Source organism: Actinomadura kijaniata, from assembly GCF_014138665.1.
Lineage (GTDB): Bacteria > Actinomycetota > Actinomycetes > Streptosporangiales > Streptosporangiaceae > Spirillospora > Spirillospora kijaniata.
In genome coordinates this window covers 1-54,175 of the sequence record NZ_JACJIA010000025.1, presented here as the reverse complement: position 1 = coordinate 54,175, position 54,175 = coordinate 1, and the positions used below count along the sequence as shown (strand labels likewise).

The following is a 54,175-nucleotide window of genomic DNA, read 5'->3' as shown; positions in this document are numbered from 1 at the left end:
ATTCCCGCCGATCTCAAGCCCGCCGACGGCCGCTTCGGCTGCGGTCCGTCCAAGGTCCGGCCCGAGCAGCTGGCCGCCCTGGCCGAGTCCGGCTCCACCTACCTGGGCACCTCGCACCGCCAGAAGCCGGTGAAGTCCCTGGTGGGCCGGGTCCGCGCCGGGCTCGCCGAGCTGTTCTCCCTGCCCGAGGGCCACCAGGTCCTGCTGAGCAACGGCGGCACCACCGCCTTCTGGGACGCCGCGGCGTTCGGCCTGGTCCGCGAGCGGTCCCAGCACCTGGTGTTCGGTGAGTTCTCCAGCAAGTTCGCCAAGGTCACCAAGGGCGCGCCGTGGCTGGCGGACCCGTCGCTGGTCTCCGCCGACCCCGGTTCCCACCCGGTGGCGCGGGCCGAGGACGGCGTCGACGTGTACGCCCTCACCCACAACGAGACCTCCACCGGCGTCGCCATGCCGATCGCGCGTCCGGAGGGCACCACCGCCGACGAGGCCCTGGTCCTGGTGGACGCCACCTCCGGCGCGGGCGGCCTGCCGGTCGACGTGAGCGAGACCGACGTCTACTACTTCGCGCCGCAGAAGTGCTTCGCCGCCGACGGCGGCCTGTGGGTGGCGCTGGCCTCGCCCGCCGCGCTGGCGCGGATCGAGGAGATCGCGGGCTCCGGCCGCTACGTGCCGGAGTTCTTCAACCTGAAGACCGTGGTGGACAACTCCGCCAAGGACCAGACCTACAACACCCCGGCCGTCGCCACGCTGCTGCTGTTCGCCGAGCAGATCGAGTGGATGAACGCGCAGGGCGGCCTGGCCTGGACGACCCGCCGCACCGCCGACTCCGCGCAGCGGCTGTACACGTGGGCGGAGAAGACCTCCTACACGGCGCCGTTCGTGACCGACCCGGCGCAGCGTTCCCAGGTCGTCGGCACGATCGACTTCACCGACGAGGTGGACGCCGCCGCCGTCGCGAAGGTCCTGCGCGCCAACGGGATCGTCGACACCGAGCCGTACCGCAAGCTGGGCCGCAACCAGCTGCGCGTCGGCATGTTCCCGGCGATCGACCCGGCGGACGTGGAGGCCCTGACGGCCTGCGTCGACCACGTCGTCGAGCGCCTCTAGCGAGAGCGGCGCGAAGGCCGGGCTCCCCCCGCGGGGCCCGGCCTTCGCCGTCTCTCCGGGCGGGCCGCCGTCAGGCGACGGCGAACTCGCCGGTGTCCCCGGTGGCCCGCTCGGCCACGCGGTGGCACAGCGTGGCGCGGTCGGCCGCGGCGTCGGCGTCGGTGAAGCCGGTCCACACGCGGTCGTCGACGTCCCAGGGCCGCGCGGTCGGCACGAAGCCCGCGCGGGCCAGCACGCGCGGCCGGGGCTGGAACCACTCCGCCGCCGGGCCCGCCAGCCCGATCTGGAGGTAGGTGCCCTCGCGCAGCATGACGGCGGAGGCGAACCGGACGCGGGTGTGGCGCTCGACGTCGCGGAACCAGCGCGGGTTGGACGCCCAGTACAGGTTCTGCTCGTGGTCCACCGCGACGACCAGCGGGCTCAGCGCCGCGCGGGCCAGGTGGACGCGGTCGGGCCGGTCCCGGTCCACCCAGACGAGCGCGGCCCGGCCGACCAGCGACGCCAGCACGGTGATCACGTCGTCGCCGTCGCGGCACCCGGCGAGCGCCTGGAAGACCGGCTCGCTGTCGGTGGTGCCGGTGGCGGGCGGCATCGGGAACCGGGCGCGCAGCGCGGCGGCCTCGATGTCGCCGTTGTGGGAGGCGATCACCCCGGCGGACGCGGGCGGCTCCCCGCCGACCCATCCGGCGGCGCCGCCGGGGACGACCAGGGGGCTGGCGTTGTCCAGCGTGAACGGCGAGCCCTGCGTCGCCCAGCGGGTGTGGCCGAGCGCGACCGGCGCGTGGTCCAGCAGCGGCACCAGGTCCGGCCGCCAGACCGCCGAGAACCGGCCCCGGCCCTTGACCACCCGGACGCCGTCATGGCTGACGTCGCTGCGCCGGTCGTCGGCCCGCCCGTTGGCGTGCGCCTCCTGCCCGGCGACGACGGGCCGGCCCGTGAGCAGGGCCGCCCCGGCCGAGTCCGTTCCGCGCTCCTCGGCGAGGGTGCCCAGGGTCACGAACGCGTCCGACGCCCAGTCGGGGTGGTCGGCATGGGGCGAGCGCAACAACCCGAACAATCCGCACATGCCCCATGAGATGCAGATCATGAGGGGCCGGTTCGAGCGGCGGTCGCGGGCGAATAAGCTCGAACCCGTGAACCGCGCGCCCCAATGGCTCCTTCCCACCGTGCTGACCGCGCTCGTGCTGGCCGTGGTCATCGGTGCGCTGCTCAACTGACCGAGCTGCCGGACGAGATGGTCGACAAACCGAGCGCCGGTCACGCGACCTCGGGAAACGCGTCGGGAAGGATCGAGGGATGATCACGTCTTCGTTCCTTTGCCGGGCCGGTCGGGGCGCCGCCGCGGCGGCCCTGGCGGGCGCGTTCGTCCTCACCGGGCCGGGGCTGGCCGGATCCGGCCGCGCCGCCGGTTCCGCGGCCGACTCCAAGGTGCTGTTCACGGTCTCCGACCCGCGGATCAACGAGGCCAGCGGGATCGGCGTCAGCCGGCGGCACCAGGGCGTGATCTACACGCACAACGACTCCGGCGGCGTTCCCAAGATCTACGCGCTGGGGCCGGACGGGGCGACCAGGGCCGTGTTCACGCTGGCGGGGGCCGCCGCCCGCGACTGGGAGGGCATGGCGATGGGCCGCGACGAGCAGGGCCGTCCCGCCATCTACGTGGGCGACATCGGCGACAACCTGGGCGGGGCCTGGCCGTACGTGACGGTGTACCGGATCCCGGAGCCGAGCGGGCTGCGCAGCCAGACGATCAGGGCGACGGCGTTCCGGATGAAGTACGAGGACGGCCCGCGCAACGCCGAGACCCTCATGATCAACCCGCGGACGAACCGGCTGTACGTCGCCAGCAAGCTGTTCGGGGCCGCGCTGTACGAGGCCCCGGCGCGGCTGCGGACCGGTGGGTACAACCGGATGCGCAAGGTCGGGGACGCGCCGCCGATCGCGACGGACGGGGCGTTCTCGCCGGACGGCCGCACCGCCGTGATCCGCACCTACTTCGGCGCGCGGCTGTACGGCGTCGACGCGGCCGGGCGGCCGGCCAAGGACCTGGGGTCGGTGGGGCTGCCCGCGCAGGAGCAGGGCGAGTCGATCACGTACGCGGCCGACGGCCGGTCGCTGCTGGCCGGGTCCGAGGGCGTCCGCCAGCCGGTCCACCAGGTGCCGCTGCCCAAGGAGGCGCTGCCGGCGCCCTCGGCCACGCCGAACCGGCTGGCCGGGAAGGACCGGAGACTGGACGACGGGCGGCGCGACGATCCCGGCGGGGTACGGGTCGGGTTGTTCCTCGCCGTGGGGATCACCGCGGTGGTCGGATACGGGCTGCTGCGCAGGCGGGCGTGACGGTGGGGACGTTCGGGGCGGGTGGGACGTTCGACTCGGCGAGGACGCCCCCGGGATCGCGGAAGGAGGCGACGGGCCCACCGGGACCCGTGTGAGGATGCGGACTGTGGAGCATGAGCTGGTGGGCCTGCACGGCACCGGAGGCCGGTGGCGTCCGGTCGCCGCGGGGCCGTTCACCCTGCTGGCGGTCGCGCTGGCGCTGCTGCCGATCCACCCGGTGTGGCTGTGGGCGGCGCTGATCTGCGGGGTCGCGGCCATGCCGTGGCTGCTGGGGGCGGCCCCGGAGGTGCTGTCGGCGCCGGCCGGGCGGCACCGGCCGTACTGGCGGCTGTCGGCGGCGGGGCTGGAGCGGATCGGGCCCGGCGGGCTGCCGATCGTGCGTTACGAGCGGGACCGCGTCGAGGCGCTGGTGATCACGACCGACGACGGCGTGCTGACCGTGGTGCACAAGTTCGGCCGCACGACGGTCGGCGCGCTGGTCACGCTCGGGATGGAGCCGCTCGCCCTGTTCGTCACGGCGCGGCGGCTCGGCGTCCAGGTGCGGATCCTGGACGGGGAGGCCGCCGACCTGCTCGACCCGGCGCTGGACCGGGCCCTCACCGACGCGCCGTCCACGGTCCGCGACGCGCTCGACCCGTTGCCCCGCGACCACGTCGCCGAGCAGCGGCTGCTGGACCAGGAGGCCGCGCTGCTGGCCGCCGCCCACGACACCGGACACGACACCGACCACGACGCCGCGCGCGACGACGAGGTGCGGCTGGTCACGCCCGCGCCCCGGCCGGGCCGGGGCCGGATCGCGCTGCTGGGCACCGTCGCCGGGCTGCTCGGCATCGTGATGGTGCTGCGGATCGCGGCCGAGGGCGGCGGCGGGTTCGGGACGCGGCTGGCCGCCGGATGCTGGGCGCTGGCCGCGATCGTGGCGGTCGCGGGCACCCGGCGCAGGCTGCTGGCCTCCGCCCCGGTCGAGTGGACGATCACCCGGGACCGGCTGCGGGTGCGCGGCCGTCCCGCGCCCCGCCGGGGCCTGGAGGTCGCCGCCTCCGAGGTCGCGGCGCTGGTGCTGGGGCCGGGGCTGCGGACCGACCCGGCCGGCGGGGGCCCGCGCCCGACGGACCTGGCGGTGCTGGCGTTCGACCACCGGCTGCGGCTGGTGGCGCGGCTGCCCGCGCACGGGCTGGACGCGTTCCAGCTCGCGCACGCCCTCGACGAGCACGGCTACCGGGTGGTCACCCCCGGGGCGCGCCCGCCGCGCACGCCCGACTACGGCCTGGAGGGGCTGCCCGACGTGTTCGCGCGGGTGCCCGGCGGGCGGCTGGTCGTGGCCGACGGCGCGCTGGGCTGGGCCGACGCCGCCGGGGACGTGGTGGTGGCGATGCCCGAGGACCGGATCGGCGGGATCGAGCTGCTGACGATCTCCGGGCACGCGTGGATGCGGCTGTACGACTCCGAGGGCGCCGAGTTCTTCGCCGCGCCGCTGTCGGCGCTGCGGATCTCGCGCACCGACCTGCGGGAGGGGGCGCGGCGCGAGGGGCTGCCGGTGACGGACGCCGAGTACGACGCCTACCTGAGCGCGGCGTTCCACTCGGCGGTCTCCACGCTGTCGGACGCCCCCGGGGGGCCGTCGGAGGTCACGGCGATGAAGGAGGCCGTCCCGGCGGCGGCCGAGCTGTCGCTGACGCCCCCGCCGGGGCCGGTGGCCGCGCCGGGCGCGGTGCTGGACGCCACGCGGCGGTCGCGGATCGCCACCTACGCGATGAGCGTGCTGCTGTGCGAGATCGTGGCGGTGCTGGGGTCGGTGTGGCTGGGGCCCGAACTGGGCGGCTTCACCGCGACGGCGTCGTGGACGGTGCCGGCCGGGCTTCTGGTCGGACTCGGCGGCTACTGGCTGTACGACCGGAACCGCCCGCAGCTGAAGGTGTCCACGGCCGGGCTGGCGGTGGTGACGCGGCGCGGGCGCGTGGAGTGGGAGCTGACCCGCGACCGCGTCGGCGGTGTCGGGATCGACGACGCCGCCGAGCGGATGCCGCGGCTGGTCGTGTGGAGCCCGTCGGGGCGGGTGCTGCGGCAGGTGTCGTTCCCGCCGGACCTGACGGCCCTGCGCCGCGCCTGCGAACGCCACGGCGTCCCCTGGGGACCGCCGGACGCCGACCGGCCCGCTCCGCCACCTCCCGAGCTCTAGGAGTACATGGCCACGTCAGCAGCCGGACTGCGACGACGATGCGGGTATCCGCTTACGCTCAGGCTGTGACGGCGTGGACACGGCGGTCGCAAATGATCAAGCCGTGGAGCACCGGGCGGGAAAAGGGTTCGGCGTGTGATGGTCGCCGGTGCGCGGGGAGAACGCCGGGGATTTCCGGTTCGTGGCGGCGCAGGGGTTCCAGGACCGCGGACGAGCCGACCACCGGCCGGGACGGTGACACGCTGCGGAACGGCATCACCACCGGCAGGTAGCTCCGCGCCCGGCTCGCGGACCTCCGACGCGGCGGCCGCCGGGGCCGTCGGAAGCGTGCCGAGGCCGAGCCCGGTCGTGGCGGCCGCGCCCGCGAGCAGGAGGTCGCGTCGGTCCATGTCAGGTCTCCCTGGATGTCAGCGGGTGGGGAACAGTCCGGCGGCGAGGTGGCCGCCGGGGGCACTCCGGGCGGAACGGCGAACACGGCGCTGCCGGTGTGCTGGATGAAGGCGTTGAGCCGGTCGGCGGCCAGGGCGCGCTGGGCCCGGACGAACTCGGCGGGGTCGCGCAGGTAGGCGCAGAACAGCGTGCCGCTGTCGTAGCGGGCGTGGCCGCTGCCGGAGCGGGCAGGCATCCCCGGGCCGTGGTCGTGCCGGTGGTCGCCGTGCCGGTGGTCGGTGGCCGGTGCGGTGTCCGCCCGCAGGCCGTAGTCGTAGTTGTAGGAGCGGCGCAGCATCGGGATGTCCCGGACCAGGGCCACGTGGGAGTCGGCGGGGATGAGGGGTTTGCCGTCCGGTCCGGTCCTGGTGAGGTCGGGGGCGGTGAACTCGTGCCCGCCGCTGAGCGGGGCCCCGTCGTCGCGGCGGCGGCCGATGGTCTGGTCCTGGGCGTGGCCGGGAGAGGTGTCCCATGTGGGCAGGTCCATGCGGATCTTCCGGAAGACCAGGTAGGTGCCGCCCGCGAACCAGGCGGGTTCGCGGGCGGGGTCGGCCCAGACCGCGGCGTCGAACCCCGTGTCGCCGGGGCGGGGGTTGGCGGTGCCGTCCTTGTGGCCGAACAGGTTGCGTGGGGTGGCGTCGCCGAACGTTCCCAGGAATCCCTGCTGGGTCCAGCGCAGCCGGGCGGTTCCCGGGGTGCCGGCTGCGCAGGGTCCGGAACGCGCGGCTGACGATCTGGGGGTCGTCGGCGCAGATCTGGACGAGGAGGTCGCCGCCGCTCCAGGCGTCCTGGAGCCGGTCGTGCTCGAAGGCGGGCAGCGGGCGCAGCGCACGGGGCCGGGCCTCCGGTCGGCCGATGCGTTCGAACAGCTCGGGTCCCAGGCCGAAGGTGACGGTCAACCGGGCCGGGGTGAGGCCGTCGGCGACGCCGGAGTCGGCGGGGACCTGGGGCGAACCGGCCGGACGCAGGCCGGGTTCCCGTCCCTCCATGAGGCGTCCGGCGACCAGGGCCCACTGCTCCGTCAGCGCGCGGAGGAGGGCCGCGATCTGCTCCGCGCTCCGGCGGGTGCGCCTCACCGGGTCGACGGTCTCCAGGTCGAAGGCCGCGAAGAGGCGTGGTGCTGCTGCGGGGTGGCGATGCCGGGCTGGTGCTTTCCGTGGAACGGCTCGGTCGGCGAGGGTGCGCGGGTCGTGGAGGGCGGGGTGTCGCCGTCGGCCAGCAGCGCTCCGCCGACCGCCGTGCCGGTGGCCGCCGCCCCCGTGGTCGCCGCGGCGGTGAGCAGGGCGCGCCGCGAGAGGCGGGCCCCCGGTCGGTCGGACATGCGGGACTCCCCCCGATCGAGACCTGCCCTTCAGGTTTCCTGAAGCCTAGGCCATGCTCCAGTCAGGCTGAAGGTGGGGGCGGGCGAAGGGCGGCGGTCCCGTTCGGCACCAGGCCAGGAGGGGGGAGGGCCTGGGAACGCGGCACGGACGGCCGCTCCCAGGCGCTGCTGGATCGGATCGGCGTCGGGGCCGAACAGCCGCTCGTCGACCTCGGCCGCCGCCCGCCGCGCCCGCCGCAGCAGCAGCGCGCCCTCCGTGGTGATCTCCAGCGTCGAGGCCGACCCGGCGCGGGCGTTGCGGTCGCGCACCAGCCCGGCGGCCACCAGCGCCTTCACCGCCCCGTGCACGCTCTGCACGGTGATCCCCGACATGCGCGCCAGCTCGCTGAAGGACGCGCCCGGCACCCCGGCGATCCGGCACCCTGGCGATATGGCCCAGCAGCCCGAACCGGGCGACGGTGAGCCCCAGCGGCGCGAGCGCGGCGTTCAGCTCGGTCTCGACCCTGCGCGCCAGCGACAGCACCACGACGGAGGCGCTCGTCACGGGCGGGCCGGGACGGTCGTCGTCGGTGGTCACCGTTCCAGTGTCCCGCAGGGACCGCGCGCATCGAGCACGGGACGGAACGTCGCGCGGCGCACGGTGGACGGGAAACGCCCACCGCGCGGCGGACCGGAGAAATCAATTCTCGCGCCGTTTTCCCAGGTCCGAAATGCCATGTCGTGGTCATGGCGCAATCCGAGGGTTGCCCTCGTGATCACCCCATGCCTAGGTTCGGGGCGAATGATCCACTGTCCGGCCGCCTTTCGGCCGCGTAAAGGAGCACCAATGCGCATGATGACCCGTGCGGCGTTCGTCACCCTCGTCTCCGCCCCAGCCCTCACGCTGGCGCTGGCCACGCCGGGAAACGCCGCCGTCTCGCAGATCACGGTGGCGCCCGCGGGCTCGGTCGGGGCGCTGGCCGCCTCCTGCCCCGCGAATGCCGTATGCATGTGGAACGGGGTGAACTTCCGGGGCACCAAAATCACCGTTCGAAATGTGCCCGGCACCTGCTGGCATTACACCAAGGGCTACCGATTCCCCGTCAAGTCGCTGATCACCGGTCGGGACCGGGCCATTTCCTCGATGCGCGCGAAAATCAACTGCAGGGGCACGGCTTCGGTGAGCTACAGGAAGAACGTCCGCGTTCCGGACGTCGGCTACGGGAAGTACGGCTTCCCGATGGTCTCGTTCCGCTGACCGTAGGACCTCCGCGCCGGCCGGGGCACGGCCCACCCGCGCCCCGGCCGCGTGCCACGCCCCCGCGCGGCACGACGCCCAGGAACGAGGACTCTAGGTCAGGGGCCAGGACTTGAGGGATTCGTAGAGGGGCTGGCGGCGGTCGCGGGCGGCGAAGCGGCTCTGCATCAGGTGCACCTCGGTGGCCGTCCACGGGCTTCCGGCGAACGCCGACATCGGCTCGATGATCGGGCGGACGTCCACCGGGCGGCGGGTGCGGGCCAGTGTCAGGTGCGGGCGGTAGACGCGGGCCGGGGCGTCCGGCGGGGTGCCCGGGGCGCCGACGCGGCGCCCGGCGGCGGTGGTGGCGGCCGACAGGCGTGCCAGGTCGCGCCGGTCCCCGTACAGGCCGGTCCACAGCACGCGGGCGTGGGCGCCGTTGCCGGGGAACGCCCCCGCGCCCGCCAGCGACAGGTTGAGGGGGCCGTGGCGGGCCACGGCGCGTTCCAGGCGGGGCAGCAGGCGTTCCAGGGTCCGGTCGTCCACCTCGCCGTAGAACGTCAGCGTGACGTGCAGCAGCTCCCGGTCGGTCCACCGGAGGTCGGGCCATTCGGCCTGGTAGGGCGCGATGAACGCGCACAGTTCGTCGAGGACGTCCGGCGGCGGCAGGATCGCCGCGAACAGTCTCATGGGCACGTCCGGGGAACCACCCGACCAGCTTTCCAGCAGTGACGGTCCCTTGTCACGCGGTTACCCGAGTCGGAGGAGGCGTCGCCGGAGCGCGGGGAGGCGGTCGCGGGGCGCGGTCAGGGCGCCGAGGACCAGGACCGCGGCCACCGGGACCAGCCCGCCGACGACGATGGCGGCGCGCGGCCCGAACTCCTCGGCCATCCAGCCGACCAGCGGCGCGCCCAGCGGGTTGGTGCCGAGGAACACGAACATGTACAGGCCCATCACCCGGCCGCGCATCTCGGGGGCGACGCCGAGCTGCATGGTGGCGTTGGCGGCGGTGTTGAACGTCATCAGCGCGATGCCGGTCGGCACCAGCAGCACCAGGAACGCCCAGTACGTCGGCATCAGCCCGGTCGCGACCTCCAGCAGCCCGAACAGCAGCGCCGCCGCCATCAGCAGCCGCAGGCGCGGCCTGGTGACGCGGCGGGCGGCCAGCAGCGCTCCGGCGAGCGCGCCGAGCGCCAGCATCGAGGAGGCCAGGCCGAACGAGGAGGCGTCGGTGCGGAAGACCTCCTTCGACACCAGCGCGATCGTGAGCTGGAAGTTCATGCCGAACGTCGCCACGAACGCGACCAGCGCGAGCACCAGCATCAGGTCGCGGCGCCCGCGCACGTACCGCAGGCCCTCGCGGAGCTGCCCCCTGGCCCGCTTGACGGGTTCGGGGACGGTCAGCTCGCTCTCGCGCATGGCGTACAGGCCGAACAGGACCGCGACGTAGGAGGCGGCGTTGACCAGGAAGACCGGGCCGGTGCCGAGCCAGGCGATCAGCAGGCCCGCGACGGCCGGGCCGAGCATGCGGGCGCCGTTGAAGGAGGCGCTGTTGAGGGCGATGGCGTTGGGCAGGTCGCGCTTGCCGACCATCTCGACCACGAACGACTGCCGGGTCGGGTTGTCGACGACGGTGGCCAGGCCGAGCGCGAACGCCAGCACGTACACGTGCCAGACCCGCGCCGCCCCGGCGACCGTGAGCAGGCCGAGGACCAGCGCGAGCACGCCCATCGCCACCTGCGTGATCATCAGGACGCGGCGCTTGGGGTACCGGTCGGCGATCACCCCGCCCCACAGGCCGAACAGCAGCAGCGGCAGGAACTGCAGGCCGGTGGTGATGCCGAGGGCCGTTCCGCCGTTGCGTCCGGCCAGCTCCAGCACGAGCCAGTCCTGGGCGACGCGCTGCATCCAGGTGCCAGTGTTGGAGACGATCTGCCCGGCGGCGAAGTAGCGGTAGTTGCGGACCCGCAGTGACCGGAACATCCCTCCGGTCACCCGCCCCTCTACGTCCCGCTCTACGCCTTGCTCAGCTTGTCCAGGATCGGCGCCGCCCGGTGCAGGATCTCCCGTTCCTCGGGGGTCAGCTCGGCCAGGCGCTGCGACAGCCACGCCTCCTTGCGGCGGCGCTCCTCCGCCAGCAGGTTCCGGCCCGCCTCCGTCGCGTGCAGCACCACCTGGCGGCCGTCGGTCGGGTGCGGGCTCCGCTCCACCAGGCCCTCCCCCTCCAGGAACGCGATCACCCGCGTCATCGAGGGGGGCTGCACCTTCTCGTGGTCGGCCAGCTCCCGCGGGGTCATCGAGCCGTGCCGCTCGATGGCGGCGAGCGCGGCGAACTGGGTGAGGGACAGCGGGGCGGCGCCGGCGCCGGGCACCGGCCTCAGCGTGCGCAGCCGCCGCGACAGCCGGGCGATGGCGATGCGCAGCTCTTCGGCCAGAGGGGTCGCTGACATGCTCATTGTCGTTCGCAGAAGTCATTACCCTTGCTAACGATAAACGGGCGGAGGCTATTCCGCGCCATCGCCGCCGGGGACCGACTTCCTCCTCCGCTCGCTCGTGGTCCGGCCCGGCCTTCATGGTCCCACGCCGCCACCTGCGCGGACGGCCCGGAGCCCCGCCCGCGCGGGGCGTCCGCGCGCTCCGGTGTGACCCCGGTCTCTGGACCGCGCCACGTACTCTTGATCGCATGAGCCGAGCGCGCCGTCCCGACCCGCCGCCGCTGCGCACCAACGACGTCCGGGTCGCCGCCGTCGGCACCGCGGCCTGGGCGGTCGCCCTGGTGGTGCTGCTGCTGGTCGGCCTCCCCGCGGAGCAGCGCTGGTGGCTGGGGGTGTGCGGCGCGGGCATCGTGATCGGGCTGTTCGGGGTCTGGTACGTCCCCCGGCTCCAGGCCACCCGGGAGCGCCAGGAGGCCGAACGCGCCGCCCGCCGCGAGGCCCCGCGCGCGTCCGGGGAGGGCTGAGGGTCAGTCGCGCGCCCAGCGGTCGGCGAACAGCCCGTCGCCGGGCGGATCGCCGGGCAGGGGCGTGCCGGGGGCGCGCAGGCCGTCCAGGACGATCGCGACGACGCGCCGCCGGGCGGCGATCGCGGCCGGGAGCCGCTCGGCGCGGCCCTGCTTGCGGAGCTGCTCGATCATCGGGGCGGCGGAGAGCTGCTCCAGCAGCGCCCACAGGTCGGTCACGGTGACGTCGGGGCGCAGGACCCCGGCGGCGGAGGCGCGTTCCACCAGGGCGGCCAGCATCGCATCAGCGCGCCGGTTCCTCTCCCACATGTCCGGGGTGATCTCGACGCTCCCGGCGATCGGGGCGAGTGACCCGCCGCCCGCCTCCAGCGACTCGGTGACGAACCCGGCCAGTGCCTCCCAGGGGTCGTCGCGCTCCAGGGCGCGTTCGAGGGCCCGGACGCTCTGGTCGAGGGACAGCTCGACGAGGCGCTGGAAGAGCTCCTCCTTGGTGCGGTAGCGGCGGTAGAGGCTGCCGATGCCGACCCCGGCGCGGGCGGCGATCGCGGCCACCGAGGCGTGCGCGCCGTCCTCGGCCAGCACCTCGCGGGCGGCGCGCAGCAGCTCGCGGTCGTTGCGCTCGGCCTCGGCCTGGCGGGGGGCGCGTCGCGGAGTGCTCATGATCACATCCTAGCCCGTTGCGGAGTAGATCGCTCCGTTATAGCGTTCCCGTCAATCGGAGCAATCCACTCCGATTGGAGGGCGAGATGGTGACGACGACGGGACGCGACACCGGCCGCGCGCTGGTGCCGCTGGCGGCGACCCTGCTGGTCGGCGCGGTCGCGGCGCTGCTGGACACGACGATCGTCGCGGTGGCGCTGGACGACCTGGGACGGGACCTCGGCGCGCCGGTCGGGGCGGTCCAGTGGGTCACCACGGCGTACGTGCTGGCGATGACGGCGGTCATCCCGCTGGTGGGGTGGTCGGTGGGGCGGTTCGGCGCGCGGGCGGTGTGGGGCGCGGCGCTGCTGCTGTTCCTCGCCGGGTCGGTGCTGACCGGGCTGGCGTGGTCGCCCGCGAGCGTGGTCGCGTTCCGGGTCGTGCAGGGCCTGGGCGGCGGGATGATCCTGCCGCTGACCCAGCTCGTCCTGGCGCGGGCGGCCGGGCCGGAGCGGCTGGGCCGGGTGATGGGCGCGGTGGGGCTGGTCGGGCAGCTCGCGCCGGTCTCGGGACCGGTGCTGGGCGGGTTCCTGGTGGACGGCTGGGGATGGCGCTGGATCTTCTTCGTCAACGTGCCGCTGGTGCTGGTCGCGCTGCTGATGACGTGGCGGTGGTTCCCGCGCGACGACCGGCGTGAGCGCGCTCCGCTGGACGCGGTCGGGCTGGCGCTGCTGCCGACCGCCGTGGTCCTGCTGCTGTACGCGCTGTCGTCGGCCGAGACGGGCTTTCGGACCGCCTCGTGGGTGAGCCTGGTCGGGGGCGCGGGGCTGCTGGCCGCCTACGTCACGCGTTCGGTGCGGCACGGCGGCACCGGCCTGATCGACCTGCGGCTGTTCCGCGACCGGGGCTTCCGGGGCGGCGCGCTGATGATGTTCGTGCTGGGCGTCACCACCTGGGGCCCGATGTTCCTGCTGCCGCTGTACTTCCAGCGGGAACGCGGGCTGGACGCGTTCGACGCGGGCCTCGCGCTGGCCCCGCAGAGCGCCGGGACGGCGCTGGCGCTGCTGGTGGCGGGCCGCCTGACCGACCGCATGCCGCCGCGCCCGCTCGCCCTGGCGGGACTGGCCGTCGCGACGCTCGGGACGCTGCCGTTCGTGACCGGGTCCGGCCCGGCGCTGCTGGCGGCGGCCCTGTTCGTCCGGGGCGTCGGCTTCGGTGTCGCCAGCCTCCCGATCAGCGTCTCGCTCTACCGGACGGTCGCCGAGCGGTCGATCCCCGACGCGACCGGCGCGGGCAACGTCATCCAGCGGATCGGCGCGGCCACCGGCACCGCACTGATGGCCCTCATCCTCCAGGTCACGACCTTCGCCACCGCGCTGACCTGGATGCTCGCCCTCACCGCACTGGGGCTGGCGGCCTCGGTGCTCCTTCCCGGACGCAAGCGTCCCCGACCTGAGATCGAGGAGATCCGATGAATGGCAAGACCGTGCTCGTCACCGGAGCGACGGGCAACCAGGGCGGCGCGACCGCGCGGGCCCTGGTCCGGGACGGCTGGGCGGTGCGGGCGCTGGTCCGCGACCCGGCCGCCCCCCGCCGCGCGGGAACTGGAAGGTCTCGGCGTCACGCTCGTCGCGGGCGACCTGGACGACGCCGGGTCGCTGCGCCGCGCGTTGGAGGGGGCCCACGGCGTGTTCAGCGTGCAGCCCCTGGCGTACGAGCCGGAGACGCTGGCCGCCGAGGTCCGCCGGGGCGTCGCGGTCGCCGACGCCGCCCGCGACGCCGGGGTCCGGCACCTGGTCTACAGCTCGGTCGGCGGCGCCGAGCGCGGCACCGGCATCGGCCACTTCGAGAGCAAGGCCGAGATCGAACGGCACGTCCGCGCCCTCGGCCTGCCCGCCACGATCCTGCGGCCGGTGTTCTTCATGGACAACCTGCTGCACTACGCCGACGCGACCGGCGAGCGGGTCATGGAGCTGCCGGTGCTGCCCGACCGGCCGATGCAGATGATCGCCTCCGACGACATCGGCCGCATCGCCGCCGCCGCGTTCGCCGCGCCCGCCGAGTTCGTCGGCGCGGAGCTGGAGATCGCCGGGGACGAGCCGTCGTTCGCCCGCGTCGCCGAGATCTACCATCGGGTCACCGGCGTTCCGACCCGGCTCGTCCCGCTGCCGATCGAGGAGCGCATGTTCGAGTGGTTCGCCGAGGACGGCTACCGGGCCGACCTCGGCGCGCTGCGCGGGCGGTTCCCGGGCCTGCTGACGTTCGAGGGGTTCCTGACCCGCCGGCTCGGCCCGGCCTAACGGACGCGGTCCCGTTCCTGGTCGCAGGAGCGGAACCGTCCCCGCCGCTCGTGCAGCACCGGCGTCGTGCGCTCCACCACGTGCCCGACCGGACGCAGCAGGAGGTGGACCAGCATCACCGCCGCCGTGCCGATCGCGGCGAACGCGAGCTGCCCGGCCGCCGCCAGGCATCCCACGGCGGCCGAGCACCAGATCGTCGCGGCGGTGTTGAGGCCGCGCACGCTCGCGCCGTCCTTGATGAGCACGCCCGCGCCGAGGAAGCCGACGCCGCTGACGACGTAGGAGGCGACGCGGGTCGGGCTCCCGATGTCCACGACGACGACCGAGTACAGCACGAACAGCGTCGCGCCGGTGGCGACCAGGGCGTTGGTGCGCAGGCTGGGCAGCCGGGCCCGCCACTGGCGCTCCAGCCCGAGCACGGTGCCGCAGGCCGCGCCCACGGCGAGACGGGTCACGAAGTCGAGGGTGGTCAGCGTGGCCATGAGGGGTCTCCCTTCGAGTGCGGGACCGACGCGCGCATCGGCGGCACGCGGGACCGCGCCCGTCGGGACGGGGTGCGCGGGAGGAGGCGGATGCGGCGTCAGCGGGTCGGACGTGGAACGCGACTGGGAGGCGCGTCGTCGCGAGGCCGGACGAGGGTCGGCGACATGACGCTCACCTCCTTCACCGACGGGAATCCGGGCCGTACCGCATCGAGGCTAACCATCAGGAATCGCCACTTCCGCCACAAAAGCGCACACCTGACGGCCTTTTTACGCGTCCTTGGCGACCGTCGGCCGCACGTCGGCGAGGGCGCGGGCGAGCCCGTCCACCGTGGCGGCGCAGACGAGCCGGGGCGGCGCGGTCGTCAGCGCCCACCACTGCCGCGTGTGGGCGCCCCACCAGCACGGAACGCCGGGGAACCGGCGGCGCAGCTCGGCGACGCTCATCTCGCGTTCCGGGGAGCGCCGCGCCAGCGCCCCCGCCACCAGCGGCCCGAGCAGATCGCCCACCCGGGCGGCGGCGGTCACGGCGTCGGCCCCCAGCAGCCCGCCCGTGCTCGACCGGTACCACCACCGCCCCGGAACGGCCCCCTCCTCCAGCGTGACGGTCTCCCCCAGAATCGGAACGGCCGGGGAGAACACCCGCAGCGAGGGACCGGGCAGCAGCCGGACCGCCCACCCGGCGCGTTCCAGCTCGTGACCGAGAGCGGCCAACGCGTCCGCCCCGCTCACGGCCTGCTCCGGCGGGCGGCGCGGGCGCGTTCGACGTCCAGTGCCTTACGAAGCTCGTCGGCACTCGTACGGATGACGGTCGGATCGACCCCTTCGCTGCTATCCCGAAGCGTCGCGACCCAGTCCCCCGGTAGCCCGTCATAGCGAATAGCCCGCCAAATGCGGTGCCCGGTATATAGGGCGCGAAGCCGGGCGAGTTCTGGTTCGTCGGCGGGGCACTGCTCGTTCATGAAAGGTCGCCTCACGAGGAACGATTTCTCTCGGTCACCACCCAGAGCCTCCCGTGACCGGGTTATGGTCGGGAAGAAGCGGAAGCTCAGCCCCGAAAAGCCCGCGCGCGCCATTCGAAACCCGACCAGGTTTCCATCCGGAGGTCCCGATGCCCCGCCGCCCCCGAGACCCGGGCGTCCCCCGCACCCCCGTCCAGCACTTCGGCGCGGAACTGCGCGCCCACCGGGACCTGGCGGGCCAGAGCCGCGCCCAGCTCGCCACCAAGATCGGCTACTCGTCGGTGTGGATCGGCCAGATCGAGAACGGCAAGGAGTCCCCGTCCAAGGAGTTCGCCCAGGACTGCGACACGTTCTTCGGGACGAACGGCCTGTTCTTCCGGGGCTGGGAGTGGATCCAGCAGGTCGCCGAGCTCAACCTCCTCCCGCCGGGCTTCCCGGACTTCCTGGAACGCGAGGCGGAGGCGGCCTCGATGCACATCTTCGAGACCATGGTCGTGACGGGCCTGTTCCAGACCCCCGAGTACGCCTACGAGGTGCTGAAGTCAGGCAAGAAGCCCGAAGTGGTCGAACGCCTGGTGGTGACCCGCATGGAACGCCAGCAGATCCTGGACGACGAGGACCCGCCGCACATCGTGGCCATCTTCGACGAGTTCGCGATCCGCCGCCCGATCGGCGACACCGAGACCAGGCGCGGCCAGCTCCAGCGTCTCGTCGAACTGGCGCAGCGACCCGAGATCACGATCCAGATCGTCCCGGCCGAAGCAGGCGGTTACCCGGGGCTGGCAGGCCCCTTCACGATCATGGGTTTTGCCGACGCCACAAACGTCGTTCACGAAGAGGGGCACCATGGAGCGCACCACCTAAACCAGCCTGATGCGGTGCGCCACTTTGCACTACAGTTCGATTTGATCAGAGGTGCGGCGATGTCGGCCGACGACACTCTTGAGATGCTCCGCGCAATCTTGGAGAGCCTATGAACACGCCAGATCTTTCGACGGTGCAGTGGCGCAAGAGCAGTTGGAGCGACAACACCGGCGGCCAGTGCATCGAGCTTGGCGGTGTCTGGCGCAAGAGCAGCTACAGCAGCAACACCGGCGGCCAGTGCATAGAACTTGGCAGTGGCTGGAGCAAGAGCAGCCACAGCGGAGACACCGGCGGCGCGTGCGTTGAACTCGCGAGCTTTGCTCCCACTGTCGCTGTTCGAGACTCCAAGGACCCGAACGGTCCCAAGCTGCTCTTCCCCGCCGCGCAGATGGACGCGTTCTTCCAGCAGATCAAGACGGGCGGGTTCGGCGCCTGAGGAGGTGCGCCACTCGGTCAGCGTCGCCGGGGTCGTGGTGAGCGATGACGGCAGGGCGCTGCTGATCCAACGGCGCGACAACGGGCGTTGGGAGCCTCCCGGCGGAGTGCTGGAGCTCGACGAGACGATCGTTGACGGCCTGCTGCGAGAGGTCCGCGAAGAGACGGGGCTCCTCGTTGAGCCGGTGGGCCTCACCGGCGTCTACAAGAACATGACGCGGGGCGTTGTGGCGTTGGTGTTCCGTTGCTGGGCGACCGGTGGCGAACTCACGACGAACGATGAGGTGCAGGCGTTCCGTTGGGCTGCGTTCGCCGACGTCCCCTCGCTCATGGACGAGGCGTACGCGGTCCGCGTCTTGGATGCGTTGCGCGCCGATGGCCCGGCCTGTCCGGTGCGCCAGCACGACGGCGTGAACCTCGTTCCGTGAGGTCGTTCCCTACCGCATGGGTGCGTCGCTCGGTGAGCGTCACCGACGTCCCGGTCTGTTCGGTACGTGGGTCCCGACCGTGGTGGGACAAAGGCGGAAAAGCGCCGGGACGCTGATCACTGCCGTTTGAATTTCCCCTCTCTTAACGTCATTCGCGTCGGGGGGCGTTCGCAAGAGAGGGGCTGGTCATGGCCATCGGGTGGAAACTGAGGACGGCCGCCGTCGGGCTCACCGCGGCGGGGGTTCTCGCCACGGGGGCCGCCACGGGGACGGCGTCGGCCGAGACGCGTGTCATGAACGCCGTGTTCGTCAACGAGATCTCCTGCTCGCTCGGCCTGGTCACGGCCACTCCAGGGGACAGGAACGCCACCTGGTCCACGCAACCGCCCACGACCATGACCAGCTGGGGCACCTGGTCGGTGAGCGCGGATCCCGGCCTGTGGGGATCGGTGAGCGGAAGCGTCGAATACGTGACCAAGCAGTGCGAGTTCCCCGAGATGAACGGTATCCCGGTGCGTTACACCTGGAAGCTGACGGCGACCGGCATCAATTACTACGGCGGCTCGGTCGGTGACAGGAACCTCATCGCGGGTCTGCACAAGGCCCATTACGGCCTTTCGCCGCTGTTCATCCTCACGCCGCGTATCGGCTGATCAGTCCACGGCGGACCCGTTCCCGTCCGGTTCGGGAGCGGGTCCGTCCGGGGTGGGCCCGGGAGATTCGTTCCGTGAGGTCGTCGGGCGAGGGGCGCCGCCCGGTCAGCCGGGTGTTCCGCCGCGGGTGATGGGCCTCGGGCCGAGGGTGCGGGCGGTCTGGGCCAGGGCTTGGGCGGCGGCGCCGGCGCCGTCGGTGGTCCAGAGGAGGGCCCACTCGGTGGGCGGGGCGTCGTGGATCGGCACGAACGTGACGCCCGGATAGCTGTAGTACCAGGTGACGTGCTCGTTGAGCGGGCAGACGGCGTGCCCGCCGGCGACCAGGGTCAAGACCTCGTGGAAGGTCTGCGGGGTGGCGGGCCCGCGCGGGATCCGCCGTCCGGAGGGGGTGTGCCGGGGGATCATCGCCTCGATCCAGTACTCGGGAATCCGGGAGTCGACGCCCGGCACGGCGTGGTCGGCCAGGTCCTCCAGCGAGACCGACTCCCGGCCCGCCAGGTCCGAGTGCGAGGGGACGGCCAGCACGCGTCCCTCGGTCAGCACCACGGGTCCGGCGGTGATGTCCGCCTCGCGGACCGGCAGCCATGTCACCTGCGCGTCCACCCGGCCCGCGCGGAGGGCGGCGAACGGGTCACTGAAGTGGATCTCGACCATGTCGACGGTGCAGCCGGGGTACTCGGCCCGGAACTTCCCGATCACCGGCTGCATCTCGTTCCCGAGCACCCCCATGACGCCCAGCCGCAGCGGCCCGTGCACGCCGCTTCCGGCGGCGATGGCCTTGGCCAGCGCGTTCTGGATGCCCCGGTGGTGGGGTTCCAGATCATCACGGAGCTGCCGGCCGAGCGGGGTGAGGTCGACGCGGCGGCTGGTGCGCGCGAACAGCGGCGCGCCGATCCGGCGTTCCACCCTCTGGACGATACGGCTGACCATCGCGGCGGACAGATGAAGCCGTTCGGCCGTGCGGCCGAAGTGCAGCTCCTCGGCCAGGACGAGGAAGACCTCCAGCTCGCGTCGTTCCACTCCGCACCTCCCTTCCGTCACCCTATTGCCGCACCTTATGTGGGGTCTCCGCCCGATCGGCCACCGTTTCCCACGGCTTCGGGATGATCGGAAACCTGGTGGCGAGCGCGAACGGGGAGTCGCCGGGACCGCCCGGATCGACCGCGAGCGTTCCGGCCGCGGGCCGGGACGCGTTCCGGCGCCGGACCACCGCGTAGGCGACGCTGACGCTGCCCGGGATGCGCGCGCACCAGGGGAACCCTCAGCGTGCCGCACCCGGCGCGCGGGACCGGCAGGCAGCCGGCCGGGTCGTCCGGCGCCGCCTCCGCCCGCGACGCCGGGGCCACCGCCATCGCGCTGGTCGCGGTGAACGCGGTCGCGAGGGCGACCGTTCCCATGAAGACCTTTTTCATGGCGGGAGCCTCGTCCGCGTGCGGCCGACCGCACATCACCCCGCGCGGCGAACCGGCCACCGAGACCTGGAAGGGAAACCCGTGCCCTCCGGTGCCCCGCACCTCGCCGACGGTGTGCCGACCGTACTCCCGCCCGCTCCAAGGCCGGTCCGCGCAGGGGCGCCGGCACCGTTTCACGACTGATCACTTCACCGGGTACGGTCGCGGGAGTTCGCGCCGCGGGGCCCGTGAAGTGCGCGTGTCCCCCGGCGGCTCCCACGCTGAAAGTAGGTTCCACCATGGCATGCCGGATCGGTGAGCTCGTGCTCGGTTGCCACGACCCCGAGGTGCTGGCGCGGTTCTGGTGCGAGGTCCTGGACTTCGTCGTGCTCGACCGCGAAGAGGACTACATCGAGATCGGCCCGCGCGAAGGGTTCGGCGGCCCGCAGCCGACGATCATCCTCAGCCGCCGCGACGAGCCGGAGAAGGGGAAGTCCCGGCTGCACATCGACGTCAACCCCACCGACCGCGACCAGGACGCCGAGCTCGAACGCCTCCTGGCGCTCGGGGCGCGCCCGGCGGACATCGGCCAGACCGGCGAGGAGCCGTGGCACGTGCTCGCCGACCCCGAGGGCAACGAGTTCTGCCTGCTCAAGGCCCGCATCCCCCAGCTCTGACGCCCTCGGCGGCAACGCGGACCACGGCGGGCGGCCGGACGGGACGATCCACGACAAAGATCACCAAATGGCATGATGAGGTCATGCGCACCCTCCTGCGTCACCCGCTCATGGCCGTCCTGTGCCTGGTCGGCGGCCTCAACCTGGTGGCGTGGGGCATCGCGGGGGCCGTCCTCCTGGCCCCGGGCGGCGACCGCGACCTGCGCCTCTACCGGGCGGCGGCGCGCTGCCCGTCCGCCCCGTCCGGGCCCGCCGAATGCCGCTGGACGCAGGAGTTCACCGTGGTCGGCGTCCGCCTGACCACGTCGAGGTACGACCCGGACTCCGCGCGCCTGCGGGACGCCGGCGGCTCCGAGCAGGAGGTCGCCACCGACAAGGACCTGCTGGCCGGTCTCGACAAGGGCGAGCGGGTCACCGGCACGGTCTGGCGCGGCCGGATCGTCGAGATCTCGGCGGACGGCGAGACCCGGAAGACCGACGCCGCCCCGGACGACCTGCGCGCGCGGTTCCTCATCGGCGCGCTGGTGATCGTGCCTCCGGGCCTGCTGGCGACGCTCGCGGCCGCCTGGCGGCTGGTCCGCTTCCGCCGCCCGGAGCCGACGCCGGGCATGACCGTCACCCTGGGCCTGGCGTTCGCCCTGGGCCTCATCGGAATCCTCTCCCCGGCCTTCGCCGCCGGCCGGGAGGAGGACCTCTCCAACACCCTGGTCCCCTGGCTCATCATGACCCCCATCGCCCTCGTCGTGGCCCTCGGCTACGCCGCCCACCTGCGCTCCGAGAACGCCGGGCCCTCCTGATGGCGGGAGCGGCGGGACGAGCCGCCCGCCCGCTCCGCGTCCCCTAGGACAGGCCCAGGGATCTGACCAGGTCGAGCATCTCGGCGCGGTAGAGGGCGGCCGGGTTGCCCGCGACGGGACGGATGTGGCCGTCGACCTCCAGGGCCACCAGGCCGTGCATCCGGCCCCAGACGCGCAGCGCGAGCGCCGCCGCGGCGGGCGGCACGTCCGGGAGGTCCGCCCGGATCTTCGTGACGTAGTCCGGGTGGAGGTCGGCCCAGGAGGCGTCCTCGGGCTGGTGGCGCCGCGCGTGGGGCCACGCGGCGGCCACCAGGCGGGTGAGCTCGCGGCACACGCGGCGCGCCGTCTGGTCCACCGGCCCGCCCTCGGGGGGCCGGTAGCCGGGGATGGGGTTGCCGTAGAAGAGCCGGAAGCTCTCCGGGTTGGCCAGCGCCCATTCCCTCAGGGCCTCGCCCCACGCCACCAGCCGGCCGCCGGGATCGGTGTCGGGGACGGCGGCGCAGGCGGTCTCCACCGCCGCCGCGAGCGAGGCGGCGATCCCGCCGATCAGTTCCGTGACCAGGTCGTCGCGGGTGGGGAAGTAGCTGTAGATCGCGCGTGGGGTCATCCCCATCTCGCGGGCGATGCCGCGCAGCGAGATCGCTCCGGGGCCCTCGTCGGCCAGCTGCCGCACCGCGATGGTCTTGATCTCCCGGACCGTCTCCGCCCGCAGCCGCTCCCGGCGGCTCGTCGTGCGCGCGCCGCGTCCGTTCTCGTCAGTCCCCACCTTGATCAGGTTACCGGGGTGCCGTAGTCTCCGGCGAGTCAAAAGTATACGCCGTGTCCAAAGGAAACGGGGGATAACATGAGCGCCTACGTCGTCGTCGCCATCGATGTGCTCGACGAGCGGGCCGCCCTGGCCTATGCGGCCGTGGCCCAGAGGTCCGTCCTCGACCACGGGGGCCGGTACCTGGTCGCGGGGCCCACGCCCGAGCCCGTCGAGGGCGCCTGGGACTCCGGCCGGTTCGTGGTCATCGAGTTCCCCGACATGGACCGGGTCCGCGAGTGGTACGACTCCCCCGAGTACCGGCGGGCCCGGGAGATCCGGGAGGGCGCGATGCGGGTGCGGATGCTGTTCGCCGAGGGAGCGCCGCCCGAGGGCTTCTCCCTCCCGGCCTAGCGTTGGGCGCGGGAATGGCGAAGGGCGTTCAGGCTCGGGGCGTGAGCACCGGCCTGAACACCCTTCTGACCACGTTGCACGTCAGGCCCGGTGACCGACCGGGGCACCGGCCCCGGCCTGCCGACGCCGAACCGCCGGCCCCGGCGGCAAGGGCCGTCCGAGCGGACCGGGAACGGGGACGGCGTGCGAACGAGTCTCGCGGCTACTCCGCGTAGGGCTGGTCCTCTCCCTGGTCGCTGTAGCCGAGGCTCCAGACGTAGCCGTCCGGGTCGGCGAAGGTGCCGCCGTACCCGCCCCACGGCAGGGCGCCGGCGGGCTTGAGGATCGTGGCACCGGCCTTCTCGGCCTCCGCCATGACCTCGTCGACCCGCGCCTCACTGCGGACGACGTAGGTGAGGACGAGCCCGCTGAAGCCGCTGCCCTCCGGGCTCGTGCCCACCTGCTCGGCCAGGCCCTCACGGCCGTAGAAGCCGACCGGCGAGGCCCCGTCCGACTCGAAGAACACCGAGATGCCCCAGTCGTTCTTGATCTTCCAGCCGAGCCCCTCGGTGTAGAACTGCTTGGATCGGTCCAGGTCCCGGACTCCGAGAAGGATCGAGCTCACGTGCGCCTTCATGCCTTGTCTCCCTGCGTTCGAGGTGCCGCCCGGACACCCGCGTCGGGTCCGGCGGCCGCGTTGGCGTCGGTCGCCCTGCGACTGCCTCTGCGAACATCACGCTACGTACGGGGCCGGGGCCGGTGCTTCTTGATTCCTGACCGATGCGGACACCCGCGGGAGCGCCGGGATCCGACGATGCGACCGTCCTCGGTTCCGGTCCCACCCGGCCCAGGGTCCGCAGGTCGGATCGCGAAGCGATGCCGTGCTCGCCAAGATCTGGTTAGGCCGGGGCTTTGAAACACGCCTAGCCGTGCCGCCCGAGGGGGTGGGAGGTCAGGGAGCGCCAGCCGCGCTCGACCGACCGGCGGCACCGGTCGGGGTCGTCGCCCGCGCTGGTGAACAGGGCGGTCAGCATCGGCACGCCGTGGGCGAGCGCCTCGCGGGGCAGGGGGCCCGTGACGACCAGCGAGGCCAGGCCGTGGCCGATGGTCCAGCTCTGCGTGGCCAGCTCCAGCGGGTCGACGTCGTCGCGGAAGCGTCCGGCCGACCGTGCCCGTTCGACGGCCCGGACCAGGTGGTGCAACGTCTCGTCGGCGGCCGCGGCGTCCTGGAGTTCGAACCCGGCGTCGAACATGACCCGGTACAGGTCGGGGTTGGCCAGGGCGTTGGCCAGGTAGGCGGCGCCGAGCCCGGTCAGGTGCCGCACCGGGTCCGCGGCGACCGGCACCTCCTCCAGCCTGGCCGCCAGGCGCGTGAACCCCTCCTGCCGCACCGCCGCCCACAGGCCGTCCATGCCGCCGAAGTAGGTGTAGACGGCCATCGTCGAGACGCCGGTCCCGGCCACCAGCGAACGCAGCGTGACCGGCTCCCGGGCGCTGAGCATCCGCGCGGCCCGGTCGATCAGCCGGGCGCGCACCGCCGGGTCCTTGATCCTCACCATGGCGCCACAATACATATCGTTGCTATGTTCTGACGGTGGCCGGACCCGTCGGCGCCGACGCCGAGGAGCGCGCATGACCGTGACGCTGATCAACCCCGACGGGCTGCCCAAGCCCGAGGTCTACCGCCAGATGTCGGTCGCCACCGGATCGAGACTGGTGTTCCTGGCGGGCCAGGTGGCCCGCGACGCCGAGGGGCGGCCGGTCGGCGAGGGGGACCTGGCCGCCCAGGTCGAGCAGTCCTACGTGAACGTCGCCACGGCCCTGGCCGCGGTCGGCGGGTCCTTCGCCGACGTGGCGAAGCTGACCGTCTACGTCGTCGACTGGACGCCCGACAAGATGCCGCTGCTGGGCGAGGGCGTCTCCCGGGCGGCCGCCCGGCTGGGGATCGACCCGGTCAAGCCGATCACGCTCCTGGGCGTCGCGGCGCTGGGGGAACCCGATCTGCTGGTCGAGGTCGAGGCCACCGCGGTCCTCGACTGAGCCGGGCGCCCGGCCGCCCCGATCCGGTTACGCTCGCACCCGTGACCACCGTCCAGGGCATCGACTTCCAGGCGCTCGTCGACCGCGCCGACCGCGACGGCGTCCAGAGGATCGTGGTCGGCGCCGTCGTCCACGCCGCGGGCCGGGTGCTGGTCCTGCGCCGCTCGGGCGGCGACGCGTTCCTTCCCGGCATCGAGGAGCTTCCCTCCGGGGGCGTGGATCCCGGCGAGGACCTGCCCACCGCGCTGCGCCGCGAGCTCGCCGAGGAGATCGGCCGCGGTGGGCCGCTCGCCCTGGACCCCGGTTTCGTCACGCACTTCGACTACGTGTCCGGCTCCGGCCGCAGGGCCCGCCAGTACACCTTCGGGCTCGCCCACGACGGCGGCCCCGTCTCGCTGTCGCCCGAGCACACCGGCTTCCGTTGGCTCGCCCCCGCCGACCTGGCGGGCTCCGACGTCACCGAGGAGACCGCGCGAACGGTCCACGCCTGGGCCGCCGCACGGTCGAATCCAGTGCCCTGGCACTAGTCGGTTGGCCCTCCGGGACCTGGAACAGGGAAGCGCGCCCCTTTTATGGTCGAACCAAATGTCCGGTTAACTCCATGACACGGGGGCTCGAAGATGAACCACTGGAAGATCGCACCCGCGCTGGCCGCCGCCGGTGTCGCCCTGGCGACCCTGAGCGCCCCGGCCGTCGCCTCGGCCGAGACCGCGTCCGCCAAGACCGCGTCCGTCGAGACGGTCACGGCCAAGGCCAAACACAAGAAGTCCGCCAAGTGCAAGACGCCGCGCGGCAAGAAGATCAACATCTCCTGGGGCGACGGCAACGTCACCACCACGGTGTACTACAACAACCACTGCAAGCAGACCCGCGGCATCAAGCTGCAGTTCGTGAAGCAGAACGGCGAGATCAAGAACGTGTGCAAGAACGCCAAGGCCCGGAAGAAGGACAAGCTGAAGTACGACAACGGCATGCCGAACAAGGTCACGATCCTGGCCGGCAAGTGCCCGTGACGCCCGCCTGACCCGGGTACGGCAGAGGCCGCGCCTCCCCGCGGGGGGCGCGGCCTCTGCCGTTGCGGCGGCGTTCGGTGGATCAGGACGCGTCGGCGGGACGCCACTGCTCGGCCGGGGAGGCGCCGGGGAGCGGCTTGCCGATCAGCGCGAGCGGGACGAAGAAGTTGACCTGGCCGATCGCCATGCCGAGCGTGGCCAGGGCCCTGTCGTCGTAGTGCTCGGACGCCTCGGCGTACAGCGCGTCAGGGACGCGCTCGCCGTGCGGGTTGGGCGTGAGCACCGCGTCCACCAGCGCGAGCGCGGCGCGTTCGGCGTCGGTGAAGTACGGCGCGTCCCGCCAGGAGGAGACGGCGGCGATCCGTTCCTCCGACTCCCCGGCCCCGCGCAGGTTGCCGGTGTGCAGAACGGTCAGGTAGGCGCTGCCGACGAGCTGGCCGGCGCGCAGTTGCACCAGGCTGACGGTGGTCTGCGGGACCGAGCCGTTGCCGACGGCCTTGAACAGCGCGCCGCCGACCTCGCCCAGCTCCGGGACGAGCTGCTGGGGGTTGGGCAGGCGCGAGGCGAGCGGGGCGGGGGCGGACGGAGAGGCGTTCATGGGGTGACTTCCTTCGCGGAGGCGGGCCGCTCGGGCCCGCTCGTTCGATGCGTTCACCCCACTGACGGACCGGAGGAGGCGGATGTGACCGCCTCCGGAAGATCCGTTGACGCCTCGCCGTCCGCCCGCGGCGGTCAGCGCACCGTGTACGCGCGGCGGATCGTCTGGTCGAGCGTGGTGCCGGACGCGTCCCGGACGAGGGCGCGCAGCGAGACGCCTCCCCGCGCGGGGTTCCGCAGCCGCACGACCCAGTGGTCGCCCTCCCGGGCCACCGGCAGGGGCCGCCAGTGCGCGCCGTCGTCGAAGGACGCCTTGACGGCGAGCGAGGTGACCGGTGCCGCGGCCGCTCCGGCCTGGTGCGCGACGCGGACCGGGATGGAGACCTCACGCCCGGCGGGCCCCTGGTTGAGGTGGTCCAGGGAGGGGGAGAACCGGACGGCCATCAGCGGGAGCGGTGTGGTGCCGCCGTTCCCGGCGGAGGCGAACGTCCAGGACGCGCGCACCCCGGTCGTGGCCTGCCAGTGCGGCGTGCCGACGTTGGCCTCGACGTCGAGCCGGTAGGAGCCCGGCGCGGCCGGCACCTTGAAGACCCCCGTGCCGGGTTCGGACGTCTCGCCGACCAGGGCGCCGTCCCGGTAGAGCCGGGTCGCCCCCGCGGACTTCTCGGAGTCGGCGTGGTTGTACCCGTAGTGGCCGGGCCGGTCGTCGGTGAAGGCGGGGACGCTGACGTCGATGGTGTCGCCGTGCCGGAAGACCCACGCGGGCCGGTGGGTCTCCTTCCACGGCTGGGTCGGGGTGGCGAGCCAGGGGCCCAGCACCCCCTTGGCCATGGTCTCGGTGAACCGTTCGCCCGGCCGGTGGGCGCGGGCGCTGGAGGTCAGGGCAGGGGCGCCGTCGCCCGAGCCGATCAGGGTGCGGCCGAAGAGGACGCCCTCCTGCGCCGGGTGGTACTCGGTCCGGACGCTCGGGACGCGGATCAGCTCGCTCCCGTTGCCGAGGAACAGTTCGCCGAACCGGGCGCCGGTGGACAACTGCGCGGTTCCGGCGGCGCCCGCCGCGCGGTAGGTGATGCGGCCGGCCGCCAGGTCCTCGTCCCGGTCCAGGTAGACGGGGTTGTCGGGGATGCGGCCGACCGTCGGGTGGACGAGGTTGTAGCTGTAGGGGCTGGCCTCGATCCCGCGCGTGGTCACCGGTACCGGGGCGGTCCCGGCCAGGCGGCGCAGCCGTTCGGCCGCCTCGCCGCGCGCGACCAGGGTCGGCAACGCCAGGTCGCCGCTGTAGGAGGGCGCTTCGCCCGCGTCTCCCAGCAGGACCGCCCGGCCGCCGGCCTTGGCGACGTTCGCCACGCGTTCGGGGAGGGTCGCGCCCGCCCCGTCCGGCAGGTCGAGCACGACGAGCGCGCCCGCCGCGTCCTTGAGGTCGTCGGGTTCCCCGGCGCCGCCGTGCACCGCCTTGAGGCCGTGGGTGCCGAGCAGGCGGGGGGACGCCTTGCCCTCCTCGTCCCTGCTCTCGGTGTAGGAGACGTCCACGGGGAACGGGGAGCCGCCCCCGACGTCGAGGCGGATCAGCGGCTCCTGGAAGACGCCCCGGACGTTGAAGGTGAAGTCGGGGGACGGTTCGGTGACCTTCGCGTGGACCTCGGCGTCGTCGGGCAGGAACGAGATCCATTGTTTGTGGAGGAATCCGGAGCCGGGCGGGGCCTTGACGGTCATGCCGGTCGCCCAGTGAACCGCGCGGGCGGTGGGCCGTGCGACGCCCAGCCTCACCCGGCGCGCTCCGCGTCCGTCGAGGGTCACCGTGGTGTCCTTGTCGACCCTCACCTCGGGATCCATGAGCTCCAGGAAGGGGCCGCCCGCCCGGTGGTCGCCCGCCATGGTGTGGACGGCGTACCGGCCGGGCGGCACCGGCAGTTCCTCACCGGGGCTGATCCACCATGTCCCGAAGCCGGGGTCGTCGCGGCTGACCACCGTCACTGTCGCGGGGGCCGTGAGGGGCCGGCCCTCCCGGTCCAGGATCTCGACCTTCAGGACGTGGTCGGCGGCGGTGGCGCGGCGTGCCGGTGCGGTGCCGCCGCCGATCGTGAACAGGCGCGGGTCCAGCCGGCGCGAGGCGGCGTCGGAGGGCAGGACGGTCAGGTCGCGGCCCGCGCCGAACTGCTGGAAGGCGATGTGGTCGCGGCCGGGGCCGGGGTCGATCCCGGCGACGGCGCCGTCCCGGACGCGGACCCGGTCGCCGGTGACCAGCGTGACCGTCCTGCTCTCATGCGCCCCGGGGGTGGCGGCCGGTTCCGGCGCGGCCTGGGCGAGGGGGGCGGTGGGAACGGCGAGCGCGGCCGTCAGGGCGGCGGTCAGGGGGAGGGACTTCACGGGATCCTCGGCTTCTCGTCGGTCCAGCCGGTGGACAGGTAGATGGTCGACGAGTTCATGGCGTGGCCCTTGGCCCGGGTGAAGGTCCGGGCGAGCACCTGGGAGGAGCCGGTGTCGACGATGAGCCGGAACTCCGTCGGCCCCTTGGGGCCGGTGAACGTGAACGCCAGGGCGGCGCCCTTGCGGCCGCGCGGATCCGACGTGCGGCCCAGCGACCGCACTCCGGGCATCGCGGCCAGGGCCCGGAACGCGGCGGCCCGGGTCTTGGGGGTGGTCGGCTGGCTGATCAGCAGCTCGATCAGGGCTTCGGTGACGTAGTGCGGTCCGCCGGACTTCGGCCTGTTGCGCTCGGCGAGCGCGCGCAGCCTCTGGGGATCGGTCGGCAGCTTGAGCAGCGCGGACAGGGACGGGTCGGGACCGAGCACGGACACCGGCATCGGCGCCAGGCCCTTGAGCCGGTGGATCCCGGAGGGTGCCTCTCCCGGTCCGGGCGCGGGGTCGCGGTAGGCGGTCCAGCGCCGCCCGTCCAGGGTGATCCATTGCGCGCTGACCGCCGCGCCGGGAGAGTTGTGGGTGGTCTTGATGTGCCAGTACGTGCCGGTGGGCGCCGTCTCGGCGCGCCGGGCGGCGGCGAGCAGCACGGTCTGGGCGGAGTCAAGGCGCACGGGGGTGTTGCCGGGCCCGTCACCGGGCGCGTCGCCGATCTGCACGACGGCGAGCGTTCCCGCGGCCACCGCGCCGGCGAGGGCGAGACCCCACACGGGACGGACCCGGCGGCGGGCGCCGCGCGGAGCGGCCTGGGCGTTCGTGTGCGCGGCCAGCCGCGCGCGCATCCGGGCGACGTCGTGCGGCGCGGGGTCCGGCTGGGCGTCATGGTAGTCGCGGAGGGGACGCAGGTCATTCATCGTTCAGGGCCTCCAGGGCCGTGCGGAGCTTGCGCCGCGCGCGATTGACGCGGGAAGCGACGGTGCCGGGCGGGACGCCGAGGGCGACGGCGGCCTCGGCATAGCTGAGCCGGGCGAAGGCGACGAGGGTCAGGGCGGCGCGGTCGTCCTTGGACAGCCGGGCCAGCCCGCGGGCGACCTCGGGGTGGAGCTGCGCGGCGGCCATCCGGTCGACGACCCGGTCGGCGTGGCCGGGGTCGGCGTCCTGGCGGCCCGCGCGCCGCATCGCGCGGTAGAACCGCACCTCGGCGCGCCGGTGGCGGCTGATCAGGCGGGTCGCGATCCCGTAGAGCCAGGCCCGCGCCTCGGGATGCGCCGGGTCGTACCGGTGCCGCTGGTCGAAGGCGGCCAGGAACGTGTCGGCGGTGATGTCCTCCGCCGCCGCCATGCCGAGCCGCGCGGCGGCGTAGCGGTGGATCCGTGCGTGGTACCGGTCGAAGATCAGCGAGAACAGCTCGGGCTCGGCGCGGGACCGTTCGATGACGGCCGCGTCGGTCGGGCCGGTCGGGCCGGGCGCGTCGACCGCCCCGTCGGGGGGCCGCGCGGGCGGTGGGTGGGTCACGGGCATGCTCCGGGCCTTCCTCGGGGGGAATGATCGCCGCTGATTGCCCGCAGCCCCGGCCTTCTTCACGCCCCGGGACGATCCCTCGGGTGATTCACGTCACATCGTCGGCGGGCAGGGCGAAGCCCACCTGCCGGAAGAGCCGGCGCAGGTAGCGGCCGACCTCCTCGGGGCTCGGCTCGCCGGGCTCCAGGAGGAGGTGATGGATGATCGCCCCGGCCATCATGTCGAGCAGCACGTCGACGTCGGCGGCGGGGTCGAGCACGCCCTCGTCCTGCGCCCGGCGGAGCAGGGCCCGGGAGCGTTCGCGCCGCGGGAGCACGTGGTGGTTCCAGTACGCCTCCAGCAGCGCCGGATGGCCGGGACCGGCGCCCAGCAGCCGCGCCGACAGCGCCCGGTAGCGGGGGTCGGCCAGCGCCTCGCCCCACCGCGGCAGCAGCGTCTCGATCAGCTCGGGCAGCTCGCGGGCCGCGCGCACCGGCGCCACGCCCGGGACGTCGTCCCGGACCTTCTCGATCGCGTCCGCGAGCAGGTCCTCCTTCGACTTCCAGCGCTTGTAGACGGTCACCTTCGCGACCCCCGCGCGCTTGGCGATGCCCTCCATGCTGGTCTGGTCGACACCGCGCTCGATGAGCAGGTCGACGGCCGCGCGCAGGATCGCGGCGTCGGCGTGGGGATCGCGGGGACGTCCCGGTCCCCTGCGGCGCGTCGTCTCGGCGGTCATGCGCCCATCCTGGTGTGCAGCGCGCCGGTGAGCCACCGGCGCAACGCGGCGGGGTCGTCGCCCCGCCAGCCCAGGTGCCCGTCGGGGCGGACCAGCCACGGCGAACGCGCCGCGCCGGCGTCGAACAGGGCGGTGACGTCCTCGCCGAGGCGTTCGCGGGCCACGTCCAGGAGCGCGGCGACGTCGGCGCCGGGACGGGCGAGCAGGACCCAGGCGGGGCACAGTTCGGCGTACAGCCGCGACGGGCTCCCGTCGGCGCGCACGCCCTCCCGGTCCGGAACGCGGTCGCCCGGCCGGGGCCCGGCGCCCCGGCCGCCGAGCGGGCCCCGCCGGTAGCTCACCCCCAGCTGGGACGCCGTGCGGGTCGCCCGGCGCTGCACGCGGGGCGAGTTGAGCAGCGGAACGAAGATCCGGTCGCGGACGAGCCGGGCCGCCGCCCCCTCCCCCACCAGGATCCGGGTGTTCGCCGTGGTGGTGCGCAGGACCTCGGCGGCCGGCGGGCGGCGCTCGGCGGTGTAGGTGTCCAGCAGCGCCGGGTCCGCGCCGCCGCGCACGACCAGCGCCAGCTTCCACGCCAGGTTCTCGGCGTCGCCGATGCCGGTGTTCATGCCCTGGCCGCCGATCGGGCTGTGGATGTGCGCGGCGTCCCCGGCCAGCAGGACGCGGCCCCTGCGGTAGTCGGCCGCGAGCCTGCGGTGGATGCGGAACACCGAGGTCCAGACGGCGTCGCGGATGCGCACCCCGGTCTCACCGGCCCGTTCGGGCAGCAGCCGTTCGAAGCGCGCGACGATGTCCGCCGCGTCGAGGCGCCGGTCGGGCTCCGGCACGTCGGCCATGAGCCGCCACAGGTCGTCCCGGCCGTCCGCGTCCCGCATGGGGATCGCCAGCAGCAGGCCGTCGCGGTGGAAGAAGCCCGCCGACACGGTCCGGTCCCGGTCCCAGTCGGCGTGGACGTCGGCCAGCAGGAACCGCTCCACCACCGGCGCCCCGGGGAAGTCGATCCCGGCGGCCTCGCGCACGGTGCTGTGCGCGCCGTCGCACCCGGCGAGCCAGCCCGCCCGCACGCGCGCGCCGTCGGCGAACCCGGCCGTCACCCCGCCGGCGTCCTGCGTCACCCCGGTGACCGCCCGGCCCCACTCGACCCGGCCGCCCAGCTCGCCGAGCCGCCGCCGCAGCCGCTCCTCGATCCGGGCCTGGGAGACGAACAGCGCCCGCGCCGACTCGCGCTCGTCCGGGGCGAACCGCATGGTCGCGATCGGCCGCGACCGCACGTGCATCCGCATCCCGACCGGCGCCAGCGAACGTTCGCGGAGGTCGCCGACGGCCGCCAGGCGCTCCAGCACCTCCGCGCCGCGCGCGTGCAGGATGTTCGCCCGCGACGTCGAGGCCGGGCCCCGCGCGCGGTCGACGACCCGCACCCCGGCCCCCTGCGCGGCCAGCCCGCAGGCCAGCACCAGCCCCGCCGGGCCCGCCCCGACGACCAGCACGTCCACGCGTTCCATGGCGCCTCCAATTTCCATACGCATACGGCTGCGTATGGAAAATAGCCGGTTCCGGCGCCCGGGACAACACCGGGCGCCCGCTAGGAGCGCAGGTCCAGGGACAGGTGCGGGGACAGCGCGCGCAGGAAGTCGGCCGCGTCGAAGATCTCCCCGGCGGACGCGACCCCGGTCGTCCTGGTCTCACCGGCGAGGACGCGGCGGACCGCCTCCACCGCGAGCGGCGCGCTGACGGCGTAGATGTCCCGGCCGCCGACCGTGGCGCGCCGCTCGGCGTCGCCGGAGCGCACCACGACGTCGACCAGGAAGGTCTGGTCGGAGCGGCCGTGCTCGTCGGCCGCCGCCGGCGCGGGCGTGTCCGGGGCCGCCAGGTCCTCGGCCGCCTCGACCGTCATGTACGAGCGCACCTCGGGGACCGCCAGGTGGCTGGGGATCGTGACGACGTCGGCCATGCTGAACTCCCCGATCACGGGCCGGACGCCCATCGGCTCGGGGAACGTCCACTTCAGGGACGGCAGATCGTCCTGGTGGTACTCCAGCCTCCCGCCGGTGAAGCGGACCCGGCGGCCGTCCCGCCGCTCCCGGGAGACCGTGCCCGCGACGCGCGTCCCGGCGGTGGGGTGCCAGCCGCTCAGCCCGTAGGCGACGTGCACCTCGTCGGCGGCCGTCCAGTCGCCCATCGCCGCGGTGGCCAGCAGGTCGCCGAGGCCGCCGAAGAAGGCCATCGCGGGGACGACCGCGGTCCCGGCCTCGCGGGCGCGGTCGGCGAAGTGCGCGAACGTGTCGGCGTTGGCCTCGATCTCGGCCGCCACGTCCACGTACGGGATCCCGGCGCGCAGCGCCGCCTCGATCACCGGGGCGGCCGTCGCGGCGAAGGGCCCGGCGGCGTTGACCACCGCCGCCGCACCGGCCAGCGCGCGGTCGAGCGAGGCCGGGTCGTCGACCGACGCGGGTCGCACCTCAAGCCCCGGGAAGGACGCCGCCAGCGCCTCCAGCTTCCCGGCGTCGCGGCCGGACAGCACCGGGACGAACCCGCGCTCCCGCAGCTCCGCCACCACGAACCGCCCGGTGTGCCCGTACGCGCCGTACACCGCCACCGTCTGCGCCGATTCCATGGTCTCTCCCCTGCTCAGGTGATCCGTTACGGACAATCCTGGCAGGGAGGGCGCCGGGCCGCGAGTGTCTGGAACGCCATCACCCGTACAATTCCGGACAGAGCGCGCCGGCCGCGGGACCGGCCCGTCGGGACCGGTCCCGCGGCCGGACCGGTGGCGTCAGTCCTGCTCGTCCTCGCGGTCCTTGGCGTTGTTGTCCTCGTCGTCCTCGTTGTCGTCGAAGAGCCCGGTCTCATCGAGGTCGGGATCGGACAGGGCGATGCCGGGGGTGTCGGCGGGCGCCCCGGCCGGGGCCGCGTTCGCGGGCGCGCCCAGGGCCAGAACGGAGGCGAACACCGCGACCAGCAGGGTCAGCAGGGCGGATTTGCGGGACGTCATGAACTGTCTCCTTGATGCTCTGCGAAGTTGGAGTGCCGGTGACACCGGTGGCGCCACCGACTGATCACTCCCTATCTGCCCTAGGTAGTCGATCAATCACGCAGAGTGAGTATATTGTCGGGAGATCATCTATGGCGTGCCCGATGTCCGGCGCCGAGGGCTCCAGGGCGCCCGGAACGGCGGCGATCTCCTCATCCGGTCTCAGGCGGCGGGGACCCCGGTGTCGCGGAGCGCGGTGACCGCGGCGGCGAACATCGTCTCCTTGATGGCGCCGAGGGTGGCGCGGCTCTTGCCGGCCAGGGGACGGACGCGCGCGTCGGCGGCGGCGACCAGCTCGTCCGGTCCGGCCGTCCCGTCGACCAGGCCGAGGGCGTGGGCGTCGGGACCGCCGAAGCGGCGGCCGGTGGTCATGGAGGCGACGGCGGCGGCCGGCGTCAGCTTGCTCTGGATGAGCGCGGCCATCCCGGGGGTGAACGGGATGTCGATGTCGGCCTCGGGGAAGCAGAAGTAGCCGCGGTCGGCGCGCATGACGCGGAAGTCGTGGGCCATGGCGAGCATGCCGCCGGCGCCGAAGGCGTGGCCGTTGACGGCGGCGACGGTGGGGACGGGCAGGGTGAGGACGCGGGCGAGGAGTCCCTGCACCCGCTCGACGTAGGTGAGGAGCCGGTCCTCGTGGGCGGCCAGCCATTCCAGGTCCAGGCCGTTGGAGAAGAACCTGCCCCGGGCGGTGGTGACCAGCGCGGCGGGGCCGGGGCGGTCGACGACGGTGTCGAGAAGGGCGTGGACGCCGTCCATCCAGTCGGGGGAGAAGCGGTTCTCGTCGTCGCCGAGGTCGAGGACGAGGACCGGGCCGTCGTCGCGCAGTTCGGGCATGATCATTCCTTTGCGGGCGGAGGGATGGTGAGCACGGCGCGGACCGCCGCCTCCAGCCGTCGGCGGCTGTCGGCGTCGACGGGCGCGGCGCCGTCCACGGCGGGGCCGGTGAGGGCGCGCCGGAACGCGGCGGTGGGCAGGTCCACCACGCACAGGGTGACCACCGCGACGCTCGGCGCGTCGGCGCCGTCCCACAGCGCGCGGGCCAGCCGGGACAGCAGGGCCAGCAGCCGCCGGTCGAGGGCGAGCAGCTCGTCGGCCAGCGCGTCCGGCAGATCCGGGCCGAGCAGCCGGTCGCGTTCGACGGTCATCAGCATCCGGGCCGCCGCCGGGCGGCGCAGCGCGAACCGGGCGGGCGCGTCGGCCGCCGCGACGACGGCGTCCACCGCCGTTCCGGCCCGTTCCGCCAGGGCGGACTGGAGGTCGAGGAAGTCGGTCGCCGCGCGGAGCCACACGCGTCCCAGCAGGATCGGCAGGGATCCGAACGCGTGGTAGATCGCTCCGTTCGACACGCCCGTGACGGCCGACAGGCCCCGGATGGTGACGCCGTCGGGCCCCAGCTCGGCCAGGCGCCGCTCGGCGGCGTCCAGCACCAGTTCCGGGTCGTGGATCCGTGGTCGTGCCATGCCCGCACAATAACAGAGCATGTGCTCTATAACGAGGCCGCGGGCACGGCACGACGCGCCGTGGGCCTTCAGGCGGGTGGCGTGGGGTGGGGTTCCGGAGCGCGGGTCAAAGCTCCAGGTCGCGTTCGGACAGGAGGGCGGGGAGATCCTCGGGGGCGCGCAGGACCGCCTCTACCAGGAAGCGGGCCTCCCAGCGGCCGGTGGACCAGGCCAGCACCCGGGCCAGGCCCTCGGTGCCGCTCGCGTGCAGGTCCTCCTCGCCCGCCCACCACGTGACCGGGTGGCCGTCCACGACCAGTTCGTCGTGCGCCAGGTAGGTGGTCGGGGCGTCGGGGAGGATCGCGCGGACCGCGGGCGGGACGTCGCGGGGCTCGCCCGCCGACCCGACCTTGCCCGCCACCTCCTCGCCGGCCAGCGGAAGGTCGAGCAGGTCCGCCAGGCGTTCGGCCCGGTCGTGGGCCGCGATCACCAGGGGCTGGCCGGGAAGCAGCGGGAGCAGGTCGGGGCGGTCCAGGACCAGGGCGTCGGCCGCCTCGGCCGTCTCGACCGCGCCGTCCACGACCGCGCGGACGCGTTCGGGCGGGTCCACGGGGGTCTCGTGGTCGGCCAGCGCCGTCCACAGGGCCACCAGTTGCGCGCGGCTCACGGGGCGGCCCGGGTCCGCCAGGCGGTCCAGCAGCTCCGCCGCGCCCTCCGGGGTGGACAGCAGGTCGTCCAGCGTCGTGCGGACGCCCAGCGCCAGCAGGAACCGCTCGTCCAGGCCCTCGGGGGCCGGGTCGTACAGGCCCGCCAGGGTCGCGTCGCCGGGCAGGCGGAACTCCCCGGGGCAGCGGCCCTCCAGGACCGGGCGCCGCCGCAGCCACCACGCCGTGTAGGACGGGACCGCCACGCGGCGGCCGTCGAACAGGGCGACGTGGGCCGGGTCGACGACCGCCGCGCGCAGCGGCGGCCGGGACAGCAGGCGCAGCGCCGCCGCCCAGTCCTCCACCAGCTCCAGGTCCCGGACCGCCGCGAACTCCGGGAGCAGGGGCGGAAGCTCCTGCATCCCCAGCCGGTCCAGGGTCTCCTCGGCCCACCGCTCCTCGGCGTCCAGGTGGAACGTCTCCGCCTGGTCCGCCAGGCCCGTCAGGTTCACGTCCTCGGCCCGCGCCAGGGCGAAGCCGTCCAGGACCCCGGCGGCCACCAGCGCGTCGCGGCCGTGGCGTTCCAGGAGATCGGCGTCCACCGTTCCGAACGGCGCGTCCTCCGCCATCACGTCGTGCAGCGGGCTGTCGGGGAGCAGCAGCTCCCCGGCGGCGTACAGCTCGCCGTCCTCGCCCGGCAGCGCCAGCTCCGACAGCCACGGCTCGTCGCCGGGGTCCAGGCGCGCCGCGGCGACCAGGCCCAGCACCGCGTCCGCGACCGCCTCGGGGTCGTCGGCGTCGAACGCGTCCTCCACCGCGGCGCGCACGGCCGGGTCCGCCAGCACCGTGCGCGGGCCCGCCTCGATCGTCCCCAGCCGGAACAGCAGCGGGTGGACGGCCTCGGGATCGACGAAGCGCAGCCCCAGCACGTCCAGGCCGGAGGGGTCGACGCCGTCGGCCGCCACCAGCAGCCCGCGCGGCCCCCGCACCACGCGCCCGTCGGCGAGCGGCACCGGCATCGCGCCGAGCCCGTCGGTCGACGCCCCGCTCAGCGACTCGTACAGCCCGTGCCACCAGGCCGGCGCGCGGTCCAGCCCGGCCAGCGCGTCCACGACGTCGGCCAGCTCCATGCGCCGCACCCCGAGCGCCGCCAGCGCCGCGTGCCGCGCCGGCCACGCGGCGGGCAGCAGGCCCGGGACCACCGGCTCGCCGTCCCCGCGCCCGGCCAGCAGCTCGACGAACGCGGCCGGCCCGTCGATCGCGACCGTGTCGCGTCCCCGCGCGAACGCGTCCTCGCCGAGCGGCAGCAGCGGCGTCTCGGGAAGGCGCGCCAGGACCGCCCGCCGCAGCGCGGCGTCCAGCCCGCCCGCCCCCACCGTGCCCGGGACCAGGTCCAGCAGCGCCGGGGTCGGCGGGACCGCGCGCAGCAGGTCCACGTACGCGTCGGCGGCGCGTTCCACCAGGTGGTCGGTGAGGGGGCCGGGCGCGACATGGCGCCGGTCGGGGGCCAGCGGGAACGTCGCGATCAGCAGGGCGGGCAGGTCGAGCCGCTCGTCGCTCGGCGTCGGGGCGTGCAGGACCGCCGGGACGCCCCGCGGCAGCCCGTCCGGCGGCAGCGCCCACCGCACCTGCCAGAACGGCCGCGCCCGCTCCTCGGTGGGCCGGCCGGCCAGCAGTTCGGCGGGGACCGTTCCGTGCGCCTCCACCGTCGTCCAGGAGGCGACCTCGTCGGCGGTGACCGCCCGGACCGCGCCCCCGACCGACACCTCGACCTCGGCCAGCGCGGGCAGCGCCAGCATCAGCGCCACCCCGGCCTGCTCCAGCTGGGCCCGCACCGACGCCTCGGCCGCCGGGCCGCGCAGCGGCAGCCGCACCACCGTCGTGTAGCCCTCGGGGATCTCCGCGGGCGTGGACGAGGGGAACGGCAGCCGCAGCAGCGGCACCTGCCCCGCGCGCCGTGCCAGCTCCTCCGCCAGCGACGGCAGGGCCCCGGCCTCGGCGCGGGCGCGGTCGGCCGACCACTCGACCCCGCCGGTCCGGGAGGTGATCGACGGGGTGTCGCTGACGGCGACCACCGCCGCGAACCCCACGCCGAACCGGCCCACCGCGGCGGTCTCGTCGCGTTTGGCCGACGCCCGCAGCGTCGACAGCGCCTCCACCCCGGCGGCGTCCAGCGGCGCCCCGGTGTTCGCCGCCGTCAGCACGCCGCCGTCCAGCGACAGCCGCAGCCGCCCCGGGACCCCCGCCCGCGCGGCGGCGTCGGCGGCGTTCTGCGCCAGCTCGACCACCACGCGGTCGCGGTAGCCGCCGAGGGCGTGGTCCTCCTCGGTGTTGGCGTCCTCCCGGAACCGCGCCGGGGACTCCGCCCACGCGCGCAGCACCCGGGAGCGCAGGGCCCCGGTGCCGAAGACGTCGGTCACGAGTGCCCGAGGGCCTCTTCGGCCTCGATCTCGGCGTCGTCGGCGACGATCACCTCGTAGCCGAGCTCGTCGATGACCGGCGGGCCGTGCTCGGAGGCGGCCGGGATCTCGACGGCCTCCGAGTGCGCGCCGCAGCCGTGGTCGGCCGACACCACGCGGCCGTCGTCGGGGGCGTACTCGTTGGCGCACGCGCCGAACATCTGCCGTAGCTGACCGGCCAGCGGGACGAAGAACCCGCAGGTGGAGCACTGGGCGGGCGCGGACATCGCGATGGAGGCGCGCGGTCCGGACGGGCCCTCGTACCAGCGGGCGGCGGCCTCGTCGCGGCCCTCGGCCGACAGCACGCGGGCGCGGCCGAGACCCAGCTCCCACTGCGCCTGCGCGTCGACGGCGTCGCTGACCTGGGCCAGGCCGGGCGCGAGCCGGGGATCGTCGGGGGCGGTGGGCAGCAGGTCGCCGGGGCCGAGGTCGCCGGGGCGCAGCCGTTCCAGCCAGGGCACCCACGGCGGGGCCAGCAGGGCGTCGTCGCCGGGCAGCAGCACGGTCTCGTCGACGGTGACGTTCCTGGCGCGGGCGGCGCGCGCGACGGTCACGGCCCAGCGCCACCCGTGGTAGGCGGGGTCGAGCGCCTCGAAGAAGTGGGTGACCACCCGGTCGGCCTCGGCGACCAGGCCCAGGTGCTCGCCGACCTTGCCCGGCCAGGCCGTCTCCTCCGCGGCCTCCCGGGCCAGGTCGACGGCCTCGGCGCAGGCCGGGTCGACGGCGGGCGTGCGGGTGCGGCGGGCGCTCCCCGTGGTGGTGCGCCCGGCGGTGCTGCGGGTTGAACGCGCGGGACTGGACTGACGGAGTGGGCTCACATGTCAATTCTCGCCCATGGAACGGCGTGACCGCGCACACGCTCCCCCCCTGCGGGTCCGCGGCGGGCCCCGGCGGGCGGGAACAGGCCGGTCGGGGCGGTTCGCGCGTTCCGACGGCGTGGCGGGGAACGTAGGCTCGCGAACGGCGGACCTTCGCGCGAGGAGCTTCCGGCATGGCGAACCGTGTGACGACGTTCCTGCGCACCGGCGCGGGCGGGACCCGGCGCGGCCTCGGGCGGGCCGCGGGGGCGGCGCGGGGCGCGGGGCGGCTGGCGCGCCGCGCCGCGAACGCGGGCGGCGCGGGACGCAGCGGCCTCGGCGCGCTGATCGAGACGGCGTCGCTGAACGCGGCCGGCGACGCGCTGGTGGCGGTCGCCCTGGCCGGGACGCTGTTCTTCGGGCTGGACGTCAACCAGGCGCGCGGCCAGGTGGCGCTGTACCTGCTGGTGACGATGGCCCCGTTCGCGCTGGTCGCGCCGTTGATCGGCCCGGTGCTGGACCGGATGCGACACGCCCGCCGGTACGCGGTGGCCGGGGCGTTCGCCGCGCGCGGGCTGCTGTGCTGGGGCATGGCGGGCGCGGTGGTGCACGGGGACGTGGTGACGCTGCTGCCCGCCGCGTTCGGGGTGCTGGTGCTGTCGAAGGCGTTCGGAGTGCTGCGCGCGGCGGTCACGCCCCGCGTGCTGCCCGAGGGCGTCACGCTCGTCACCGCCAACGGCCGGGTCGCGTTCGCCGGGCTGCTCACCGCGACGGCGGTGGTGCCGGTCGGCGCGGGCGTCAACCACCTGCTCGGCCCGGACTGGCTGCTGCGGATCACGACGGTGGTGTTCCTGCTGGGCGTGGTCTTCACGATGCGGCTGCCGGGCCGCGTCGACGTGCCCGACGAGCAGCAGCCCGGCCAGGCCGAGACGCCCCGGTGGCGGACGCTGCCCCGCGTCGGCCCGGTCGTCGCCGAGGCGCTGGCCGCCAGCGGGGTGCTGCGGACGTTCTCGGGGTTCCTGGTGCTGTACCTGGCGTTCCTGCTGCGCGAGGACGGCGTGGCGGGCCTGTCGGGCACCCTGGCGCTGGCGCTGCTGGTCGGCGGGGCGGGCGCGGGCGGCCTGCTGGGGACGGCGATCGGCGTCGGCATGAAGGACCGCGCCCCACGGCTGATCATGTTCGGGACGCTGGCGGCGGTGACGGCCGTGACGGTGGCGGCGGCGCTGTTCTACGGGCTGTGGACGGTGCTGGCGGTCGCGGTGGCGGCCGGGGTCGGCCAGTCCCTGGGCAAGCTCGCCACCGACGCCGTCGTGCAGCGCGAGATCGGCGAGGAGGTGCGGTCCTCGACGTTCGCGGTGTCGGAGACGCTGCACCAGCTCGTCTGGGTGGCCGGCGGGCTGCTGGGGCTCGCGGTGTCGGTCGTGGCGGGCGGCCCCGTCACCATGGTGATCATGGCGGTGGCGCTGGCGGTGTCCCTGGCGCTGCTGCTGGCGCGCAGCGCGGCCGTCGCCCGCCGTCGCCGCCGGGACCCGGCGACGACCCGCGTGCCCGCCTGAGCCCGCGCCCGGAAACGACGACCGGCCCGGGACCGCGGGGTCCCGGGCCGGTCGCGCGCGTTCTACAGGGACAGCTGGTCGGCGAGCGCCCGCAGCAGTGTGGCGATCTTCTTGGACTCGGCCGAGGAGGGGTGCTTGCCCCGCCGGTAGATCTCCGAGGCGTGCTCCAGCACCTTGATCAGATCCTCGGTGATCACGACCATCTCGTCGGGCTTCTTGCGCTTCTGCTTGGCGATGGTCTTCTCCACCGACGGCAGCGTCTCAAGGGTCCGCACCGACAGCGCCTGCTGCCCGCGCCGCCCCTCGACCACGCCGAACTCCACCCGCTGACCGGGCTTCAGCGTGCTGACACCCCCCGGCAGCGCCGAGGAGTGCACGAAGACCTCACCCCCGTCGTCGCGGGTGAGAAAGCCGAATCCCTTGTCGGCGTCGTACCACTTGACCTTGCCAGTGGGCACCGGAGACCTCGTTATTTCTCGTCCTGAATTGGCCTAAAGATTAGCGCCACGCCGCGTGGCGCAGAGAACGGCAGCGACGTCCCGCGACCCCTGCGAGCCAACGGACAGAAGCTATCGGCGACTCCTGCCGGGGTCATCCGAATATCGCCCCGGCGCCGAGATCCGCAGGTGACAAGTGATCTTCAGGGGGGCGGCGGCGCCGTTCAGCCGACGCCGATTCCGCCGGGCGCACCGTCCTCCACAACGGCCGGATTCAGCCATCCGGTCAACCATCCGGGGAACGCCAGCAGGTCCGGCAGCACCACGTCGGCCCCGTAGGCGGTCAGCTCCGCCGCGCCGTACATCCCCGTCGCGACCCCCACCGCGACCGCCCCGCCCGCGCGGGCGGCGTCCACGTCGCCGGTGTGATCGCCCACGTAGGCCCGGACCCCGTGGTCGCGCAGCGCCCGGCCCTTGTCGGACCCGAACAGCCCGCCGACCGCCACGTCCACCGGCAGCCCCAGGTACCGCACGGTCCGCTCGGTGTCGCGCTGGTTCTTTCCGGACACCACCACGACCCCGGCGCCGCGCGCCCGCACGGCCTCCAGCGCCTCGGCGGCCCCGGCCATCGGGACGGTCGCCGGGATCGCGATGTCGGGGTACAGCGCCCGGTACCGGTCGGCCATCTCGGGGACGCGCGCGGGCGGGAACCAGTACGCCAGCTCGACCTCCAGCGGCGGGCCGATCCGCGCCACCACCTGGCCGACGTCGATGGGAACGCCGGTCTCCTCGGCCAGCCTCGCGTACACCGCGCCGATGGCGTTGCGGGTGTCGGCGAGCGTCAGGTCGAGGTCGAAACCGACGGAGAATTCGGGGGCATCGTGATCCAGCACGCTCCACAGGGTAAAGGGAGGGATATGCGGGCACGTGCCGCCGAAGGCCGCCCCCGGCCACCGCCGCGGGGCTGACGGACGCGTGGACCCGCGCTCTCCTGGTAGTGGCGATGCGACGGGATCCGAGTAGGAGAGCGCGGGCTTCCCACGCGGAACGTCCGGTGTGTTCCGCCCGGTCGTTCCTGGTCGGGATATACCCCCGCGATCCCCCGCGAACCCGTTGACCAGGCAAAACGCGAGGCTCAAAAGCTCCACCGAACATCAAAAGAGGGCGACATGGTCGACAAGGACCCGAGCAGGACCCCCGCGGACCAGCCGGTGGCGGGCGGCGCCACCCGCACCGAACCCGGCGACCCCGGCCGCACCGGCGGCACCCACCGGGAGCCCCGCGCCGGGACGCGGCGGTGGGCGCCGCGCGGCCGCGGGCTGCGCACGGCCCGGCGGCAGGCGGTCGGCCTGCTGGCCGCGCTGGTCTCGATCATCACCACGGTCGTCGTGCTGATCCTCGCGGTGCACATCCTGTTCGCGGTGTTCGAGGCCAACACCGGCAACGAGCTGGTCGCCTGGGTCGGCGACCGCGCGCGGGACCTGGCCTGGCAGTTCAAGGACGTCTTCGAACCGGAGGACCCCAAGGTCTCCGTCGCGGTGAACCACGGCCTGGCCGCCGTGGTCTACCTGGTGATCGGCCGCATCGTCGTGGCGCTCATCCGGCGGGCGGCCTGACCGCGCCACCGACCCGCGCGCCCACCGGCCACGACACCGGCCACGGCACCGGCCGCCGTCACCCCTCGTCGCGGCCGGGGAAGCGCACGGCCTCGAACGGCCACGCCGTGGTGACCCACTCCTCCACGAAGTCCCCGAGCTCACGCTCCAGCGACGTCCCCGCCTGGTCGTCGCGCACCCAGAACACCACGCACGCGTCGGCGCCCGGGTCGTCGGACGGCGCCACATGGATGCGCCCGTACTGCTGCTCGTCGTCCGGGCTGGTCACCACGTAGCTGAACGACCGCCGCAGCTGCCCCTCCTTCTGGAGCCACGCCACGTCGATCAGCGCCTGCTCGAAGGTGAACTCGGTGTCCGGCCATCCCCATTCGGGACCGAACCGCCCCCGCAGCCGCTCCAGGCTCCCGATGACCGCGCCGTAGTCCTTGACCACGTCGTGCACGGTGATCGGGCGGATCTGGAAGCGCGGACCGGCGACCAGCGTCGGCACCACGAAGTCCGCCGGCACGAACTCCCGGACGGACCTCCGGCCGGTCTGCCGGGCGGACGTCCGGCCGGGCACAGCCCGAGCGGGCACAGCCATCTCGACCCTTCCGGTGACGGGCCCCTCTCGACACGAGGGGATGCGAAGTCAACCACCCTAGTCCGGCCCGGAGCCGGGGCGAGCCGGATCACGTTTTCGGTCGGACCGGCCGCGCGACGCGGTACGCCCGGCAACGATGCCGTACTGTTCTTACGGAGGATCACATCACCATGACGACATCTACGCGCGAGCGGATCGTGGCCGAGTCGCTCCGTCTGTTCGCCGACCGGGGCTACGCCGCCACGTCGGTCGCCGAGATCGAGGCCGCGTCCGGTCTGTCCCCGGGGGCCGGCGGGCTGTACCGGCACTTCCGTTCCAAGGAGGAGGTGCTGGCCTCCGCCATCCGCGAACACATCGAACGCACCCGCAAGCAGATCAGCCAGGTGCTGGAGCACGCCTCGGTCTACGAGGACCGGCCGCTGGAGGTCCGGCTGCGGATGACCTGCCAGGCCGGGCTGGCCAAGATGCGCGAGGAGCAGGACCTGATCCGGGTGCTGTTCCGCGACCTGGACCAGTTCCCCCACCTGGTGGCCGAGGTCCGCGAGGGCATCGTCAACCCGCTCTACGACTCGATCGCCACCTGGCTGGCGGCGCAGCCGGAGTTCGCGGAGCAGGACGAGGACTGGGCCGCCGTCGCCTCCATCCTCGGCGGCGCGGTCGTCAACTACTGGCTCGCCAACGAGTCCATGTACGAGCCGCCGACCCGCATCGACGAGAAGCGCTTCGTGGCCTCCTGGGCGCGGCTGGGCCTCGGCCTGATGAACCTGGACCGCTCGCCCGCCTCCTGACCCGGGCCCGCCCCGCCCACGGCGGGGCGGCGGGCCGCAGGGCCGCAGGTCCGGCGCGTGCGGGCACCCCACCCGTGGAAGAGTGACATCCCGTGGAAAGCTACGCGGACTGGCTGCGCGCCCGCGACGACGACGCGTTGCGCGCGCTGCTGACCGCGCGGCCGGAGCTGATCACGCCGGTGCCGGCGGACCTGGCCGCGCTGGCCGCCCGCGCCACCACGCCCGCCGCGGTCTCCCGCACGCTGGACCGGCTGGACCGGTTCACGCTGGCGGTGCTGGAGGCGCTGCTGGTGCTGCCCCGGGACGTCACCGCCGCCGCCCTGGCCACCGCCCTGCGGACGCCGCGCAAGCCGGTGAACGCGGCGGTCGCGACGCTGCTGCGGCACGCCCTGGCCTGGGACCCGCGCAAGGGCAGGCTGCGGCCCGCGCCGGGCGTGCGGCAGGCGTTCGCGTACCCGGCCGGGCTGGGACCGCCGGCGCGGGAGGTGTTCGCGACCTACCCCGCCGAACGCCTCGCCGCCCTGGTCGCCGACCTGACCGGCGAGGAGCGGCGAGGCTTCCCCGACACCGCCCGGCTGCTGGACCGGCTGGGCGGCCTGCTCGCCGAGCCCGGCCCGCTGATCGACGACGCGGGCCCCGAGGCGCGCGCCGCGCTGGAGCAGCTCGCGTGGGGCCCGCCGGTCGGCCGGGTCGGCGACGCCCGCCGCCCCGTCAGCGTCGCGACCGCCGCCAGCCCCATCGAACGCCTCCTGGCGCGCGGCCTGCTGGCCGCCGAGGACGACCGGACCGTCACCCTGCCCCGCGAGGTCGCCCTGCACCTGCGCGAGGGGGTGCTGTTCCGGGACCTGACGCCGGAACCGCCGCCGCTCACCGGGGGCCGCGCCCCCGACCGCGCGGACCTGACCGTGCGGGCGGCGGCCGGGGAGGCGCTGACGTTCGTCCGCCTGGTCGAGGAGCTGCTGGAGCACTGGGGCCTGGAGCCGCCGCCGGTGCTGCGCAGCGGCGGCCTGGCGGTCCGCGACCTGCGCGCCACCGCGACGCTGCTGGACGTCGAGGAGTGGAAGGCCGTCCTGCTCGCCGAGACCGCCTACGCGGCGGGCCTGCTCACCCGCAGCGGCGACCTGGACGGCGAGTGGCTGCCGACCCCCGCCTACGACCTGTGGCTGCGCCGCGACACCGCCGGACGCTGGGTCGAGCTGGCGCGCGGCTGGCTGCGCACCGACCGCGCGCCCGGCCTGGCCGGGGAGCGCGACGACCGCGACCGGCTCGTCAACGCCCTCAGCGAGGCCGTCGTGCGGCCCTCCGCCCCCGCCGCCCGCCGCGCCGTCCTGGACGTGCTCGCCGCCGCCGAGCCCGGCCTGGCGGTGGACGCCGGGGCGGTGCGCACCCGCCTGCACTGGCTCCAGCCCCGCCGCGCCAACCCGCTGCGCGACCGCCTCGTCGACTGGACGCTGCGCGAGGCCGCCGCCCTCGGCGTCACCGGCTTCGGCGTGCTGGCCCCCTACGCCCGCGACCTGCTCGACGGCGGCGATCCCGAACCCGGCCTGGACAAGCACCTGCCCGCCCCCGTCGACAAGATCCTCATCCAGGCGGACCTGACCGCCGTCGCCCCCGGCCCGCTGGTCACCGACCTGGCCCGCGAGCTGGCGCTGGCCGCCGACGTGGAGTCCACCGGCGGCGCGACCGTGTACCGCTTCACCCCCGGCTCGGTGCGCCGCGCCCTGGACGCCGGGCGCGGCGCCGACGAGCTGACGGCGCTGCTGGCCCGGCACTCGGCCACGCCGCTGCCGCAGCCCCTCACCTACCTGATCGAGGACGTCGCCCGCCGCCACGGCCACCTGCGGGTGGGCGCGCTGTCGTCGTACGTGCGCACCGACTCCCCCGGGACGCTCGACGAGATCCTGGCCGACCGGCGCTCGGACGCGCTGCGGCTGTTCCGCCTCGCGCCCACCGTCCTCGGCTCGTCGCTGCCGCGCGGCGAGCTGCTGGAGGGCCTGCGCGCCCTCGGCCTGGCCCCGGTCGCCGAGTCGCCGGGCGGCGGCGTGATCGTCACCCGGCCCGACGCCCAGCGCGCCGATCCGCCGCCCACCGCCGAGATCTTCCGGCCCCGCACCGAGCAGTTCACCGACCCGTCGATGGTCAACGCGGCGGTGCGGGCGCTGCGCGCGGGCGACGAGGCGACCCGCCTCGCCGAGAGGCACGGCGAGGAGCAGGCCCGGCTGCGCGCCGACGCCCCCGCCGGGGAACCGCCCCGCTCCCCCGCCGTCGCGACCGTCGACCGCCTCCGCTCCGCCGTCGAACGCGGCGCCCGCGTGTGGATCGGCTACCTCGACCAGCAGGGCCAGTCCTCCAGCCGCATCGTCGAACCCGTCCGCGTCGAGGGCGGATTCCTCACCGGCTACGACGCCACCCGCGCCGCCGTCCACCGTTTCGCCCTGCACCGCATCACCGGCGTCGCCGAGATATCCGACGACGAGAATTAATTCGCTTGCGCCCTCCGGCGGGTCTCGGGCAACGTATGGGACGTCAGCGAGACAGGAAGGGAGGACCCGGTGAACAACCGCCGAAAGCCACGACGGCGACGGCAGGACGAGCCGATATGCGTCCTCCGCCGAAAGCCGAGACGGCCCCTCGCCTGACCCACGACTTCCGGCGCGCCCGATGCGCAGGCTGTGGCTACTTCCACTTTTAATCAGAGGGTTGCGGGTTCGAGTCCCGTCCGCCTGTTCCACCAGGCGGTAGCTCAATCGGTAGAGCATCTGGCGCGTTGAAAACCACCGCCGCCCAGTTCTCGGGCGCCCCTTTTTCTTCCCTTTCCGATGCGCAGGCCGGAGTTACTTCGGTCGAATCAGGTTCGAGTCCTGCCGGCCCTTCGGGGCCGTTCACTCCGGCCGCCCTGTTCTCGGAAAGGACCGTTTTCCCTGCCCGATGCGCAGCCCCGGGTTACTTCGTCCCAAAGCGAACCGGTCCCCGGGGCGCCGGGTCCTCGGGCAGTCCCCCTGGAGGTCCGCCATGGCCAAGTTCAACCGATCCCGGATGACCGGCGCGCTCAGCGCCGTCACGTCCCGCCGCGCCCCCGGCGCCCGCACCCACGAGGGCGCCCCGGGCTATGCGCGGGACACCAAGAGCGAACTCTTCCTTCTCTCGGTCGCGAACATGGTGGGCGAGCGGACTTTCTACGAGGACGCGGGCGACCGCGACGCGCGCTTCCGCACCCTGGTCGGCGAGGTCGCGCTCGCCGACGTCGACTGGCTGACCCGCATGGTCGGGTGGCTGCGCGACAGCGCCGGGATGCGCTCGGCCTCGGTCGTCGCCGCCGCCGAGGGCGTCATGTCGCGGCTGTGCGCGGAGATGGACGGCGGCAACCGGCAGCTCGTCGCGGCGGCCCTGCGCCGCGCCGACGAGCCCGGCGAGCTGCTCGCCTACTGGCACGGCCGCTACGGGCGCTCGCTGCCGTCGCCGGTGAAGCGGGGCGTCGCCGACGCCGTGCGCCGCCTGTACACCGAACGCTCCCTGGTCAAGTACGACACCGGCGACTTCCGGTTCGGCGACGTGATCGAGCTGGTCCACCCGCGTCCGGAGACCCCGGCGCAGGGCGACCTGTTCCGGCACGCCATCGACCGGCGGCACGGCCGGGGCGAGGAGATCCCCGAGTCGCTGACGGTGCTGCGCGCCCGCGCGCGGCTGCTGGCCCTCCCGCCGGACGAACGGCGCGCGCTGCTGGACCGCCCGGACGCCGAGCGGGTCCTCGCCGACGCCGGGATGACCTGGGAGTCGCTGGCGGGCTGGCTCGGCGGGCCGCTGTCGGCGGCGTTCTGGGAGAGGATCATCCCGTCGATGGGGTACCTGGCCCTGCTGCGCAACCTCCGCAACCTCGACCGCGCGGGCGTGTCCGACGAGGTCGCCGAGCGGGTCGCGGCGCGGCTGAGCGATCCCGGGCGGGTCGCGCGGTCGCGGGTGCTGCCGATGCGCTACCTGGCCGCCTACCGGGCGGTGGAGTCGCTGCGCTGGGCGTGGCCGCTGCACCAGGCCCTGGACGCGTCGCTGGGCAACGTCCCGGCGCTGCCCGGCCGCACGCTGGTCCTGGTGGACCGGTCCGGGTCGATGTTCGGGCGGATGTCGGCGCGTTCGGAGCTGACCTCGGCGGACGCGGCGGCGGTGTTCGGCTCGGCGCTGGCGCTGCGGGCCGAGGACGCCACGCTCGTGCAGTTCGGGACCGGGCACGCCCCGGTGCCGTTCCGGCGCGGCGAGTCGGTGCTGAAGGTGGTGGAGCGGTTCGGCGACCTGGGCGGCACCAACACCGCCGCGGCGGTCCGCGCGCACTACCGGGACCACGACCGGGTGGTCATCGTGACGGACGAGCAGGCGTGGGGCGGTCACCACGGCGAGGAGCCGGCGAAGGCCGTCCCGGAGCGGGTGCCGGTCTACACCTGGAACCTGGTCGGCTACCGGCACGGCCACGGCCCGTCCGGGGCGGGCACGCGGCACACGTTCGGCGGGCTGTCGGACGCGGCGTTCGCGATGATCCCGCTCATCGAGCGGGGCGCGGCCGCGGACTGGCCGTTCTGAGACAGGTCGCGCGGGACGGTGAACCGATCGCCGTCCCGCGCGGTCTGATCACGGAGACGGCACGAGGAGGGGCCCATGAGCCACGGGTGGTCCGGCAATCCCTACGACGTCTACAACGACCCCGACGGCCCCTACTACAACCCCTACTACTACGGCCCCCCGGCGCGGCCCGCGCCGGGGTCGGCGGTCGCCGCGCTGGTGTGCTCCAGCGTCGCCACCTTCGCCTGCTGCAACGTGCTGGCCCTCCCCGCGGTCATCACGTCGGCGATGGCGGTCAGCCGTTCCGCGCGCGACCCGCGCGGGGCGCGCGCCCTGACGGTGTGGAGCTGGGCCCTGTTCGGCGGCGCGATGGCGGTGGCGGTGGTCTACGTCACGCTGATGGTGGCCTTCGGCGTCTGAGACCGGGAAGAGCCGGACGGCCCCGCGCCGTTGTACCTCCGGGTACCGTGCGAGGACCCATCCGATCCGCAACGCCGACGGGGGCCATCCACCTGTGACCGACGGTCCGCTCATCGTCCAGTCCGACAAGACGCTGCTCCTTGAGGTCGACCACGACCAGGCCGACGCGTGCCGCAAGGAGATCGCCCCGTTCGCCGAGCTGGAACGGGCGCCCGAGCACATCCACACCTACCGCGTCACTCCCCTCGCCCTGTGGAACGCGCGTGCCGCCGGGCACGACGCCGAGCAGGTCGTGGACACCCTGCTGCGGTTCTCGCGCTACCCGGTGCCGCACGCGCTGCTGGTGGACGTGGCCGACACGATGGCCCGGTACGGGCGGCTGCGGCTGGAGAAGGACCCCGCGCACGGCCTGGTGCTGGCGTCCTCCGACCGCGCGGTCCTGGAGGAGGTCCTGCGGTCCCGGAAGGTCAAGGGCATGATCGGCGACCGGGTCGCCGACGATGTGGCGGTCGTGCACCCCAGCGAGCGCGGCGCGCTGAAGCAGGCGCTGCTGAAGCTGGGCTGGCCCGCCGAGGACCTGGCCGGGTACGTCGACGGCGAGGCGCACCCGATCGCCCTGGCCGAGGACGGCTGGACGCTGCGTCCCTACCAGCGGGAGGCGGCCGACGCGTTCTGGCACGGCGGCTCCGGCGTCGTCGTGCTGCCCTGCGGCTCCGGCAAGACCACCGTCGGCGCGGCGGCGATGGCCCGCGCGGCGGCGACCACGCTGATCCTGGTGACCAACACCGTCTCGGCGCACCAGTGGAAGCAGGAGCTGATCCGCCGCACGTCCCTCACCGAGGACGAGATCGGCGAGTACACGGGCGCGAAGAAGGAGGTCCGCCCGGTCACGATCGCGACCTACCAGATCATGACGACCCGGCGGAAGGGCGCCTACCCGCACCTGGAGCTGTTCGACGCCCGCGACTGGGGCCTGGTGGTCTACGACGAGGTCCACCTCCTGCCCGCCCCGATCTTCCGGATGACCGCCGACCTCCAGGCCCGCCGCCGGCTCGGCCTGACCGCGACGCTCGTCCGCGAGGACGGCCGCGAGGGCGACGTGTTCTCCCTCATCGGGCCCAAGCGCTACGACGCGCCGTGGAAGGACATGGAGTCGCAGGGCTGGATCGCCCCCGCCGACTGCGTCGAGGTCCGCGTCACCCTGGCCGAGTCCGAGCGCCTCGCCTACGCCACCGCCGAGCCCGAGGAGCGCTACCGCTTCTGCGCCACCACCGACGCCAAGAACCGCGTGGTGGAGTCGCTGGTCGAGCGGCACGAGGGCGAGCAGGTCCTGGTGATCGGCCAGTACATCGACCAGCTCGACGAGCTCGGCGCGACCCTGGACGCCCCCGTCATCAAGGGCGACACCCGGGTCAAGGAGCGCGAGCGCCTGTTCGACGCGTTCCGCGCCGGAGAGATCAACGTGCTGGTCGTCTCCAAGGTCGCCAACTTCTCCATCGACCTGCCCGAGGCGACCGTGGCGATCCAGGTCTCGGGCGCCTACGGCTCCCGGCAGGAGGAGGCCCAGCGCCTGGGCCGCCTGCTGCGTCCGAAGTCCAACGGCGCGGGGGCCCGTTTCTACGCGGTGGTCTCCCGCGACACCCTCGACCAGGACTACGCCGCGCACCGGCAGCGCTTCCTGGCCGAGCAGGGCTACGCGTACCGGATCGTGGACGCCGACGCGGTGCTGGCGGGCGAGGAGTTCTGACGTTCAGCCGATCCGGAGGTCACCGCGTTCCAGGCGCTCCAGCACGAGCGCGGCGGTGGCCTGCGGGTCCAGGTCCGTCGAGTCCACGACGTGGGCGTCGTAGGCCCCGGGCCGGGCGAACTGCCCGTACATGATCCTGACCGGCTCGGGGTCGGTGAGCGCCCCCTCCCCGCGTCCGGTCGCCCGTTCCAGCACGGTCCTCTCGTCGGGGCGCAGGATCGCGTAGTGGAACGGCGTCCCGTGCCGCGTGAACGCGTCCACGAACCAGGGCCCGATGATCCCGTCGCACGCGACGAAGTAGCCGCCGGCCGCGTACCCGAACGCCGCCCCGGCCAGCACCCCCATGACGGTCTCGTTCTGGGCCCGCGACCCGGGCAGGTAGGGCAGCACCCGCCCGCGCCTGATGTACCCGTAGAAGTCGTCGGTGTGCAGGTGGACGCTCAGCGGGAACCGATCGGCCAGCAGCCGCGCCACCGTGCTCTTCCCCGCCCCCGGCGGCCCTGTGAGAACGAGCACCTCCCCTGTCATGCCACCGCATCCTAGGCTCTGTTTCAGAGCCCTGGCCTACGGCGCTCGCCCCGGGGGCTCGCACCTCACCAGGGCTTGGCGAGCGCGACATCGCTTCGCGATCTGACCTGCGGGCCCTCGCCTGCGGCGTCGGGCCCACAGGTCAGGTAACGCGCTCGCGTGCGTGGCCGGGGTCCACTTCGGAACAGGCCCTGGCCCGCACGGCGGGGGCCGCGGGAAGCGTTGCCCCTTATATTCCATCCTGTCTATATTGCTGGAGTGGAATCAACGTTCGAGGTGCTGGCCGACCGGCGACGCCGCCAGATCCTGGAGTTCCTGCGCGAGGGCGAGCTCCCGGCGGGCGAGCTGGTCGGCCGGCTCGGCCTCAGCCAGCCCACCGTCTCCAAGCACCTCAAGGTGCTGCGCGAGGCCGGGCTGGTCGAGGTGCGCCGCGACGCCCAACGCCGCTGGTACCGGCTGCGCCCCGGCCCGCTCGCCGAGATCGACGCGTGGCTCGCGCCGTTCCGCGAGATGTGGGGCGACAGCCTGGACCGGCTGGAACGCCGCCTCGACGCCCTTCCCGACGACACGTGACCCGCCAAAGGAGGCGCCAGGCCGATGGACAGGCAGCTCGGAACACTGGAGACCGTCGACGGCAGGCGGGTGCTGCGGTTCGAACGCCGCCTCGCGCACCCGCCCGAGAAGGTGTGGAGGGTGGTCACCGACCCCGCCGAGATGACCCACTGGTTCCCCGCCGTCATGCGCACCGACCCGGCCGTCGGCGCGACCATCCGCTTCACCTTCCCGGACGACCCCGACTTCGACGGCCCCTTCACCAAGGGCCGCGTCCTGGAGTACGACCCGCCGAAGGTCTACGCCTTCACCTGGCACGACTCGGTCCTGCGCTTCGAACTGGCCCCCGACGGCGCCGGATGCCTGCTGGTGTTCACCTACACGATGAGCGACGAGGGCACCTGGGACGACCGCCCGGCGATGGCCCGCACGGCCCCCGGCTGGGACGTCTGCCTGGACACCCTGGCCACCCGCCTCGACGGGGCCCCGGACCCGCAGGTCGACCGGGCCTGGATCCTCGACCGCGCCGAACGCTACGTCGAGGCGTTCGGCCTGGGCGAGGGCACGACCCACCCGACCCCCGACGGCCACCTGGTGCGCTTCGAACGCGACCTCACCCAGCCGCCCCACGAGGTATGGGCCGCGCTCACCGAGGGCACCGAACCCACCTCCGGGCAGGCCCCGCCGCCCCGGGCCACCCACGGCTACCTGACCCCCGGTCCGGTGACGGAGGCGAGCCCCGGCAGCGCCCTGGAGTACACCTGGCTGGACGACGACGCCCCGGCGGGACGGGTGCGCTTCGAACTCCGCCACCAGGACCCGATCGGCACCCGCCTGGTCGTCGCCCAGACGCTCCCGTCCCACCTCGCCGACCGCCGCGCCACCGTCCTGGCCGCCTGGCAGACCCACCTCGAACTCTTCTTCGCGGCCCTCCACGGCGACATCCGCTGCCCCTGGCCCACCGAACGGACCGACCACCTCGAACGCGTCTACCGCACCCGCCTGACCGCTTCCTGACCTCCCGCAACCGACCCGGCCGGACCGGGGTTCTCCACGGCGATGCCGATGAGAGGGATGGTGAGGACCGTGGAGACCCCGGTGGAAGTCGCGCGAGCGGACCGGCGGCCGAACGACGCGTGGTCGGTGATGGAACGGTTCTACGCCGCCGAGGCGGAGTACGTGGCCGCGGGCGGCTACGGAAAGGCCGACTACGGCCAGGTCGCCGCCCACCTGGACCCGGAAGTGGTGCTGTACCAGGCGCCGGGCCTGCCGTTCACGGGAACCGGCGCCTGGCGGGGCCGGGACGGCATGGAACGGTTCCTGGCCGTCTTCAGCGAGACCTGGGAGTCGATGGAGTTCCTGGAGCAGGAACACTGGGGAGACGGGAACACCGTGGTGGTGCGCAACCGGGTGCGCTTCCGCGCCCGCGCCACCGGCCGCGAGGTCGAGGCGCTGATCCTCCAGCTCATCACCGTCAGGGACGGCCGCATGCTCGAATGCCGCCCCTTCTACTGGGACCCCGCCGCCGTCACCGAGGCCTGCGCAACCTCGACCGGCGCGTAAGGTGGCGTTCGCGTCAGACGGGAACGGCGGCGGCGATGAGCTGCTCGGCGGTGAAGTGGGCCTTGTGGACCGCGTCGTCGACGTTCCCCAGCGAATGGTTGGAGATGGCCCCCTCGTAGACCAGCAGGAGCTGGTCGGTGAGCAACTCCGGATCGGCCGCGCCGGCCTCCCGCGCCAGCTCCAGGACGCGGTCGCGCAGCGCCCCCTTGTACGAGGTGATGACGGCACGGGCGGAATGGTCGGGGTCGGCCAGCTCGGCCATGGCGTTGACGAACGAGCAGCCACGGAAGCGCGTCTCGGAGGTCGCCCAGGAACGCAGCGCGTCGAACACGGCCAGCAGGCGGGCACGCGGATCCTCACCCGCCCGCCCGATGGACCGTTCGAGCAGCGTCTGCCACCGCGTCTCCCGGCCGCTGAGATAGGCCAGGATCAGCGCCTCCTTGCCACCGAAGTGCTTGTAGAAGGTCATGCGCGCCACCTGCGCCTGCTCGATCACGGCGTCGACTCCCGTGGAGTTGATGCCGTTGAGGTAGAAGAGACGGTCGGCGGCGTCCAGGATGCGGCGACGGGCGGGGGGCATCTGATCATCGCTCATACCTGGACTGTATAGAACGTTCCGTCTACCCCGCAACCGAGCCCGCCTCGCCCGCTCCTACGGCAGCGTGAGGACAAGATCTTGAGCGGCGAGGAGGGTACGTGCGATGAAGCCCGGAGTTTCTACGACGCGAGGGCGGCTGGTCACGACCCCAGACCTGGAGGAGCTGAAGGAAGCACACGCTCCGCCGACCATCGAAGAGATGGCCGACGCCATAATGAGAAAAGGCCCCGCCGGTAACGGCGGGGCCTTTCCTAATATGAGTCCGGCGGCGTCCTACTCTCCCACACAGTCTCCCATGCAGTACCATC

Annotated in this window: 59 protein-coding genes and 2 pseudogenes (1 of these 61 cut by a window edge); 29 read left to right on the top strand and 32 right to left on the bottom strand. The window is 74.0% G+C overall.

The window, feature by feature from the left end:
• Positions 1-1,107: the 3' portion of a phosphoserine transaminase gene (gene serC / locus HNR61_RS45520; RefSeq protein WP_182849372.1), read on the top strand. The gene continues 30 nt to the left of window position 1, outside the view; only the last 1,107 of its 1,137 coding nucleotides appear in the window; the start codon falls outside the window, past its left edge; it ends in the stop codon at positions 1,105-1,107.
• Positions 1,108-1,177: 70 nt separating this feature from the next.
• On the opposite strand, the gene HNR61_RS45515 is transcribed toward serC, so the two are convergent.
• Positions 1,178-2,152 (bottom strand): class II glutamine amidotransferase, encoded by a 975-nt coding sequence (locus HNR61_RS45515; RefSeq protein ID WP_182849371.1) that lies wholly within the window; start codon positions 2,150-2,152, stop codon positions 1,178-1,180.
• A 19-nt stretch (positions 2,153-2,171) separates the two neighbouring features.
• On the opposite strand from HNR61_RS45515, the gene HNR61_RS45510 reads away from it, so the two are divergent.
• The 3 genes from HNR61_RS45510 (at position 2,172) to HNR61_RS45500 (ending at position 5,623) form a co-directional block, all read left to right on the top strand.
• Complete coding sequence (locus HNR61_RS45510) at positions 2,172-2,324, top strand: hypothetical protein (RefSeq protein WP_157420226.1); 153 nt, start codon at positions 2,172-2,174, stop codon at positions 2,322-2,324.
• 79 nt (positions 2,325-2,403) lie between these two features.
• The gene (locus HNR61_RS45505) at positions 2,404-3,444 is read left to right on the top strand and encodes a YjiK family protein (protein ID WP_246445136.1); all 1,041 of its coding nucleotides are present in this window, start codon (positions 2,404-2,406) and stop codon (positions 3,442-3,444) included.
• A 106-nt stretch (positions 3,445-3,550) separates the two neighbouring features.
• A complete protein-coding gene (locus HNR61_RS45500; protein WP_182849370.1) occupies positions 3,551-5,623 on the top strand; it encodes a hypothetical protein in 2,073 nt (690 codons plus the stop codon).
• Between the two features lie 58 nt (positions 5,624-5,681).
• Here the strand turns inward: HNR61_RS45500 and HNR61_RS47170 are convergent, their stop codons facing one another.
• The 4 genes and pseudogenes from HNR61_RS47170 to HNR61_RS50375 all read right to left on the bottom strand — a co-directional run bounded on the left by HNR61_RS47170 (position 5,682) and on the right by HNR61_RS50375 (position 7,778).
• The gene (locus HNR61_RS47170) at positions 5,682-6,884 is read right to left on the bottom strand and encodes a Dyp-type peroxidase (protein ID WP_220510580.1); all 1,203 of its coding nucleotides are present in this window, start codon (positions 6,882-6,884) and stop codon (positions 5,682-5,684) included.
• Positions 6,820-7,128 (bottom strand): annotated as a pseudogene (locus HNR61_RS50680) (Dyp-type peroxidase domain-containing protein); the annotation flags it as partial. The pseudogene HNR61_RS50680 and the gene HNR61_RS47170, both read right to left, overlap by 65 nt.
• Positions 7,125-7,373, bottom strand: a complete 249-nt coding sequence (locus tag HNR61_RS47165; RefSeq protein ID WP_220510579.1) for a hypothetical protein — start codon at positions 7,371-7,373, stop codon at positions 7,125-7,127. The gene HNR61_RS47165 and the pseudogene HNR61_RS50680, both read right to left, overlap by 4 nt.
• A 30-nt stretch (positions 7,374-7,403) precedes the next feature.
• Entirely contained in the window at positions 7,404-7,778 is a 375-nt protein-coding gene (locus HNR61_RS50375) for a MarR family transcriptional regulator (protein WP_312898415.1), read from the bottom strand.
• A 421-nt stretch (positions 7,779-8,199) separates the two neighbouring features.
• Here HNR61_RS50375 and HNR61_RS45485 point away from each other — a divergent pair, with 421 nt between their 5' ends.
• Positions 8,200-8,610, top strand: coding sequence for a peptidase inhibitor family I36 protein (locus HNR61_RS45485; protein ID WP_067824996.1), 411 nt, complete (start codon positions 8,200-8,202; stop codon positions 8,608-8,610).
• Between the two features lie 93 nt (positions 8,611-8,703).
• Here HNR61_RS45485 and thpR read toward each other — a convergent pair whose 3' ends face one another.
• From thpR to HNR61_RS45470, 3 genes are read right to left on the bottom strand one after another with little or no spacing between them, the layout of a single operon-like run.
• On the bottom strand, positions 8,704-9,279 hold the full coding sequence (gene thpR, locus HNR61_RS45480) for an RNA 2',3'-cyclic phosphodiesterase (protein WP_182849369.1): 576 nt from the start codon (positions 9,277-9,279) through the stop codon (positions 8,704-8,706).
• A gap of 60 nt (positions 9,280-9,339) precedes the next feature.
• On the bottom strand, positions 9,340-10,572 hold the full coding sequence (locus tag HNR61_RS45475) for an MFS transporter (protein ID WP_182849368.1): 1,233 nt from the start codon (positions 10,570-10,572) through the stop codon (positions 9,340-9,342).
• 32 nt (positions 10,573-10,604) lie between these two features.
• On the bottom strand, positions 10,605-11,039 hold the full coding sequence (locus HNR61_RS45470) for a MarR family transcriptional regulator (RefSeq protein WP_246445134.1): 435 nt from the start codon (positions 11,037-11,039) through the stop codon (positions 10,605-10,607).
• 233 nt (positions 11,040-11,272) lie between these two features.
• Between HNR61_RS45470 and HNR61_RS45465 the strand changes: the two genes are divergently transcribed.
• Positions 11,273-11,548 (top strand): DUF2530 domain-containing protein, encoded by a 276-nt coding sequence (locus tag HNR61_RS45465; RefSeq protein ID WP_182849366.1) that lies wholly within the window; start codon positions 11,273-11,275, stop codon positions 11,546-11,548.
• Between the two features lie 3 nt (positions 11,549-11,551).
• Here HNR61_RS45465 and HNR61_RS45460 read toward each other — a convergent pair whose 3' ends face one another.
• Entirely contained in the window at positions 11,552-12,208 is a 657-nt protein-coding gene (locus HNR61_RS45460) for a TetR/AcrR family transcriptional regulator (protein ID WP_182849365.1), read from the bottom strand.
• A gap of 86 nt (positions 12,209-12,294) precedes the next feature.
• Between HNR61_RS45460 and HNR61_RS45455 the strand changes: the two genes are divergently transcribed.
• The 3 genes and pseudogenes from HNR61_RS45455 to HNR61_RS45450 all read left to right on the top strand — a co-directional run bounded on the left by HNR61_RS45455 (position 12,295) and on the right by HNR61_RS45450 (position 14,487).
• Positions 12,295-13,662 (top strand): MDR family MFS transporter, encoded by a 1,368-nt coding sequence (locus HNR61_RS45455; protein ID WP_182849364.1) that lies wholly within the window; start codon positions 12,295-12,297, stop codon positions 13,660-13,662.
• Positions 13,659-13,724: pseudogene (locus tag HNR61_RS49750) on the top strand (hypothetical protein); the annotation flags it as partial. The gene HNR61_RS45455 and the pseudogene HNR61_RS49750, both read left to right, overlap by 4 nt.
• Before the next feature lie 67 nt (positions 13,725-13,791).
• On the top strand, positions 13,792-14,487 hold the full coding sequence (locus HNR61_RS45450) for an NmrA family NAD(P)-binding protein (protein WP_281400767.1): 696 nt from the start codon (positions 13,792-13,794) through the stop codon (positions 14,485-14,487).
• Here the strand turns inward: HNR61_RS45450 and HNR61_RS45445 are convergent.
• A complete protein-coding gene (locus tag HNR61_RS45445; protein WP_182849363.1) occupies positions 14,484-14,969 on the bottom strand; it encodes an MgtC/SapB family protein in 486 nt (161 codons plus the stop codon). The genes HNR61_RS45450 and HNR61_RS45445 overlap by 4 nt on opposite strands.
• Before the next feature lie 270 nt (positions 14,970-15,239).
• Positions 15,240-15,701 carry a hypothetical protein gene (locus HNR61_RS45440; protein WP_182849362.1) on the bottom strand — a complete coding sequence of 154 codons (462 nt, stop codon included), beginning with the start codon at positions 15,699-15,701 and terminating at the stop codon, positions 15,240-15,242.
• Between the two features lie 379 nt (positions 15,702-16,080).
• Between HNR61_RS45440 and HNR61_RS45435 the strand changes: the two genes are divergently transcribed.
• The 4 genes from HNR61_RS45435 to HNR61_RS45420 all read left to right on the top strand — a co-directional run bounded on the left by HNR61_RS45435 (position 16,081) and on the right by HNR61_RS45420 (position 18,311).
• A complete protein-coding gene (locus HNR61_RS45435; RefSeq protein ID WP_182849361.1) occupies positions 16,081-16,908 on the top strand; it encodes a helix-turn-helix domain-containing protein in 828 nt (275 codons plus the stop codon).
• Positions 16,905-17,231: a DUF397 domain-containing protein gene (locus tag HNR61_RS45430; RefSeq protein WP_182849360.1), complete on the top strand. Its 327-nt coding sequence runs from the start codon at positions 16,905-16,907 to the stop codon at positions 17,229-17,231. Before HNR61_RS45435 ends, HNR61_RS45430 begins: the two co-directional genes overlap by 4 nt.
• A 4-nt stretch (positions 17,232-17,235) precedes the next feature.
• Positions 17,236-17,658 carry an NUDIX hydrolase gene (locus HNR61_RS45425; RefSeq protein ID WP_182849359.1) on the top strand — a complete coding sequence of 141 codons (423 nt, stop codon included), beginning with the start codon at positions 17,236-17,238 and terminating at the stop codon, positions 17,656-17,658.
• A gap of 188 nt (positions 17,659-17,846) precedes the next feature.
• Complete coding sequence (locus tag HNR61_RS45420; protein WP_182849358.1) at positions 17,847-18,311, top strand: hypothetical protein; 465 nt, start codon at positions 17,847-17,849, stop codon at positions 18,309-18,311.
• Between the two features lie 105 nt (positions 18,312-18,416).
• Here HNR61_RS45420 and HNR61_RS48945 read toward each other — a convergent pair whose 3' ends face one another.
• Positions 18,417-19,331 carry a LysR family transcriptional regulator gene (locus HNR61_RS48945; protein WP_182849357.1) on the bottom strand — a complete coding sequence of 305 codons (915 nt, stop codon included), beginning with the start codon at positions 19,329-19,331 and terminating at the stop codon, positions 18,417-18,419.
• Positions 19,332-20,001: 670 nt separating this feature from the next.
• Between HNR61_RS48945 and HNR61_RS45410 the strand changes: the two genes are divergently transcribed.
• Together HNR61_RS45410 and HNR61_RS45405 are read left to right on the top strand one after the other, a co-directional pair.
• A complete protein-coding gene (locus HNR61_RS45410; protein ID WP_182849356.1) occupies positions 20,002-20,379 on the top strand; it encodes a VOC family protein in 378 nt (125 codons plus the stop codon).
• Positions 20,380-20,462: 83 nt separating this feature from the next.
• Positions 20,463-21,176 carry a hypothetical protein gene (locus HNR61_RS45405; protein ID WP_182849355.1) on the top strand — a complete coding sequence of 238 codons (714 nt, stop codon included), beginning with the start codon at positions 20,463-20,465 and terminating at the stop codon, positions 21,174-21,176.
• Positions 21,177-21,219: 43 nt separating this feature from the next.
• Here the strand turns inward: HNR61_RS45405 and HNR61_RS45400 are convergent, their stop codons facing one another.
• Complete coding sequence (locus HNR61_RS45400) at positions 21,220-21,942, bottom strand: TetR/AcrR family transcriptional regulator (RefSeq protein ID WP_312898414.1); 723 nt, start codon at positions 21,940-21,942, stop codon at positions 21,220-21,222.
• Between the two features lie 78 nt (positions 21,943-22,020).
• Between HNR61_RS45400 and HNR61_RS45395 the strand changes: the two genes are divergently transcribed.
• Entirely contained in the window at positions 22,021-22,335 is a 315-nt protein-coding gene (locus HNR61_RS45395) for a DUF1330 domain-containing protein (protein ID WP_182849353.1), read from the top strand.
• A gap of 202 nt (positions 22,336-22,537) precedes the next feature.
• Here HNR61_RS45395 and HNR61_RS45390 read toward each other — a convergent pair whose 3' ends face one another.
• Positions 22,538-22,951, bottom strand: coding sequence for a VOC family protein (locus HNR61_RS45390; RefSeq protein WP_182849352.1), 414 nt, complete (start codon positions 22,949-22,951; stop codon positions 22,538-22,540).
• Between the two features lie 286 nt (positions 22,952-23,237).
• Entirely contained in the window at positions 23,238-23,873 is a 636-nt protein-coding gene (locus HNR61_RS45385) for a TetR/AcrR family transcriptional regulator (RefSeq protein WP_182849351.1), read from the bottom strand.
• A 73-nt stretch (positions 23,874-23,946) separates the two neighbouring features.
• Here HNR61_RS45385 and HNR61_RS45380 point away from each other — a divergent pair, with 73 nt between their 5' ends.
• From HNR61_RS45380 to HNR61_RS45370, 3 genes are all read left to right on the top strand, one after another.
• Complete coding sequence (locus HNR61_RS45380) at positions 23,947-24,354, top strand: RidA family protein (RefSeq protein ID WP_182849350.1); 408 nt, start codon at positions 23,947-23,949, stop codon at positions 24,352-24,354.
• 41 nt (positions 24,355-24,395) lie between these two features.
• On the top strand, positions 24,396-24,881 hold the full coding sequence (locus tag HNR61_RS45375) for an NUDIX domain-containing protein (RefSeq protein ID WP_182849349.1): 486 nt from the start codon (positions 24,396-24,398) through the stop codon (positions 24,879-24,881).
• Between the two features lie 93 nt (positions 24,882-24,974).
• Positions 24,975-25,367, top strand: coding sequence for a hypothetical protein (locus tag HNR61_RS45370; RefSeq protein ID WP_182849348.1), 393 nt, complete (start codon positions 24,975-24,977; stop codon positions 25,365-25,367).
• Between the two features lie 82 nt (positions 25,368-25,449).
• Here HNR61_RS45370 and HNR61_RS45365 read toward each other — a convergent pair whose 3' ends face one another.
• The 12 genes from HNR61_RS45365 to HNR61_RS45310 all read right to left on the bottom strand — a co-directional run bounded on the left by HNR61_RS45365 (position 25,450) and on the right by HNR61_RS45310 (position 38,826).
• A complete protein-coding gene (locus tag HNR61_RS45365; RefSeq protein ID WP_182849347.1) occupies positions 25,450-25,965 on the bottom strand; it encodes a carboxymuconolactone decarboxylase family protein in 516 nt (171 codons plus the stop codon).
• Positions 25,966-26,099: 134 nt separating this feature from the next.
• Positions 26,100-28,331, bottom strand: a complete 2,232-nt coding sequence (locus tag HNR61_RS45360) for a hypothetical protein (protein WP_182849346.1) — start codon at positions 28,329-28,331, stop codon at positions 26,100-26,102.
• Entirely contained in the window at positions 28,328-29,236 is a 909-nt protein-coding gene (locus HNR61_RS45355) for a CU044_5270 family protein (RefSeq protein ID WP_182849345.1), read from the bottom strand. Before HNR61_RS45355 ends, HNR61_RS45360 begins: the two co-directional genes overlap by 4 nt.
• On the bottom strand, positions 29,229-29,843 hold the full coding sequence (locus tag HNR61_RS45350; protein ID WP_182849344.1) for an RNA polymerase sigma factor: 615 nt from the start codon (positions 29,841-29,843) through the stop codon (positions 29,229-29,231). Before HNR61_RS45350 ends, HNR61_RS45355 begins: the two co-directional genes overlap by 8 nt.
• 88 nt (positions 29,844-29,931) lie before the next feature.
• Positions 29,932-30,561 carry a TetR/AcrR family transcriptional regulator gene (locus tag HNR61_RS45345; RefSeq protein WP_182849343.1) on the bottom strand — a complete coding sequence of 210 codons (630 nt, stop codon included), beginning with the start codon at positions 30,559-30,561 and terminating at the stop codon, positions 29,932-29,934.
• Entirely contained in the window at positions 30,558-32,063 is a 1,506-nt protein-coding gene (locus tag HNR61_RS45340; protein ID WP_182849342.1) for an FAD-dependent monooxygenase, read from the bottom strand. Before HNR61_RS45340 ends, HNR61_RS45345 begins: the two co-directional genes overlap by 4 nt.
• Before the next feature lie 80 nt (positions 32,064-32,143).
• Complete coding sequence (locus tag HNR61_RS45335; protein ID WP_182849341.1) at positions 32,144-33,175, bottom strand: saccharopine dehydrogenase NADP-binding domain-containing protein; 1,032 nt, start codon at positions 33,173-33,175, stop codon at positions 32,144-32,146.
• A 159-nt stretch (positions 33,176-33,334) separates the two neighbouring features.
• Positions 33,335-33,553, bottom strand: coding sequence for a hypothetical protein (locus tag HNR61_RS45330; RefSeq protein WP_182849340.1), 219 nt, complete (start codon positions 33,551-33,553; stop codon positions 33,335-33,337).
• Positions 33,554-33,754: 201 nt separating this feature from the next.
• Positions 33,755-34,426: an enoyl-CoA hydratase/isomerase family protein gene (locus tag HNR61_RS45325; RefSeq protein WP_182849339.1), complete on the bottom strand. Its 672-nt coding sequence runs from the start codon at positions 34,424-34,426 to the stop codon at positions 33,755-33,757.
• A 2-nt stretch (positions 34,427-34,428) separates the two neighbouring features.
• Positions 34,429-35,052 carry a TetR/AcrR family transcriptional regulator gene (locus HNR61_RS45320; RefSeq protein ID WP_182849338.1) on the bottom strand — a complete coding sequence of 208 codons (624 nt, stop codon included), beginning with the start codon at positions 35,050-35,052 and terminating at the stop codon, positions 34,429-34,431.
• A 106-nt stretch (positions 35,053-35,158) separates the two neighbouring features.
• A complete protein-coding gene (locus tag HNR61_RS45315; RefSeq protein ID WP_182849337.1) occupies positions 35,159-38,095 on the bottom strand; it encodes a sacsin N-terminal ATP-binding-like domain-containing protein in 2,937 nt (978 codons plus the stop codon).
• Positions 38,092-38,826 carry a DUF3027 domain-containing protein gene (locus tag HNR61_RS45310; RefSeq protein ID WP_220510585.1) on the bottom strand — a complete coding sequence of 245 codons (735 nt, stop codon included), beginning with the start codon at positions 38,824-38,826 and terminating at the stop codon, positions 38,092-38,094. Before HNR61_RS45310 ends, HNR61_RS45315 begins: the two co-directional genes overlap by 4 nt.
• A gap of 299 nt (positions 38,827-39,125) precedes the next feature.
• Between HNR61_RS45310 and HNR61_RS45305 the strand changes: the two genes are divergently transcribed.
• Positions 39,126-40,487, top strand: coding sequence for an MFS transporter (locus HNR61_RS45305; RefSeq protein ID WP_182849335.1), 1,362 nt, complete (start codon positions 39,126-39,128; stop codon positions 40,485-40,487).
• Positions 40,488-40,549: 62 nt separating this feature from the next.
• On the opposite strand, the gene HNR61_RS49745 is transcribed toward HNR61_RS45305, so the two are convergent.
• Positions 40,550-40,945 carry a cold-shock protein gene (locus tag HNR61_RS49745; protein WP_182849334.1) on the bottom strand — a complete coding sequence of 132 codons (396 nt, stop codon included), beginning with the start codon at positions 40,943-40,945 and terminating at the stop codon, positions 40,550-40,552.
• A 203-nt stretch (positions 40,946-41,148) separates the two neighbouring features.
• The gene (locus tag HNR61_RS45295) at positions 41,149-41,817 is read right to left on the bottom strand and encodes an HAD family hydrolase (RefSeq protein ID WP_312898413.1); all 669 of its coding nucleotides are present in this window, start codon (positions 41,815-41,817) and stop codon (positions 41,149-41,151) included.
• A gap of 276 nt (positions 41,818-42,093) precedes the next feature.
• Between HNR61_RS45295 and HNR61_RS47155 the strand changes: the two genes are divergently transcribed.
• Positions 42,094-42,540 carry a hypothetical protein gene (locus HNR61_RS47155; RefSeq protein WP_220510577.1) on the top strand — a complete coding sequence of 149 codons (447 nt, stop codon included), beginning with the start codon at positions 42,094-42,096 and terminating at the stop codon, positions 42,538-42,540.
• 58 nt (positions 42,541-42,598) lie between these two features.
• Here HNR61_RS47155 and HNR61_RS45285 read toward each other — a convergent pair whose 3' ends face one another.
• The gene (locus HNR61_RS45285; RefSeq protein ID WP_246445132.1) at positions 42,599-43,123 is read right to left on the bottom strand and encodes a GNAT family N-acetyltransferase; all 525 of its coding nucleotides are present in this window, start codon (positions 43,121-43,123) and stop codon (positions 42,599-42,601) included.
• 170 nt (positions 43,124-43,293) lie between these two features.
• On the opposite strand from HNR61_RS45285, the gene HNR61_RS45280 reads away from it, so the two are divergent.
• From HNR61_RS45280 to HNR61_RS45260, 5 genes are all read left to right on the top strand, one after another.
• Entirely contained in the window at positions 43,294-43,911 is a 618-nt protein-coding gene (locus HNR61_RS45280; protein WP_067831907.1) for a TetR/AcrR family transcriptional regulator, read from the top strand.
• A 92-nt stretch (positions 43,912-44,003) separates the two neighbouring features.
• A complete protein-coding gene (locus HNR61_RS45275) occupies positions 44,004-46,394 on the top strand; it encodes a helicase-associated domain-containing protein (RefSeq protein WP_182849333.1) in 2,391 nt (796 codons plus the stop codon).
• A gap of 529 nt (positions 46,395-46,923) precedes the next feature.
• Positions 46,924-48,480: a vWA domain-containing protein gene (locus tag HNR61_RS45270; protein WP_182849332.1), complete on the top strand. Its 1,557-nt coding sequence runs from the start codon at positions 46,924-46,926 to the stop codon at positions 48,478-48,480.
• A 75-nt stretch (positions 48,481-48,555) separates the two neighbouring features.
• Positions 48,556-48,879 (top strand): hypothetical protein, encoded by a 324-nt coding sequence (locus HNR61_RS45265; protein ID WP_182849331.1) that lies wholly within the window; start codon positions 48,556-48,558, stop codon positions 48,877-48,879.
• 94 nt (positions 48,880-48,973) lie between these two features.
• Positions 48,974-50,626 carry a DNA repair helicase XPB gene (locus HNR61_RS45260; RefSeq protein WP_182849330.1) on the top strand — a complete coding sequence of 551 codons (1,653 nt, stop codon included), beginning with the start codon at positions 48,974-48,976 and terminating at the stop codon, positions 50,624-50,626.
• 3 nt (positions 50,627-50,629) lie between these two features.
• On the opposite strand, the gene HNR61_RS45255 is transcribed toward HNR61_RS45260, so the two are convergent.
• The gene (locus HNR61_RS45255) at positions 50,630-51,142 is read right to left on the bottom strand and encodes an AAA family ATPase (protein WP_220510576.1); all 513 of its coding nucleotides are present in this window, start codon (positions 51,140-51,142) and stop codon (positions 50,630-50,632) included.
• Between the two features lie 270 nt (positions 51,143-51,412).
• Here HNR61_RS45255 and HNR61_RS45250 point away from each other — a divergent pair, with 270 nt between their 5' ends.
• From HNR61_RS45250 to HNR61_RS45240, 3 genes are all read left to right on the top strand, one after another.
• Positions 51,413-51,727, top strand: coding sequence for an ArsR/SmtB family transcription factor (locus HNR61_RS45250; protein WP_067831892.1), 315 nt, complete (start codon positions 51,413-51,415; stop codon positions 51,725-51,727).
• Between the two features lie 24 nt (positions 51,728-51,751).
• Entirely contained in the window at positions 51,752-52,723 is a 972-nt protein-coding gene (locus HNR61_RS45245) for an SRPBCC family protein (protein ID WP_182849328.1), read from the top strand.
• A gap of 81 nt (positions 52,724-52,804) precedes the next feature.
• Positions 52,805-53,269: a nuclear transport factor 2 family protein gene (locus HNR61_RS45240; RefSeq protein ID WP_312898412.1), complete on the top strand. Its 465-nt coding sequence runs from the start codon at positions 52,805-52,807 to the stop codon at positions 53,267-53,269.
• A gap of 13 nt (positions 53,270-53,282) precedes the next feature.
• Here HNR61_RS45240 and HNR61_RS45235 read toward each other — a convergent pair whose 3' ends face one another.
• Positions 53,283-53,864: a TetR/AcrR family transcriptional regulator gene (locus HNR61_RS45235; protein WP_246445130.1), complete on the bottom strand. Its 582-nt coding sequence runs from the start codon at positions 53,862-53,864 to the stop codon at positions 53,283-53,285.
• Between the last annotated feature and the right edge of the window lie 311 nt (positions 53,865-54,175).

Bases quoted from the DNA above. Each gene is read 5' to 3' on its own strand.
- HNR61_RS45510 (WP_157420226.1), top strand. From the start codon at position 2,172: ATGCCCCATGAGATGCAGATCATGAGGGGCCGGTTCGAGCGGCGGTCG.
- HNR61_RS45505 (WP_246445136.1), top strand. From the start codon at position 2,404: ATGATCACGTCTTCGTTCCTTTGCCGGGCCGGTCGGGGCGCCGCCGCG.
- HNR61_RS47165 (WP_220510579.1), bottom strand. From the start codon at position 7,373: ATGTCCGACCGACCGGGGGCCCGCCTCTCGCGGCGCGCCCTGCTCACC.
- HNR61_RS45485 (WP_067824996.1), top strand. From the start codon at position 8,200: ATGCGCATGATGACCCGTGCGGCGTTCGTCACCCTCGTCTCCGCCCCA.
- thpR (WP_182849369.1), bottom strand. From the start codon at position 9,279: ATGAGACTGTTCGCGGCGATCCTGCCGCCGCCGGACGTCCTCGACGAA.
- HNR61_RS45475 (WP_182849368.1), bottom strand. From the start codon at position 10,572: ATGTTCCGGTCACTGCGGGTCCGCAACTACCGCTACTTCGCCGCCGGG.
- HNR61_RS45470 (WP_246445134.1), bottom strand. From the start codon at position 11,039: ATGTCAGCGACCCCTCTGGCCGAAGAGCTGCGCATCGCCATCGCCCGG.
- HNR61_RS45465 (WP_182849366.1), top strand. From the start codon at position 11,273: ATGAGCCGAGCGCGCCGTCCCGACCCGCCGCCGCTGCGCACCAACGAC.
- HNR61_RS45460 (WP_182849365.1), bottom strand. From the start codon at position 12,208: ATGAGCACTCCGCGACGCGCCCCCCGCCAGGCCGAGGCCGAGCGCAAC.
- HNR61_RS45455 (WP_182849364.1), top strand. From the start codon at position 12,295: ATGGTGACGACGACGGGACGCGACACCGGCCGCGCGCTGGTGCCGCTG.
- HNR61_RS45445 (WP_182849363.1), bottom strand. From the start codon at position 14,969: ATGGCCACGCTGACCACCCTCGACTTCGTGACCCGTCTCGCCGTGGGC.
- HNR61_RS45435 (WP_182849361.1), top strand. From the start codon at position 16,081: ATGCCCCGCCGCCCCCGAGACCCGGGCGTCCCCCGCACCCCCGTCCAG.
- HNR61_RS45430 (WP_182849360.1), top strand. From the start codon at position 16,905: ATGAACACGCCAGATCTTTCGACGGTGCAGTGGCGCAAGAGCAGTTGG.
- HNR61_RS45420 (WP_182849358.1), top strand. From the start codon at position 17,847: ATGGCCATCGGGTGGAAACTGAGGACGGCCGCCGTCGGGCTCACCGCG.
- HNR61_RS45410 (WP_182849356.1), top strand. From the start codon at position 20,002: ATGGCATGCCGGATCGGTGAGCTCGTGCTCGGTTGCCACGACCCCGAG.
- HNR61_RS45405 (WP_182849355.1), top strand. From the start codon at position 20,463: ATGCGCACCCTCCTGCGTCACCCGCTCATGGCCGTCCTGTGCCTGGTC.
- HNR61_RS45395 (WP_182849353.1), top strand. From the start codon at position 22,021: ATGAGCGCCTACGTCGTCGTCGCCATCGATGTGCTCGACGAGCGGGCC.
- HNR61_RS45390 (WP_182849352.1), bottom strand. From the start codon at position 22,951: ATGAAGGCGCACGTGAGCTCGATCCTTCTCGGAGTCCGGGACCTGGAC.
- HNR61_RS45385 (WP_182849351.1), bottom strand. From the start codon at position 23,873: ATGGTGAGGATCAAGGACCCGGCGGTGCGCGCCCGGCTGATCGACCGG.
- HNR61_RS45380 (WP_182849350.1), top strand. From the start codon at position 23,947: ATGACCGTGACGCTGATCAACCCCGACGGGCTGCCCAAGCCCGAGGTC.
- HNR61_RS45370 (WP_182849348.1), top strand. From the start codon at position 24,975: ATGAACCACTGGAAGATCGCACCCGCGCTGGCCGCCGCCGGTGTCGCC.
- HNR61_RS45365 (WP_182849347.1), bottom strand. From the start codon at position 25,965: ATGAACGCCTCTCCGTCCGCCCCCGCCCCGCTCGCCTCGCGCCTGCCC.
- HNR61_RS45355 (WP_182849345.1), bottom strand. From the start codon at position 29,236: ATGAATGACCTGCGTCCCCTCCGCGACTACCATGACGCCCAGCCGGAC.
- HNR61_RS45350 (WP_182849344.1), bottom strand. From the start codon at position 29,843: ATGCCCGTGACCCACCCACCGCCCGCGCGGCCCCCCGACGGGGCGGTC.
- HNR61_RS45345 (WP_182849343.1), bottom strand. From the start codon at position 30,561: ATGACCGCCGAGACGACGCGCCGCAGGGGACCGGGACGTCCCCGCGAT.
- HNR61_RS45340 (WP_182849342.1), bottom strand. From the start codon at position 32,063: ATGGAACGCGTGGACGTGCTGGTCGTCGGGGCGGGCCCGGCGGGGCTG.
- HNR61_RS45335 (WP_182849341.1), bottom strand. From the start codon at position 33,175: ATGGAATCGGCGCAGACGGTGGCGGTGTACGGCGCGTACGGGCACACC.
- HNR61_RS45330 (WP_182849340.1), bottom strand. From the start codon at position 33,553: ATGACGTCCCGCAAATCCGCCCTGCTGACCCTGCTGGTCGCGGTGTTC.
- HNR61_RS45325 (WP_182849339.1), bottom strand. From the start codon at position 34,426: ATGCCCGAACTGCGCGACGACGGCCCGGTCCTCGTCCTCGACCTCGGC.
- HNR61_RS45320 (WP_182849338.1), bottom strand. From the start codon at position 35,052: ATGGCACGACCACGGATCCACGACCCGGAACTGGTGCTGGACGCCGCC.
- HNR61_RS45305 (WP_182849335.1), top strand. From the start codon at position 39,126: ATGGCGAACCGTGTGACGACGTTCCTGCGCACCGGCGCGGGCGGGACC.
- HNR61_RS47155 (WP_220510577.1), top strand. From the start codon at position 42,094: ATGGTCGACAAGGACCCGAGCAGGACCCCCGCGGACCAGCCGGTGGCG.
- HNR61_RS45285 (WP_246445132.1), bottom strand. From the start codon at position 43,123: ATGGCTGTGCCCGCTCGGGCTGTGCCCGGCCGGACGTCCGCCCGGCAG.
- HNR61_RS45280 (WP_067831907.1), top strand. From the start codon at position 43,294: ATGACGACATCTACGCGCGAGCGGATCGTGGCCGAGTCGCTCCGTCTG.
- HNR61_RS45270 (WP_182849332.1), top strand. From the start codon at position 46,924: ATGGCCAAGTTCAACCGATCCCGGATGACCGGCGCGCTCAGCGCCGTC.
- HNR61_RS45265 (WP_182849331.1), top strand. From the start codon at position 48,556: ATGAGCCACGGGTGGTCCGGCAATCCCTACGACGTCTACAACGACCCC.
- HNR61_RS45245 (WP_182849328.1), top strand. From the start codon at position 51,752: ATGGACAGGCAGCTCGGAACACTGGAGACCGTCGACGGCAGGCGGGTG.
- HNR61_RS45235 (WP_246445130.1), bottom strand. From the start codon at position 53,864: ATGAGCGATGATCAGATGCCCCCCGCCCGTCGCCGCATCCTGGACGCC.